The following is a 57,671-nucleotide window of genomic DNA, read 5'->3' on the forward strand; positions in this document are numbered from 1 at the left end:
AGATATAGGCGCAACCAGTCGACAACAAGTGCTGGATTTAGGCATTGATATCGGTTCGCCAATAATATACAAACCTAAATTCCAAAAATTACAAGGTACAAGGATACTTGCAAGCTTTGCAGATAACCGCACAGGTTGCACAGCTTTACTTACACTGTCACATTTTCTTTATGGCAAGAAATCTAAAAGTACGGTTTATTTAGTAGGAACTATTCAAGAGGAATTTAACCTTCGCGGGGCTATGATGGCTGCACGAACAATCAAGCCAGATATTGCTATTTGTATAGATGGTGGCGCATGTGGCGATACTCCAGACTTGCAAGGAAGCAGCCATGTTCAAATGGGTGATGGACCAATCCTTACTATGTATAACTTTCATGGACGTGGAACACTAAATGGAACAATCCCTCATCCTGCAATGCTTCATATTATGGAGGAGAGTGCGAACAAAGCAAAAATAAAATTTCAGCGTAGCGTTATGATGGGAGGCCTTACTGATGCAGCTTATCTGCAGTTAGAAGGAATGGGTATCAAATGTGTAGATATTGGCTGCGCCCGTAGGTATACTCATAGTCCTTGCGAAATTGTCGATATGAAGGACATTGAAATACTTACAAAATGGGTTATGGAGTTCTTGCAAGGTGATTATACAACTTATGATTTTGAAAGGGAGTAGATTAAGGAGGTGAAATGTATGGATAAAAAATATCTTTTGGGATTTGATTGTGGGACATATGAGTCTAAAGGAGTTATTTGTGATCACAATGGAAATATCCAAGCTACAGCAATCTCTAAACATGTACTAAAAGTTCCAAAGCCCGGGTATGCTGAACATGATCCTATTAATGATTGGTGGTTTGATTTCAAAAAGATTGTCAAGGAATTGTTAGATAAAAGTGGCATATCTCCAAATGAAATAGCTTGTATTGGCATCAGCACAATAATGGCAGCTATTACTCCAGTAGATGAAAACTGTAATCCTCTGAGGAACGCCATACTGTACGGTATTGATACAAGGTGTAAAAAGCAAGCTGAAGAACTTAATGAGCAGATAGGCAATGAAAAAATGATTAAGATAAGCGGTGCCAATTGTAATGTAGAATCCTTTGGCCCAAAGATAAAATGGATAAGAGATAATGAACCTGAAATATATGAAAAAACAAGACATTTTACAATAGCCTCAGGATTTTTAACAGCAAAACTAACCGGGAGATTTTGTGTAGATAAATATTCAGCAATGCGTGCACAACCAATGCTTGATTATAAATCAATGACATGGAACGATGAACTTTGCGAATATGTATGCCCTAAAGAAATGCTACCTGAAATAGTAAATACTACTGATATAATTGGTACAGTTACAAAACATGCTAGTGAAGAAACAGGTCTTGCTGAAGGAACACCTGTGATAGCGGGTACTACCGATGCTGGAGCTGAGGCAGTAAGCGTTGGCGTTGTAGAACCCGGGGATACTATGCTTATGTATGGGTCTACTGCATTTATGATTCACCTTACAGATACATTTCTCGAAAATACTGGTTTATGGTCAGGCCATTATGTTTTAAAGGATATTTTTACAATTACCTCAGGTATGGCAACGACCGGTTCTCTTACGCGCTGGATTAGAGATAATTTTGCCAAAGATTTACTAAAAAGAGAAGAAAATGGGGAAGGGAATGCATATACTGCACTTTTTTCTGAGGCTGAAAATATACCAGCGGGATCAAATGGAATAATTGTTTTACCATATTTCTCAGGAGAGCGCATGCCAATTCAAGATCCTCTAGCAAAAGGTGTGTTTTTTGGTCTTAATCTCAGCCATACAAGAGGTCATGTTGTAAAAGCGGCTCTTGAGGGAATTGGCTATGGAATTTGTCAAAATTTAGATATGATCCGAAAAGCCGGTGTTGAGCTTAATAATATAATGGCTGTTGGAGGAGGAACTAAGTCGAGATTATGGGTTCAGACAGTTAGTGATATCTGTGGGATTAGACAAACCGTACCAAAGGTTACTATAGGTGCTTCATACGGAGATGCTATTTTAGCCGGGCTTGGAGTCGGAATCATTAAATCTCCAAAAGATGTTAAGAAATGGATAGAGGTGGACTACGTTACAGAGCCAAACTCAGATCATCGTGAAGTTTATGAAAAATATAAAAAATACTATGCTGAACTGTATCAATCGACAAAAAATATAATGCATGTGTTATGAAAAAAGGGTGATAAATAATGAGACTTGAAAAACTGCTAATGGAAACTGCGCTCATTCCGTCGCTATCAGGTTATGAGCAAAAGATGGCTCAATATATGAAAAAGAAGTTTGAGGAGAATAATCTCCCTGTAAAAATAGATGTTTTTGGAAATTGTATTGCAAAAGTAGAGGGCAAAAACCCCGGCGCCCCTTCAGTGATGGTTTTTGGGCATATGGATCAGCTTGGATTTATGGTTCGATATATTGAACCCGATGGATTTATAAGACTGGAGCGTGTAGGAGGTATACCAGAAAAAGTTTTGCCAGCATTAGACGTACAGATTCAAAATCGCAAAGGTGAGATGATAGATGGAGTTATAGGTGTCAAATCACATCATGCAACCCCGGCAGAAGAAAAGTATATCGTAGAAAAATATACATCTCTTTTTGTTGATATAGGAGCCACAAATCGTGAACAGGTTGAAAAGATGGGGATAACAATAGGATGTCCTGTGGTATATGCACCAAAATTTAAAAAATTAGCAGGAACCGTTGTATCAGGTACTTCTCTTGACAACAGAATAGCATGTGCTATTGTTACGGAATTAGCTTACCGCTTTAGAGAATATAAGCCCGAAAACACTGTTTATTTAGTGGGTACAGTGCAGGAGGAATTCAATCTAAGAGGAGCTATGGTTGCAGCAAGAACTATAAAACCAGATATGGCTATTTGTATAGATATAGCCTTGGAGGGTAAAACCCCTGACATGAAAGGTATGAATAATGTTGCTATGGGGAATGGACCAGTCTTAAGTCTCTATAATTTTCACGGACGTGGAACACTTAATGGAACTATTCCACATCCTGAAATGGTGCGGGTATTTGAACAGACAGCACAGAGAACAGGAATTAATTTACAACGCTTAGCGTTGATAGGTTCTCTGACCGATATGGCATATCTCCAATTTGAGGGAAAAGGAGTTCGTGGAGTTGATATAGGTGTACCCTGCAGGTATACGCATACTCCTGTTGAGACCTGTGATATGAAAGACCTTGAGTCAACTACGCAGCTGATTTTTGAAGCAATAAATAATTTAAATAGTTTACAATTATAATTGTTAAGGAGTTGTTTTAATCATGCAATGGATAAAAGAAATCTACAAAACAGAGAAACCTATAATAGCAATGTGTCATCTACAGGCTATGCCCGGAGACCCTTACTATGATAGTAATAGTGGGATGAAGGGAGTGCTAGATAAAGCAAGACATGACCTTCTAGCACTCCAAAAAGGTGGCGTTGATGCAATCATATTCTCAAATGAATTTAGCTTACCATATCTTACAAAAGTAAAAACAGAGACTATTGTTTGCATGGGAAGAATAATAGGAGAATTAATGGACGAAATATCGGTTCCATTTGGAGTCAATGTGCTCTGGGATCCGGCAGGCACTCTAGATTTAGCTGTTGCTACAGGAGCAAAATTTGTTCGAGAAATATTTAGCGGAGTTTATGCCAGCGACTTTGGTCTTTGGAATACAAATTTTGGTGAAGTAGCTAGACATCGAAAAAGAATTGGTGCTGATGATGTAAAACTACTTTTCAATATAGTTCCAGAAGCAGCAAAGTATCTTGCTGAGCGTGACATTCAGCAAATTGCCAAGACAACTATATTCAATTGCCGGCCTGATGCCCTGTGCGTTTCAGGACTTACGGCTGGCGCCGAAACAGATTCTGAAATTCTTAAAAAAGTTAAAGATGTGTCAGAAGATACACCTGTTTTTGCAAACACAGGCTGCCGATTAAATAACATAGAAAAGCAGCTTTCGGTAGCTGATGGAGCAATTGTTGGAACAACCTTTAAAGTTGATGGCAAATTTGAAAATCCTGTTGATGTCAACCGTGTTAAGGAATTTATGGATGTAGTTAAAAACTATAGAAAAAATCTCAATTAATATTGATGTCAGCGGACAGCATTTGCAAATTTGCGAATGCTGTCCGAGTATCGTTTTATATATAAGAATTGTTGGGGAGGAGAATTACCGTGAGCATTTTTGAGGTAATAATGCTCGTTTGCTTTGGGATGGCATGGCCTATGAATATTTATAAATCACTTACTACTAAATCAGTAGAAGGTAAAAGTTGTTTATTTTTATACGCAATCGCTATCGGATATTTATCTGGTATTATTCATAAAATTGTTTATAGCCGTGATATTGTTCTAGTTTTATATGTAATAAATCTTATTATGGTTTCTACAGATATTTTCTTATATCATAGAAATGTTAGGTTAATGCGTCAAAACAGATAAATACCAATACCTTTATACTTTAATTTTCTCACTTGAACTTAAAAACAGTATAGAATATAATCTAAATAATATTATAAAATAGATTAACTTGAAAATAAATTTTTAATTCTAGTACAAAACATTAAACTATTTAAAGATAAATTAAAAGGATGAGTTTATGGTGTTTGCTTTCGAGCGTCAGGAACAAATTCTCAATTATGTTAATCAAGAGAAAAAAGCTAGCGTAAAAAATTTAAGCAAGCGCTTTAAAGTTTCAGAAGTAACTATCAGAAGAGATTTAGAAGAATTAGCTAACAAAGGTTTAATAATAAAAATTCACGGTGGAGCTTTAACTATAAATCACAATTTTTCTAATGAAATACCTTATAAGGCAAAATTTAGCTTGAATGTTGAGGCGAAAAAGAAGATAGGAAAAGCTGCGGCTAAAATTATTGAAGATAATGATGTTGTAATTTTTGATGCGGGTTCTACTACAGTTGAGGTAGCTGCACATTTATGCGATGTAAAAAATGTAACTGCTATAACTAATGATATAAATGTAGCTATGGTGTTAGCTAATAATCCGAACATTTCTTTAATTGTCACAGGTGGAATACTTCAAAAATCAGTATATACATTAACCGGACCTACTGCCGAAGATTTTCTTTCTACGGTTCATGTTAATAAAACTTTTCTTGGCGCTGATGCAATAAGTATCGATTATGGCATTACTAATAGAACAATGCTTGAAATTCCTATAAAAAAAGCCATGATAAAAGCGGCAGAGGAAGTTATAGTAGTTGCAGACTATAGTAAGATAAATAAAAAAGTGTTTGCACATGTGTGCGATCTAAAGGAAATAGATAAAATTGTCATTGATAAGATAGATATGGACATGGAAAAAGCTTTTGAAGAAATAGGTATACAATTAATAATTGCAGATAAAAACCTGTAATTGATATCTGATTATAATGTAAAAACTATCTTTTCCTAAATTCATATTCAATATAAGGCGTACTTTCCTTATTATATTATACTCAGGAACAAAATGTTGGCATTAGCAGCATTTTTAGTTAAGAATTGACTTTTTACCATAGGGTCATACTTTTGCAATAAGAGATAAATATTGTATCAAAGCAAAGCATTAGTTAATACAGGATAGCAAATAGTGTTAACTGATGCTTTCTTTTTATGTTTCAAAAACATATCTCATTAATGTTACAAAATGGTTACAGTATCATAATACCTTATCTTATATCGATGGCAACATTAATATTTTAGATTGATGGTGAAAAAGCAGGGTTTTTTAATGAAAAAAAGAGGACAAATATAGGTAGTTGTAGAATACTAATGCAGATTAAGCTTTAATGGAGGGGAAAATTTATGAGCGGTAGAAAAATAAAAAAAGTATCTATAGTATTTTTTGCAATAATTCTGCTTACAGCATTCGGTTTGACTCAGGCTATGGCTGCCAGTTTTACGGATATAACCGCTGCAAAATACGATTGGGCGCGACCATATATAGAGAAAATGAATCTTTTGGGAGTCGTAAAAGGCATGACAGAAACTACCTACGGCCCTGATAATTCTGTAACAAGAGAGCAACTGATTACCATGCTGGTAAGACTTATGGGGTGGGAAAGCCAAGCAACTGGCAAAAGCCTGCCTTCAACTTTTCCCAAAGCAAATTCAGTAGCACCCTGGGCACGAGGATATGTGGCATTGGCTGTAGAAAAAGGTATTGTATCCGGTGAAGACCTGGAAAACTTCAGACCGGCAGATGCGGCTACTAGGTCAGAGGTTGCTGTTTTTGCGGTAAAAGCCATAGGCCTTGGCCAGGAAGCCGAAAGTCGCAAAACTTTTAATGCATCTTTATCCTTTACCGATGGATATTTGATTGAATTGAAGGCTAGGCCATATATAGAAATAGCTGTTGAAAAGGGAATCATGAAAGGATTTCCGGATGGCAGTTTTAAACCCAATGAAAAGGTTACTAGGGCTCAAATAGCTACAGTACTTCATAATGTAACGAAACTTGCAAAAGCCAATAGTAACATGGTGAAAGGCATAGTAAAGAATGTAGATTCAACATTATTGCCTTCGATTGATGCGAAATTAGATGATGGCAGTTCTAAAACCTACATTGTGAATACTTACAGTACTTTAATATATAAAGAAGATGCAGATGGTAATTTAACCAGTGCCCAGCTAAAAGATATAAAACCTGGTGATACTGTCAACATAATAGCTAGCGGAAATACAGCACAATATGTAGAGATTGCTTATGGTAAACAAGCTACCGTTGTTGAGGATGAAAATGAAGATAAAGATAAGGATAAGGATAAAGATAAGCTCATAAAAGGAATAATCCGAGGAGTTAACATATCGGCGAATGTTCTTACTATTGAAAACAAGGATAATGATAAATATGAAAGCTATAATATAGCATCAGATGCAAAAATAAGACGCGATGGCACAACTTCCGACATCTATAAACTAATGATAGGTGATACTGCTACTGTTACCGTGACAGACGGCAAAATAGTAAGAATAGAAGCTGAAACTGCTACTAAAGAAATTACAGGAGTAATAACGGATATTACATTTGCTGCCAAAAACCCCACAATTACAATTGAAGGCGAGAATGGCAGAGAAAATGACTACGAATTAGGTAAAAATGTAACAATACGCAAAAATAACAGAAGTGCAGATATCAGTGACCTCAAAATTGGCGATGAGGTAAAGTTAACCTTAGAATATGGTGTAGGTACAAGGGTTGTTGCTACAAGCACAAAGCAGGATATAAGTGGAACAGTAAAGGCAGTAACACTTGCTGATATCAATACTATTACCGTGGTAGACGACAAAGGCAGGGAACATGTAATTAAAATAACTCGAGATACGGAAATTACAAAAGATAGAAAGCAAATAGATGTAACGGATATTAGGCCTAATTACTATGTGGATATAGAAGCTGAAAATGATGAGGCCATAAGCATAGATGTAACTGTCCGAAATGTTAAAGAAACAATAAGAGGTACTGTAGTGAATATAAATGAACAGGTTAAAGTTATAGTAATCAATATAAAAAATGATGATGGCACAAAAAGCACACAACATGTGTATTATACCAGCGATACCATATTATACAAGGAAAATCGAGAGGTTAGGATAAGTAGGATTGCTGAAGGTGATGAAGTTATCTGTATAGGCGGTTATGAGGGAGGACTGTTTTTTGCCGATACGATTCACGATATCACTATTTCTGATTAGTATGTGAAAGCAGATTAGATATTAATAAAAATACATTTAGGAACTGGTAATAATGAAAAAAAGGTTATGTTTACTAATAATAATTTTTATAGTTTGTTTTACAGGCCTAGCCAAAGGGCAAGGCCTTAATTTTAATGTAAATATCGGAATGAGCGAAGCCCTTATGTCAATTAAAGCAGATGAATTTAGAAAGCATTATAGCGTTGACGGTAATGGTATAAAAGTAGCAGTGATTGACACAGGTGTTGATGTAAGTCATCCCGACTTGCAAAAAACTCCGAACGGCAGTATTAAAGTTATTGACTATATTGATTTAACAGATGAAGGATATGTCGATACGAAAGCTACGGTTATTCCTGAGAAAAATCTGGTAAATATTGAAGAACAAAAATACAATGTCAAGGGCATACGGTCAATGAGCGGCTCGTTTCATATAGGTGTTTTCAAAGAACAACAACTAGACAAAAATAGCCCTATTTGCCAGGATGTAAATCGTAATGGTAAAAATGATGATGTTTTTGGGATTTTAGTAACTGACTCACTTTTACCAAAAATCTATGACACTGTCTATGTGGACACCAATCAAAACTTTGACTTTACTGACGAAACACCACTAAGGGTTTATTCGGCAAGTCATAGATGGGCTAACTTTGGCAGGGACAATCCGGCAACTGATTATGTTGAAGAATCGTCTTTTGTTATTACAAATGTTGATAGAAACGGCAGCTTTGTAAAACTGGGTTTTGACGGCAATGGTCACGGTACTCACGTAACTGGAATCATAGGAGCTAACGGCAATCTTGTGGGAACGGCACCTGGAGCTCAGATAATGGCAATAAAGGCTATAGGATCATCAGGGGATGGTAATTGGGAAGATATTTTTAAGGCCATTGAATATGCCGTCAAACAAGGCGCGGATGTAATAAATGTCAGCATCGGTAATCTTGCGTTATCTAAGGAAGGCCATAAAACTCAACTAGAGCTTTTAGAAAAATTATCGCTTGAAAGCAATGCGATTATTGTTATTGCTGCAGGGAACAGTGGTCCGGGCCTGGCTACGGCTTATGATGTAGATGGTTCTGATAATATAATTACTGTTGGGGCGTATATGTCCCCTAGACTTTGGGACATCAACTATAATGTAAAAATAACTGATGAAACACTTTGGTATTACACCGGTGTGGGTCATAGTTCCTCAAGACCGACAGTGGTTGCGCCGTCTAGTGTAATTTCAACCGTTAATCGGTGGGACAGCGGTGGCTATTTTCTAATGGACGGTACTAGTATGGCGGCACCGTTTGTTTCAGGTAGCTGCGCACTACTACTGGAGCAAGCTAAAAAAGAAGGTCTAGATGTTTCTACTGCAAACTTTAAAAAGTCTATAGAAGCTGGGGCACGAAAAATAGAGGGTTATCTTGAAATTGAACAAGGGAATGGTCTTATAAATGTCGTAAAAAGCTGGGATATATTAAAACACGGTACAAGTGAGTTATTCAGCTTACCGCAGATAGCCATAAATTTAACAGATTCATCGGAAGATATAGATGGTGTTACTTTCCGCGACCAATTAAAAGCACACCTAAAGCTGCTGCTTACCAATATGTCTCCTGGTTCGCAGGTAATAAGGCTGGAATCTGATCAAAAATGGTTAAGCATTGATGAAAATAAAAATGAAATTGTACTACCGCAAGGGAAACCACAAAGCATGATGCTTTCGTACAGGTTTCCCCAACAACCTGGCCTATATACTGCCCAAACTACAGGCTATAATATAGAAAGCGGTAAAGCCGTAATGAATTTCTTAACGACTGCGGCTGTGCCCTATGATTTGTCAAAGACCTGCAATATATCTATAAATGGAGAACTTTTGCCATCTCATTGGAAACGTTATTTTTTCAAAACAGTTCCAGGGATGTCGGAGATAGATTTAACCTTAACTGTTCTTGGGAAAAACAACTCCATGGGGCGAGCTCTGATATATGTTTATGACCCAGAAGGTCATAAAGTATATGAAGATGTGGCAGGGGCAGATTATATATCCACAAAGAAAAGCAGTTGTTTTAAAACAGCTAAACCAAAGCCCGGCATATGGGAAGTCGTAGTGGTTTCAGATTATAATTTGTCAGATTTTGGGGCAGATACAACATATTATCGATTATCGGCTGAGGCTTTTGGGATTTTTACGGATATAAAGGAATTGTCATTTGCTGTAAAAAAGGGTGAAAGTTACATTTCCCGGGAAATTATGTTGAAAAATGGAGCTAAGGTTTTTGACGGTCGCTTAGAGGGTGTGGGTTTGGCTGAGAAAAATGAAGGAATTTCCTCAACAAAGGTAAAAGTAAAAGACGGTGAGTTTACAAAGGGTCCGATTATTAAAGTACCGAAAAATACAATGGACTTAAATATCAATTTAATTCCCCAAAATAATCAAAAAGGCGACATGGATTTATATCTTTATAAAAAGAATACCGCCGGTTTATATGAAGAAGTTGCGCTTTCTGCAAAGATTGATGTTCTGCAAGAAAACATACATTTGACAAACCCTGAGCCGGGAGAATATATAGTATATATAGATGGATTTTCTATCCCGGAAGGAACGGCAGATATTGAGGTCAAAACTCAAATTTTAACAGATAAAATGAACGTATATATACAAGATATCTATGGAAAGTTAAATCCTAATCATCAATGGAATGCCGGGTTGTTTGTTAATATTCCGACTACAGGTTCCGAGTTTATCGGGTATATTGCTGTGGAAAACGCAAATGGTAATGAAATTTCACATATACCACTTAGATTTGTAGTCGGCAAAAAAATGCTAGAAATAGAAATCATCTCCAATAAATATATTTTAGTAAAAGAGAAGGATACAGGTAACCCGATTAATACCAATATTATGGTAAATGGCATCGAATATCTTGTGATAGATGGAAAAGCCTCTATACCAGTTGATACTGTTATAGAAACCATTGAAATTTACGATGAACGTTATGCACCACTGGTATTTAGAAATAATTATTAGAAGTATAAAGTGAAATATTTATTATATGATAAAGAAGGAAATCGATGTTTCATATAGAATAAAATAATTATAACAATTTAAATTCCTGTCAATGCAACTGAGAAGTTAGAGAAGAAGAAACTTTGATTTAGGTGGATGCATTTTTTAGGTAGGGGAATTCCATGCAAAGTTATAAAGTACTGATTGTAGATGATGAGTATTGGGTTAAAATAATGTTGCAGGAAGTACTTATAAATTCTGGGTTTACAGTCTTTACAGCATCAGACCATGTAGAAGCCGTTGAAGTTGTTAAAAATGACCAACCTGATATTGTTATACTGGATGTTAACCTTCTGGACATTGATGGCATTAGCCTTTTATCAAGACTTAAATCAATAAAATCTGATATAAAAGCAGTATTCATTTCAGGTTCTTCAGATGCGGGCTGCATAGAAATGGCTAAAGCACATGGCGCTCTTGGTTTTTTCATTAAGCCCTTTGATATTTTAGAATTTGCAACCTTCTTAATAGAAATATCAACATCAGGCATGACTTCGAGAGGAGAAGGTAAATGGGAGATGAACGGCGGCACAGTGCAATGAATTCTTCAAAATTGGGTAAGTGTAATTGCGATTATTTTACTCAAAACACTTACACTATCAGACAGGATCCTCCGTTATATGTTAGGGAAGGCAGCCATCGAATCCTGATTGGATATGAGGATGATGAAGCGAGTAGTAATGCTTATGCATATGATGTAGATTTTTCAGTTATAGAAGATGCGACAGGTATATTAGGGTGTTTTGCAACATATGAAGAGGCAATGGAAGCGAAACTACAAGAATTACAAAAGAAAAAAGCACAAAATGAAAGCATAATAGCAGAAAAGCAAATGGCAGCAAGTTATATCCATGAGATTAAAAACCCTATTTTCTCCATAAGGGGATTTTTACAAATTCTACACCAAAGCTTTAACGAAGATGATAAAAGAAAAGAATATGTTAATATAATAATAAGTGAATTGGACCGGATGAATAGCCTAATAAACGAATTTCTATCAAAATATAAGGACGATTCTCTTGTTAAGGGTGAAGGCGAAGATGGTACTTCAGTTCAAAAGACAATAGAGGAAGTTGTGGCATTTTTCCAATACGGTTTTAAACTTAAAAATATAACTTGTAAATGTGATTTTAGTAATGATGAACTTATTGTTATGGTTGATAAAGAACAGCTAATACAAATACTTATCAATCTTATCCAAAACTCCATTGAAGCTATGAAAACCGGAGCAAATTTAAGCATTAAAGCATATGCAAAAGATAAAACAATGTGTATAGTTGAAATAAAAGATGAAGGTATTGGAATAAGGCAGGATGACATTAATAAAGTCTTCAATCCTTTCTTTAGTACAAAAGAAAACGGAACCGGTTTAGGTCTATACATTACTAAGAAGATTATAAATAATTATGGGGGCAGCATATATTTAGAATCAACTGAGGGAAAAGGAACTACTTTTTATCTTGAATTTCCTCTGATAAGCTGCTAAACATACCCAAAATAAATCGGTGGTGCAAATGATAGATGCAAGGTTTTTTATAGCCCTATATAAAAGCAATAATAATATGGACATTATACCTATAAGCCTCTTTCGTAAGTATGATCAGAAGCCATTAATTGTATATCATAATAAAAAAGAGGTGATAATAGAGCTATATTGCGATGAGTGTAAAGAATATAATAAATCAAGCCTTACTCTAAAATCCTTAAAGAGGCCCGGAGGTCATCGCTTATACTGCTATGGATGCGGCCGTGAATTAGCTTATCTTGGCTCAAAAACCGATGTAGAAGCGATGGTCGCAAAACATCAGCGTGAGGTGGAATTGCTGATGCATGAGATGGGTTTTGACGACTATTTTACAGATCCTTTTATAATGTATGAACTGATAAACCATATACACGATATGGCTGAAAGCAAGAAAATACGTTGTCAATGCGGAAGCCGGGATGTGGCTGCAAATATTGGTGCCGACAAAATAGAACTTATATGTAAGAATTGTGGAAGTGTTTATCTGGTAAATGCAGCAAATCAAAAGGATTTAGAAATGATTAGAAAAATGCATTCTATTATTATAAAATCCAAATCCTGCCGCAAGCTTACTAAATATTGACGCTATGATGCATAAATGGTATAATAACTAACAAAAGGCAAATCCTCCTCGGTGTATCTTATAAAAAGGGCCCTGTGAGGGCTCTTTTTTAAGCCTGATTTATCTGTGATTTTTCAGCAAAAAAGGAATATTTTTTCTCATCATTGGGTATAATTTTTCAGAAGTATCTTCTTCCATTTATTTCCTATCCATCAAATACTTTCATTGTCTCTTATTTTTTCAGAGAAAATATTTAGAAATATCAGTATGATAGTTTCCCAAATAGAGCAATAATATAGTAATAATTTTACAATTTGTATAGACATTTTTAAAGAAAATCTAAGGAGTGAAGCCTTGCTTATTACAGAACTGGAAAAAAAGACAATAGCGCAGCTACATGAAATTGCTAAAGAAAAGAAAATACCAGGGTACTACAAATATCGAAAACGCGAGCTTATTATTAAAATAATGGAAGCAGCTAATGAACATGGGGATGCGGTGGCAGAAGGAGTACTGGAAGTTTTGCCTGATGGCTACGGCTTTTTAAGAATCGAGAACTATTTGCCGTCAGATGAGGATATATACATATCACCATCGCAAATACGTCGATTTCATTTGAGAACCGGTGATATGATTGCCGGAAATGTAAGACCTCCCAAGGAAGGCGAGAAGTATCGAGCAGTGCTTCAGATTTCTGCAGTGAACGGTTTAGATCCGGAACACGCAGTTTGCCGATATCACTTTGATTCGCTGACTCCAATCTTTCCAAACTCCCGCTTTATACTGGAACATGATCCTCAAGAGCTTTCTACGCGCATTATCGATATTATTGCTCCAATAGGAAAGGGCCAGAGAGCACTAATTGTATCTCCGCCAAAAGCAGGCAAAACCATGATGCTTAAGAATATAGCTAACAGCCTTACACAGAATCACCCAGAAGTTCAACTTATAGTGCTTTTGATTGATGAAAGACCTGAAGAAGTAACGGATATTAGACGCTCTGTAGAAGGTGAAGTGGTAAGTTCTACATTTGACGAACTGCCTGAAAATCATTTAAGGGTTGCCGATATGGTATTGGAAAGGGCACAGCGCTTGGTGGAGAGCAGAAAAGATGTGGTTATCCTTCTAGACAGTATAACTCGCTTAGCTAGAGCCAATAACTTAGTGGTACCTCCCACAGGCAGGACTCTTTCCGGCGGTCTTGACCCCAGTGCGCTTCATAAACCAAAACGCTTTTTCGGCTCCGCCAGGAATATTGAAGAAGGCGGCAGCTTGACAATTATAGCTACAGCATTAGTAGAAACGGGAAGCCGAATGGATGATGTGATTTATGAAGAATTTAAAGGAACAGGAAATATGGAGATACACCTTGACAGAAAACTGGCAGAGCGCAGGATATATCCTGCGATTGACATAAAAAAGTCCGGTACGCGCAGGGAAGAGTTATTGTTGTCAAAGGAAGAATTAGAAGCTACATGGGTCTTGAGAAAAGCCTTAGCTTCTGTGGACAATGTAGAGGCCACATCTATTATCATAAATAAATTAAGAAAAACAAAAACAAATAGAGAGTTTTATGAAAGCCTGGCAACATTTGTTAATGAAATGCAAAATAACAAAGGGATATATTAGCTTAAATACTATTACTTGATATACCCTTTTGATTTGAGCTTTGCGATGTGCTGTTCCAGCTTCTCTTTAAGGTTAACATCATAATTTTCTTCAAGGACGAACATCATTGAAACGGCTACTTGAGCCACATCTAATAGTTCCTGTGCCATCTTGTCAACTACTTTTTCTTCATCCATCCATACGGTCTCCCCGCTCTTACCACGAAACTTTCCTATGGCTTGAGCAAGTTCCCCGGCTTCTTCCATCAGCTTTAAAGCGGTTGATTCAAGAGTCGGAGTAAGACCGTTAAGCTTAGGCAAGCTGATTACTTTATAATCATGATTTTCTGACGGCATCATTCTATATCACCTCACTAGAATTCTGTAAAAGAGTATCATCGGGTTTAATCCATCGAGAAGCAAGAAATGTAAACAATGCGGCTACTACTAATCTTGTAACAAAAAGCAAAAGACCGTTTACACCAAATGCCATGAAAATGGCTGTATCTTCAAAAACAGCGTGAGCGGCCACTAGAAAATATGTTAATAGATAAAGATCGCGGCGGGTAAGCTGGTCTTCCTTTGCCGATTGGAAAATAATACCTGCACCATACGACAATCCAATGACTATACCGATAACTAAGGGGAAACCTGCTTCTTTTTTCATGCCATATATTTTAACTAATGGAGAAAAGAGTTGAGCTATTTTATCAAGCACACCCATATCTTTTAAGATTTCCATGACTAACATCAGAGGAATTACTATAAAGGCTATTTGTTTAACTGAGTTAAAGCTACCAATAAAAGCTTCTTTAAAAATAATAAACATAATTCACCTCCAATAATTCTATAACAATATGTTGAAAACCAGCCCTGAAACTACAGCTAAGGCTACTCTTACTGCTATTACTTTGACGGCGGAGAGGCCTATTTTTTTTGCTAAAGCAGTTTCAACAAGAAGACTATGGCAAAATGAGAGCATTATCGCTAGGATGGATATCTCTTTTATAGAAAGTGTAAGAGAAGCCATGGCTCCAACGGCAGCATATAAGTTTACGGCATTACCCATAACCAAAACTATCGCTGCCTCTCCTGGCAAACCGAATAAATTCATAATAGGTGCAAAAAGATTCGAAATCCAGCTGATAATCGGGGTATATTTTAGGAATGTGACTATAAAATAAATAGGAACCAAAATTTTAGAAAGTTCCCAAGTTATATTAAGCCCTGACATAATGCCCCGTTTTAATGTGCTCGTTGAAAAACCCTTATTAATATCCTGCAAAAAAAGTTCCTCCAATCCGTATATCCTATTAAATAATTATAACATGGAAGCACCAAAGCGAAAAGTGAATATTTAGGGATGGTTCCTTTTTATTCACCAAGCCATAAAAAACTGTAAGGGTGCCTAGGAGGCACCCTTACATTACTCCGCTGTCGACAAAAGTTCTGACAAAGACACAATCTCAAACCCCTTTTCCCACAGACCTTCGATAATCTGGGGCAAAGCCTCCAATGTTCCTTGTCGCCCTTCGTGCAGCAGTATAATAGCTCCATTATCCGACTTTTCTATCACGTGTTGGGCTATTTGATTAGGGTCATTTCTTTGCCAATCCCGCGGGTCTACACACCATAAAACTGTGGTTAAATTGTGTTTTTTAGCGGTTTCTATCACTGAGTCATTAAAACTACCGAATGGCGGTCTAAAAAACCTCACATCTGTTTCCTTGGCAATTTCTTCAATAGTATCCAGACTTTTTATAAGGTCAGTTTCAATTGAATCTATGCGCATGTTTGTGAGTTTTTTATGGTTATATGAGTGAATTCCAATTTCGTAGCCGTTGTCAATAATCATTTTTGCATCATCAGGGTATTTTTCGACTTGAACCCCAATTAGGAAGAAAGTAGCTGGAATATCATATGCTTTCAGTATTTCAATATATTTTTCGGTCAATAAATAAGGTCCGTCATCAAAAGTTATTGCAACCTGCTTTACGTCTTCAGAGCCGTGACGAATAAATTTTGATGTAAGCACAGATTTTGAAAGTGAGGGCAAAGCTTTAGGCCCTCGGTCTTGAAGTTGCTGTAACTGTTTAAGCTCCATTTCGTCCAAAAAAGCAGTATTATTTTCATCATTTATGTTTAATTGTTGCGCTGATGTGCTAGCTACAATTTTATCAGCCTGCCCGGTGCTGATTTGACAGGGGAAAGTGCAGAAGGAAAAGAACACTGCAAAGAGAATGCATATGATATATCTTGAATATGAGATTTGAGCTTCTTTTTGATTTTTAAAACCTAACTGCATCTTTTTTAGCCCCCTTTTTTATTACCAAAATATAAATGAAAAAATGCTCTATATCTCTATCATACTGCATTATGGGCTAAAAATCGTTGGTATTTTATTACATTATCATTACAAAATATAAATTTAATTTAATCTATTTCAAAACCAGTGCTAAGTATTGTATAATTTATCCAGAACAAACAACTTTTTATTAGTTAGCATATAAAAACGGGGCAAGAAAAAGTTTCAAAACATGGATGTATTAAGAATGGATAGGTTGCCGGTATTTGTAAAATCAATCGAGGATAACCGGCGAGACCCCATTTCTTATATCGAAACATGTTTAAAAAATAATAAAAATAGAAGGGGATATAATGAAAAAAATTCTTGTTTTAATCTTTGCCTTATTACTGCTTGTACCCGCGTCGGCATTAGCCACAGAAAAAGATGACCTGATTCAGATTAACAAAGATATAACAATAGATTCTAATGAAGTTGTAACTGGCGATATTATTGCCATAATGGGTAATATTAGAGTCGACGGCAAGGTAACCGGGGACGTAGTTGCAATTTTAGGTGATATAAGAGTTAATGGCGAGGTCACAGGTGACGTTACTGCTGTAGGCGGACGAGTGATTAGAGGGGAAACCTCTAAAATCTACGGCAAGACAACCGAAGTGAAGATATCAGGGGTAAAAAATATAGTAAACGATATTACACGGCAAGGTACAAACCGGAGATACATTTGGTTTAAAATTGTGCGATTTCTCGGGCTTTTGGCTGTAGGAATTCTTGTTATAATCCTATTTCCCAATAGCATAAAGATGGCATCCGGTGTTGTTGAAAAAGAAGTGGGCAGAAAGATGCTCATTGGTCTTGCGATTCTCTTACTAACACCCGTTATGTTGCTGCTCTTATTGATTACGTTGATAGGAATTCCTTTGATTCCCATATTGTTGCTACTTCTGTATGCCGCGGGATTTTTCGGGTATTTGTGCATTAGTATCTTTATTGGTAGAAAATTAAATGAGCACTTGAAAATGAAAGCTGAGATTTTGCTTGAATTTGCACTTGGTGCACTGCTTCTTTGGCTGATTAATTTAGTACCTTTCATAGGCGGTTTAACTTCTGCAATAGTTTTGATTACGTCTTTGGGCATTACTGCGGAAACTCGGTTTGGGACAAAAAGGTTAACAGAATAGACAAAAGTAAAAAATAACGGTTATAAAAATATACTAAATCAAGATTAAATGCTATAATATTTATAGTAATAAAAAGGTATGCTGGGGTGGGAAAATGTCATTACAGCTTTTTGAGCTTTTCAAAGGTTTTCGTTTAATGGACTTATTGGATATAGCTATTGTAGCTTTTGTTTCATATAAAGCCATACAATTAATTCAAGGAACCCGAGCTGTACAGCTTTTAAAGGGTTTGGTTGTGCTGGTTGTTTCTACAAAGTTAAGCGAATGGCTGGGGCTTTATACAATAAATTGGATTTTAAGAAATGCGATGACAGTAGGCGTTATAGCGCTTCTTGTTGTTTTCCAACCAGAACTCAGGAGAGCCTTAGAGCAACTGGGGAGAGGAAGGTTTTTCTCAACACCGCTATTAGGATTGGGCGAAGCAGAGATGAACAAGGTTATTGATTATATTGCAAGCGCCGCTGAGGAACTGTCTAAAGAAAAAACCGGAGCACTTATTGTGCTGGAAAAACAAACAGGGCTTAATGAATATATTGAAACCGGTGTTAAAATTGAGGGATGTGTTTCGACGGAACTTCTGATAAATATATTTGTACCGAATACTCCCTTGCATGACGGCGCGGTTGTAATAAGAAATGATAGAATAATGGCGGCAGGATGTTACCTGCCCCTTACCGAAAATCCGAATCTAAGCAAGGAACTGGGTACCAGGCATCGTGCTGCTTTGGGCGTTACTGAAGAATCTGATGCCGTGGCCATTGTTGTTTCAGAAGAAACCGGTGTTATTTCAGTAGCTGAAGATGGTAAACTCAGTCGCTATCTTGATATAAAAACTCTTAAGAATATGTTAAAGGACATATACGAAATAAAAGATAAAAAACCATCCCTATGGTAATGGAGGAAGGATAATGCATAGATTTTTTGCTAACGATACGGCTGTCAAAGTTCTTTCAATTATTGTTGCCATTGTTATGTGGCTGTATGTAATGAATGAACAAAACCCCCAAGTTACCTACATAGTCAGGGATGTACCTGTTAAGCTGTCAAATCTGGACGAAGACAAGTTCGCTTTGAAAGACGAATCATCTCAATTTACGGTAAATGTGAAAGTTAGGGGGCGCCGCAGCTTGGTGACCGATTTAAAGCCAAATGATATCAGTGCTGAAGTAAGCATGCGGGGGCGTATGGAAGGAGATAATTTAATTCGCGTTGATGTGGTTGTACCGCCGAATATAGAGCTTATCGATGTCTTGCCAAGGGAAATTATGGTGACTTTAGAGGCTGTTATTGAAGAGCAAAGACCTGTTACGGTGGAAATAGTTGGAACTCCTGCACAAGGTTTTGCGGCAGGCAAACCGCAAGTCAAGCCTCAGGAAGTTGTCATTAAAGGTCCGCGAAGCATTGTTAATTCAATAAAGAAAATATCAACGACAATCGATATATCGGACAAAGACAGTGCAGTTACCAGCACCCTTCCATTTATGGTTCTTGACGGGCAAGGCAATGAACAAAAAAGAATTACATTCAGACCTGATGTGGTCGAGGTTACGGTGCCTATTGTTCCCGTCAGCAATGTGCAAGTTTTACCGAATATAAGGGGTAATCCCCCCGAAGGCTATATAATCAGAGATGTAAGAATAGACCCACCGTCAATAACGGTGACCGGAAGTGCCGATATATTAAACAATCTTCAATCCATCAGCACCGAACCGATAAATATTCAGGGTGAAGTGTCAACGGTTTCGGTAGATGTAAACTTGCTTTTGCCAAAAGGGATTACAATCTTTGATGAAGAGGTTCAGTCAGCGCGGGTTACCGTTGAGATTGAAAAATTGGCTACTACTACCTTGAATATTAAATCAGATAAAATTGCTGTAGAAGGTGCGAATTCGGGATTAAATGCAGAACTAGAACATGATAGAGATGTCATATTGACAGTGAGTGGTCCCGAGAGTATTATTGATAAAGCAAATGAAAACATGGTGAAGTTAAATGTAGATATTACCGGTCTTACTGAAGGTGAGCATTTTGTAAAGATTCGAGCAGATGTATCAAGACCCTACAGAGTTATTAAAATAGAGCCAAGCGAAATCCACGTTACCATTAGCAATCTTTTGCAGCAAAAAGGAGGAAACTGAATGAAGTCCAGGTTATTTGGAACAGATGGGGTTAGAGGCGTAGCCAACAAAGACCTTTCACCGCTTTTAGCTTTTAAGCTGGGTCGAGCAGGCGCACAAGTTCTATCTAAGCTTCACGAAAAACCCATTATGGTAGTTGGCAAGGATACACGGGTATCGGGAGATATGTTGGAAGCTGCATTGATAGCCGGTATATGTTCACAAGGTGCGGATGTTTTAAAGGTAGGAATCATGCCAACTCCTGCCATTGCCTATCTTACACGCCACTTTAATGCAGATGCCGGTGTAGTTATCTCTGCATCTCATAATCCATATGAATATAATGGGATTAAGTTTTTCGATAAAAATGGTTACAAATTACCTGATGCCATGGAAGATGAAATCGAAGCACTGCTTGAGGATACTAATGGAGATATAAAAAGCCCTATAGGCTCAGGCGTTGGAAAAACGTACACAAAAGATGCGATAAGACCCTACGTGGATTTTATAAAATCGGTGATAGATAAAAAACTTAAATTTAAGGGTTTAAAGGTAGCCCTAGATTGCGCCAATGGAGCATCTTACCAAGTGGCACCCATGATTTTAGAGGAATTAGGCGCAGATGTCCATATAATAAACAATCAACCTGATGGTATTAACATAAATGTTAATTGTGGTTCTACACATCCTGAGAGCCTTTGCAAATATGTTAAAGAAATAAAGGCTGATGTAGGCCTATCCTTCGATGGAGATGCAGACCGACTGATAGCTGTTGATGAAAAAGGTGAAATAATAGATGGAGACCATATAATGGCTATTTGTGGGGTGCACCTGAAAAGTCGTGGACTTTTAAAAAATGAAACCGTAGTTTCTACTGTAATGAGCAATATGGGATTAGAAGCAGCTTTAAAGAATGCAGGTATACAAATGGTGCGGGCGAAAGTAGGCGACCGCTATGTTTTTGAGGAAATGTTAAGCAGTGGTTACAATTTTGGTGGAGAACAGTCAGGTCATATCATTTTTCTGGACCATAATACCACTGGCGATGGAATCCTAACCGGAGTAAAACTTATTGATGTAATGGTGAATGAAAATAAAACTCTTTCAGAGCTAAGGCAGATAATGAAGGTATATCCTCAAGTGCTTATAAATGTAACAGTGGCAGACAAATCTAGCTATGATAGCAATAAACGTATTCAAGAAATCATAGCAGAGAACCAAGAGCTTTTGGGTGAAAAAGGTAGAATCCTAGTTCGCCCGTCAGGCACTGAACCGCTGATTCGTGTAATGGTAGAAGGTGAACAGCAAGATTTAATTGAAAAAGTTGCAAAATCTGTTGCCCAAGTGATAGAACAAGAACTGAGATAAATAAAAAAGAAGCGGGTGAATAATTGGGGACAGTCCCCGATTATTCACAATTTTATATAGGTGGTGTCAAGAGTGAAGGTAATAATCGCCGGAGCCGGCGATATAGGAACTGAGCTTGCAAAACGGTTAATTGCGGATAATCATGATGTGGTAGTTTTGGAAAAAGACAGTGAAAAGATTTCAAGCCTTTCAAATAGATTGGATGCTATGTTAGTACAGGAAACCGGCGAACGTATCTCTGCTTTAGTTGATGCCGGCATTGAAGAAGCCGATGTGTTTATTGCTGTTACTGATAGTGATGAATTAAATATTATGTTTTGCATGATTGCAAAAAAACTAGCTAATATCAAAACCGTAGCACGAGTTAGAAATCCGGAATATACCAGCCATAAAATGTTGCTTACGGGTGAGCAGCTTGGCATAGATATCATGATTGATCCGGAAGGATTGACGGCTCTGGAGATAGCCAAACTCATAAAAAATCCCGATGTCAATGAAATCGAATACTTTGCTGGAGGAAAAATAGAACTCATAGCTCTTCGGGTCGACAAAGAATCCGAGCTGATAAATCAGCCATTGACGATTTTACCGGTATCTCCGGATTACTTTGTTGTTGGAATTTTCCGCGAAAATGGCCAAATTGTCATTCCAAAGGGCGAGGATAAGTTTTTGCCCAATGACATGGTATATGTCATAAAAAAGACCGGCACGCTTACTGAATTTAGCAGTATGGTCAGAAGTGAAAAAAAGCGGGTTAAAAATGTGATGATTCTGGGCGGAGGGAAAATTGGGTTTAAGTTGGCTAAGATTTTGGAAGGTTACAAGAAAAATTCAATGACTATAAAACTGGTAGAAAAATCTGCCCAAAAGTGTCACATTCTAAGCGACCATCTTAATAAGACTCTGGTTTTAAACGCAGATGTAGCGGATATAAATTTTTTAAAAGATGAAAATATAGAGAGTGTCGATGTATTAGTATCTGTAACAGGGTCGGATGAATTAAATATTCTTACATCTATTTTAGGTAAAAAACTAGGCACATCTAAAACAATTGTCGAGATTAACAAACCGGACTATGAAATACTGATGCAGACACTGGGCATAGATTCCTATATAAGTCCGCGGCTATTAGTAGCCGGAAGGCTTTCTCAACTTTTTAGAAAGTCAAGTATCATATCAGAGACATTTTTGAAGGATGGGAGAGCTGAAATAATTGAACTTGCCGCTGCTGATGATTCTCCTTTAATCAATCAGCAGTTAAAAGCGCTGCGCCTATCAGCACAAGGCATTATTATCGGTGCAATACTAAGAAACGGCAAAGCGGTCATCCCTAGAGGAAACGATGTTATTTTACCTAAAGACCGATTAATAATTTTCACCCAGTCTGAAAATGTCAAGCAGGTGGAACGACTTTTCTGCTCCTCTGAAACAGCCAGGAAGCATCAAGGAATGCATGAAGGGATGATAGCTAATTGAACTTAAATACTGTACGCTATATTCTTGGCACTTTACTGATTGTTTTAGGAATTTCCATGGTTCCATCTCTGGGATGGTCGATTTATTATGGTGACAGCGATATCAATGCTTTTTTATTTTCAATCGTTGCCGCAATAATAGTTGGAGTGCTGCTGCGAGTGAAAACTTACTTGAGAAAAGATTTAGGCCTTAGAGAAGGCTTTCTCGTTGTCACATTAGGTTGGATATTGGCCGGTATTTTTGGAGCATTGCCATTTGTGTTTTATGGCGCGGTGGATACTTTTATCGATGGATTTTTCGAAGCGATATCAGGTTTTACGACTACCGGAGCCACGGTAATAAACAATGTGGAAGCACTTCCTCACGGAATACTCTTTTGGAGAAGTTTTACTCACTGGCTGGGAGGCATGGGAATTATAGTGCTTTTCCTGGCTATCCTTCCGGGAGTAGGTGCCGGAGGATTTCATATGTTTCGTGCGGAGGTTCCCGGGCCTTCAGTTTCGAAACTATCTTCCAAGATAGCAAATACGGCAAAAATATTATGGCGCATATACATGGGGTTGACGATACTTCAAACCATATTATTGATGGTAGCCGGCCTTGATTTATTCGATTCACTGACACATACATTCGGCACAGTTGCAACCGGAGGTTTTTCCACGCGAGCTCTGAGCGTAGGTGCCTTTAAAAATCCTGCAGCAGAAATTATAATATTAATATTTATGGCAATGTCCGGGGTAAATTTCAGCCTTTATTATTATCTGCTTAGGCGCCAGTGGAATCGAGTATTTGGAGATGAGGAGCTAAAATTTTACTTAGGAGTAATCATCGTTACAACTCTCTTAATTGCATGGAATATCAGGGGATTAATTCCATTAAAGACCGACCTTTTTAGGACAAGTGCGTTTCAAGTGGTTTCAATAATGACCACTACCGGATATGCCACTGCTAATTTTGACCTTTGGCCGGCATTTTCGAAAATGTTACTGTTACTGCTTATGTTTTTTGGAGGATGTGCCGGTTCTACCGGCGGTGCTATAAAACAAATCAGGATGCTGATTTTATTCAAATATTGTAGGCGAGAGTTAACTCATACACTTCACCCTAAAGCTGTAGTCCCGGTAAAAATAGGAGGCAAACCTATCCCCGATGATGTCCTGAGAAATATTTTGGCATTTAGTTTTATATATATAGCCTTATTTGTGCTAGGCTCGTTATTCATTGCGATGCTGGGCGAGGATATGATAACATCGGTTTCATCTGTAGCAGCTACACTGGGCAACATAGGTCCGGGGCTTGGCAGTGTGGGTCCCGAATCTACTTTTAGCGAAATCCCCCAAATTGGAAAACTTGTCCTCAGCTTTCTTATGTTAATGGGAAGGCTTGAGATATTTACAGTGATGCTGTGCTTTACTCCAAGTTTTTGGCAGGGAGTTACAATCTTTGGTAAGCCCCAAGACTATTCACTGCGGAAAGACCACTCGATTTAAAATTGAATATTTTGGGTCTGTGTTAAAATGAAAACAACTTGACATCCCAAACGCAGTGAAGGCTCTTTGTAAGGATTAAATAAGATTCTTCGCTGCGCTTAGAATGACAGCAGTATATAGCAAAATGACAGACCTGTGAATAGTAACGACGTTATCATAGAATGAATAAATATAATTTTTTTGGTGTTGACAAGAAAGCAAGCAAATGTTAAAATTTTATCAAATGGTCATGAAGGCCATAAAGTGTTATACAGATGTAAAAATATAAGGCTTGCAAAAACTACCATAAATTATATTATTTAAAAGCTATTACAAAAATCTTATAAATACTTTGGATAAAACCATGAAGGTTAAGCTGTATGAAACGGCTTTGTTCATGGTTTTTATTTTTCCCTAAATAATAAATCAGATTGGAGTGTTTGAACTTGAGAAATGATAATCTATACCAGATAGCGCTTGCTGGTGTGTTTACTGCATTTGGGATTGTGCTACCGATGATGTTTCACGTGCTAGGGCTTGGTTCAACCTTTTTGCCAATGCACATACCGGTTTTACTTTCGGGATTTTTCTTGGATGCGCCTGTTGCGGGAGCGGTAGGAGCGTTGACTCCAATTTTAAGTTCTGTTTTTACCGGCATGCCTCCGGCTTTTCCGGTAATGCCCTATATGGTTTTTGAACTTGCAGCATATGGTTATATGACAAGTTTTATGTATAGAAAACTGCGTCAGAATGTTTATGTATCCTTAGTCGGCAGTATGGTTCTCGGACGCATTGTATCAGGCATTGCCGTATGGGTGCTTACAGCCTTTTTCGGCGCCAAATTTCCCACGCCCGTAGCTTTTATTGCTGCAAGTATTACAAATGGCTTGCCCGGAATAGCAATTCAACTGATATTTATTCCGGCAGTAGTTTTGCTGCTTAAAAAATATCAAATGAGGGCAACCGGGAGGGATACCCTTGAACCATAAGGACTTCTTTAATGAAGTGGCGGATAAATGGGACGAAATGTGCCATCATGATGAAGCAAAACTTAGATATATAACTAAGATGGCAGGAATATCACAGGGAGATTGCGTTTTGGATGTTGGCACAGGAACCGGCGTGATGATCCCATATATATATGAAATGATAGGCGATGAGGGAGAAATTATAGCCATCGACCTTGCAGAAAAGATGCTTGAAGTTGCAAGACAAAAATATCCTTTTAACAATGTTCGTTTTGTTCTGGGAGATATTTATGATGCAGCTCTCCCCAAAACCCATTTTGACGTTATAATGTGCTACTCGGTTTTTCCTCACTTTCAAGACAAACCGACAGTGATATCTCATATGGCAGGCCTTCTAAAGTCCGGCGGCAGGCTTGTAATAGCTCACTCTCAGAGCAGGAGAGCTATAAACGAGCTTCACGCAGAAAGTTCTGATGCGGTAAATAGCGATGACCTTCCTGAAGCAGATGTTATAAAAGGATTTATGAAAGAGACAGGGCTTAAACCTGTATTTGCCGAAGATAATGATGAGATGTTTATAGTTATCGGTAAAAAATAAATAATTAAGTCGCAAAGACTGTAATAATGAAACTGTAATGAGCAGTCTTGAGATTGGTGAGCTGTGCTCATATCGATATCATTTATACCAAATCATTTAAGGAGAGATTTTTTATGGATGAACAGCTTTGGCAAAAATGTGTAGAATTTCACGGCCACGAATGTCCGGGCCTTGCTATCGGATTTAAGGCATGTGAGGCGGCAAGGAAAAAACTTGGTATTAGTTTTTCTAAAGATGAAGAAATAGTTTGTGTGACAGAAAATGATGCGTGCGGAGTTGATGCAGTTCAGGTTATTACAGGATGTACATTAGGCAAAGGGAATCTAATATACCGCGGTACCGGCAAACAGGCATTTACCTTCTTTCGCCGGGATACAGGGCAAAAATTGCGTATCATATTAAAACCCAGGGATGATAATGATAAACTGTCAAAGGATGAGCGTAAGAAAGTTATCATGGAAAGCCCTGTTGAAGAACTATTTGAATTTAAGAATCCCAGTTTTGATTTGCCAAAGAAGGCTCGCATATTTAATACAATAAAATGTGTAAAATGCGGTGAAGGAGCTCCGGAACACAAAATACGCATAACGGATAATAAGCCTGTGTGCCTAGATTGTTTTGAGGATTATTCGAGAGGTTGGTAAGCCTTGAAAGTGGATTTAGATAACCTTGATGAAAAAACAAAACATTTGAGCAGGAGATTTAATATGAAAAAATCAAAAATAAGTAAACTGTTTGCTGCATGCGTGCTTACGATTGTAATTTTTGGCATGGCCGGCTGCGGCACAAAAACCACAGAAAAAAGTTTAGGCGGCACCGGCGAACAAAGTGCGCCATTGGTAATATGTCTGGAAGGCGGGGATTGGGGGTTTCCTTCTCCATTTGCTCACTATTCTCGGGGACCGGGTGCATCAAAAATGCGTCTTATCTATGACAGCCTTCTGGAGAAAGGAGAAGAAGGTCTTATTCCATGGCTGGCAAGGGAATGGACTATATCCCCGGACGGTAGGGAGTATACCTTTGTTTTAAACTCTAAAGTCAAATGGCATGATGGGAAGATGCTTACCGTCCAAGATGTAAAGTTTTCTTTCGAGTATTTTATGAAACATCCTCCGGTTTCCGATAGTTTGTTTATTGACGGAAAACCATTTATTGAAAAAATAGAGGTTATTGATGAAAGCCAAGTAAAAATAGTGGTAAAAGAGCCTAACGCTACAGTATTGGATAGATTGGGGATTGTCAGGATAATTCCGGAGCACATCTGGAAGGACATAGATGACCCCAAAAAAGTAATGGATTTGGATAAATTAGTAGGATGCGGCCCGTACATACTTACGGATTATAGTCAGGAGCAGGGCAAGTATCGATTCCAAGCATTTAAAGATTACTGGGGACGGAAGCCTCGGGTAGATGTAATTGAATTTATCCCGGTAAGCGATCCGGTGCTGGCTTTCGAAAACGGAGAAATAGATCTTTTGGATGTTCCGCCGGATATAATTGATCGGTATGAAAACAATAAAGAATTTAAAATCCTTAAAAGTCCGGCCTTCTGGGGTTATAAACTTTTGTTTAATATGGAGAAAAAACCGGAATTGGCGGATATAAACGTAAGAAAAGCTATTGCCCATGCCGTAGATGTTGATGAACTTATCGAAAAAGTAGCACGAGGTGCGGCGGTTTCGGCAAGCTCCGGATATTTGCCAATTGATCACATATGGTATAATCCCGATGTTACGCGATATGATTTTGATATAGAAAAAGCTAAGGAACTTTTAAACAATAAATTATTAAACCTAGTACTACTAATATCGGACAGTCAACAAGAAGCCAGGATTGCAGAACTTCTTAAAATCAACTTCGCAAAAGCCGGAATCAATATTGATGTTCGCGCAGTGGACATGAAGACCCGTGACAACTGTGTTAAAAACTGTGATTATGAACTTGCCATAATTGGACATGGTGGCTGGGGACGCGATGCCGATTGCCTCAGGGAAGCTTATGCGGCAACTGTAGCTCGTGATGCCGGTCCCGCATCCAATGTAATTTGCGGTTACAGCAATCCTAAGATAAGCCAACTTTGCAAAAAGCAGCTTATAGAACTGGATGAACAAAAAAGAAAATCTATGATAATGGAGCTTCAAAAACTTATATCAGATGAGATACCAATGCTGCCCCTTTACAATACAATTGATTATACGGTCTTTAAACCGGAAAAGTACGACGGATGGGTTCATGTTTTTGACCATCATGCGGTAACTCACAACAAATTATCATATTTGGAACAAGATAAAAAATGAGATATCAAAAAGCCCTGAAATATCTTGTAACATTTTTCTGTATAATCACATTGAACTTCTTCTTGCCCCGAATTATGCCGGGGGACCCCTTCTATTTTTTATCAAGCGAACAGGGAGAAGTAACTGTGACTTATTCTCAAGAAGAAATTGATCGATTTAAAGCATATTACGGTCTGGATAAGCCTGTGCTTGCCCAATACGGTAGCTATCTGAAGGGTATTATCAAAGGGGATTTGGGATATAGCATATATTTTGGCAGTGATGTAAGGACAATTATTAAAAACCGAATCCCTTGGTCTGTTTCCCTGGTATTGCTGTCAGTAATAATAGGAGGCGGTGCCGGCACGCTGTTGGGCTGTTTGTCGGCATGGCAAAGGGGGAAAGGCTCAGATAAGGTCCTCTACGGTATAATGGTCGTAATTTCTGAAATCCCCGCATTTTTAATAGGCATATTTTTCCTGTTTTATTTGGCGGCTCGGCAGGGAATTTTTCCTCTTTCAGGTGGCGCAAAACCCTTTGCAGACTATGCCTCTTGGGCTGATGCGGTTTTAGACATAGTGTATCACGGTTTTTTACCTACTCTGACACTCTCTGCGGTTCAGATGGGCGGATTTTATCTTATAGCCAGAAACAGTATGATTACGGTAATGTCCAAAGATTATATAATCACAGCTAAAGCTAAGGGACTTAGCACAGGGCGCATACTCTTTCGCCACGCCTTATCCAATGCTGCCTTGCCTATTGTAACTCAAGCTTTTTACAGTTTGGGGCAAGCAGTGGGAGGGACTCTATTGGTAGAAAATGTATTTAAGTATCCGGGCCTCGGTTCATTAATGCGACAAGCCGTAATGGTAAGGGATTACCCTTTGATTCAGGGGATTTTTTTGACCGTAACGTTTTTTGTAGTTATCATGAATGCTGTAGTTGATATTTTATATAAAAAGCTTGACCCGAGAATAACTTGATGGTGATAAAAAATGCCTAAAATTGTGAAACAATTTTCCATAGCAGGTAAATTTTCCTTGTCTTTCATAGTCTTAGTATGTTTTATCGCCATATTTGCCCCGATGCTTACGAAACACCCGTGGAATCAGCCAACGGGTGCCTCTTTAGAACCTCCGAACAAAGCCCATATATTAGGCACTGATGATTTGGGTATAGATTTGTGGGCTCAAATATGCTACGGAACGCGAAACAGCATTGTAGTGGGGATTGGCACAGCAATAATTACATGTTTTCTGGGTATAGTACTAGGCGTTGTATCCGGGTACTATGGAGGTATAATTGACCTTGTAATCACAGCCTTAATAGATATGCTTACATCAATACCCAGTTTGCCTATAATGATTGTGACAGGGGCTTTTTTCGGACCAAGCATAAAAAACATTATATTAATATTATCTATTTTATCTTGGGCTATGCCCGCACGGATTATACGCTCAAAGATTATTTCAGTAAAACAGGAAACTTACATAAAAGTAGCCGAGGGGTATGGAGCAGGATTTTTATACATAACTTACAAACATTTTCTGCCACAGATTTTTCCAATTTCACTTGCAAGTTTTATTAAACTTATAAGCAAGGCCATAGTATCCGAGGCAAGTCTTTCATTTTTAGGCCTAGGGGACCCTACAAGCAAAAGCTGGGGGCTTATATTAAATTATGCATTGAATTTTCCCGGCATATACTTTACTGATTACTGGAAATGGTGGGTTGTATATCCACTGTGTTGTATCATATTGCTTGTGCTGGCTACGGCCATTATAGGCAGGGAGTTTGAAAAAATATTAGATGCTAAAATTGATTAGATTTTAGAAACCAAAACCGGATTTTTTTAAATAGGGGTATTGCCATGTTAAAAGTTGAAAATCTATCAGTAACCTATAGCGGGGACGGTCAAAAAACCCATGCTGTAAGGGAAGTATCTTTTTCACTAGAGCAGGGGCAATCCATGGGAATCATCGGAGAATCAGGAAGCGGTAAAACCACACTGGGCTTAGCTATAATGGGTATACTCAGCTCGACCGCAAAGGTTACAGGGACAATAGAATATAATAAAATCAATCTAAGAGAGCTTTCCGCAAGGCAGCTGGATATGTACCGATGGAAACATATTGCCATGGTATTTCAAAACGGTCTTGACATATTAAACCCACTTATGACCGTAAATGAGCAGATAAAAGAGTGTATTATCCGTCATCTGAAAATAAAAAATCATGACGCGGATTCTCGAGTAAAAGAACTTCTTGAACAAGTAGGGTTGGACGCCTCGGTTGCAGATAACTTACCTCATCAGCTGTCGGGAGGTATGCGGCAGAGGGTGCTTATTGCCATGGCCTTGGCATGTGATCCTAAAGTGCTTATAGTTGATGAGCCGACCTCTTCTTTGGATGCCATATCTAAAGCCGAAATCATTGAGCTCTTATCTCGCCTCCAACACCAAAAGCGGTTTGCTATGATTGTAATATCCCATGATTTTTCCGTAATTACGCGACTTGCCAGTAAGATGTGTGTGATGTACCGGGGCTGTATCCTTGAAGAAGGATTGACAAGAGATATACTTGAAAACCCATTGCATCCCTATACCCGGGGGCTTATAAATTCATCGCCTTCTTTAAATCCATATCAGGATTTATGGGGAATTCCCCGGGCAGGTGAGGCGACAACCGATGAGGGCTGCTCTTTCTTTCCTCGGTGCAGTCAAAGGTCACAGATATGCAAAAATCAAAAACCCAAACTGAAATATGCATCACTTGAGCGTAAAGTTGCCTGTAATCAAGGTGGAATTATAACACTTTTAGAAGCCTGGGGAATAAATAAAACCTACTCTTTTAAAGGTAATAAGATTTGTGCATGTAAAGACTGTCATATGAGTATTCGTGCAGGCGAGATTATAGCATTGATAGGGCAATCCGGATCAGGTAAAACTACCCTGGCAAGTATTCTCTCGGGTTATTTGGAACCTGAAAGCGGGAATATTGAATTCTTGGGTCAAACAATAAAACAGCATGAATTTACCAGCAAGCCAAAAGGCATCCAAATGGTGTTTCAAGACCCATTTTCATCAATAAACGACCAATTTACAGTAATGCAAGCTGTAAAAGAGCCTCTGGACATATTAAAACTCTATAATACAGACGAACGAATAGCTAGAGTAAAGCAAGCTCTTATCGATGTAGAGCTGGCCAGTGATGATACTTTTTTAAACAGGCGATGTTTTACATTAAGCGGTGGGCAACGGCAGCGGGTTGCTATCGCCCGTAGCCTTGTCCTTGAACCAAGACTCCTCATTGCCGATGAAATTAGCTCTATGCTGGATCCCTCCACACAAGCCAATATTTTACGGCTTTTAAAGGGCCTTCAAAACACATTAGGATTTGCTATGATTTATATTACCCATGATCTAGATATTGCAAGAAAAATTGCCGACAAACTGTACATAATGCATAAGGGTGAAATAGTGGAAACAGGTCCGGCATGGAAAGTATTTGATAATCCTGAAAGTGAGTATACCAGGAAGTTAATGAGCAAAGCGGGATTGGCATAGGCGCATGGTTTTTCATGGAGGGGAAAAGTTTACATTACAAATACAATTTAAGCAGGAAAAATAAATATTTTGTTGAACATTATACTTTAAGTAATAAATAAAATATTATCTTGATATGGAGCATTTGCATATGGAGCATTTGCTAGTCAGAGCCTTACGTACAGAGACCTCCTCAGCTCATATATGAAAGAGGTTGAAATCATGGGGGAATTTGCGGCGGTAATCACTGCCTTTCTTATTATTCCAATACTGAGCAAGAAAAGAGTGCCTATCGGTATTGCCATCTGCATATCTGCTGTGCTTATGGCTCTTTTGGGTGGCTTGGGAATATCGGGATTATTCACTGTTATCATCAGCACTTTTGCAAACTTTAACAAACTACAACAATTTATTGTCATTATAGAGATAAGTGTCCTGGGAGCTCTGCTCAGACAGTATAACATAATTGATAAGGTTATTGAGTATTTAACAAAACTTGTGCGGAGCAATCGTGTGACACTTATGTTTATTCCTGCACTGGTGGGATTTTTATCGGTGCCGGGAGGCGCCATTATTTCAGCACCTTTTATAGATCAGCTGGGGGAAGAATCCGGTTTATCAAAAACCTACCGAGCAATCATAAATCTAATTTTCCGCCATATTGCCATGCATATCATGCCGTATACCACAGGCTTTCTACTGGTAGCTTCCCTTGCTCCCCGAATTTCTGTTTATAAACTAATAGGATTAAATTCTATATTTATTGTTTTCTATGTTTTATCCGGATACTTTTTGTATGTGCGTCAAGTAAAAACCGAAACAGGGTCTGCCATGATCGATGTATTGTCAAATCTTTTAAACCTACTAAAATACACTGCACCGGTGTATACCAGTGTTCTGTTAAATCTCATATTCGGCATACCATTTTACATCGGAATGCTTGCAAATCTTGTTATTGTATATTGGATTAATCCGGAAAAAAGTTTTCTTTCCGATGCGGTCCGGGCTGTTAATATTAATGTAATATATTCGCTTATGGGCGTATATCTTATTCAGGGAATTATTGGCCAAATGGAGTCGCTAATGTCCTTTTTTACTTCTATTTTCAATAACCCTAAGACGATTTTGCCGGGGATTATTGGAACTGCATTTTTTCTAGGCCTTACAACTGGTTTTCAAGCCACATCCTTGGGGGTTGTGCTTCCTATTCTGATGAGTTTGCCTATATCGGAAAACCGCCTTCTGCTATACTGCCATATGACCTTTGCTTGGGGTTTTGTAGGTTATTTCTTCTCGCCACTACACCTTTGTCAACTTTTTACCTGCGAGTATATGAAGGTATCAATACAAGATTTATACAAGGATTATTATAAATTTTTTCTGTGCCTTACCGCTACTTTGATAGCAAGTTATTTCATATTGGGAATGTGGCTGAAATAACTACAGACAAATATAAATCACATATAAATCACATAAGGTAATAATATGTAACAAGAACAGGCAGAAAACTAAATGCGACAGAGTGTTGCCTTAGCTGTCGCACTTAGTTTCTCATCTTTTTATCCATTCTTCATATCTTTCAAAAGGTTCATCGAAGATAACATGACCTGCTAAAGTCTGTTCCTTATTACCTTCTACCAGAAACTGAACTTTTTTTATTCCGGGAAGTTCTGTAAGGGAATTTACTATAGGAATTATAGTCATCATTTCACCTGTAGAACCACCAATGTGCTTTTCAATAAGCTCTTTGGAGAAATTCACATAGGCGATTTCATCCTTTACTTGTACCGATAAAAGCTTGGCTTCTTTTGGTATAGCCGGTGATGCCAACCCGGGCGTTTCAGGTCCCCGCATCAGTTCCTTTATCACAATTACTTCAAGAGGTTCACTTTTAACGACTTCTCTTTGTTCGGGTACTACATACATACCCTGCTCATCCGGGAAGTAGAGAGTAATGGTTTCCTTTTTATTACTGATATCCTGGTTGATTTGCTTAATATCGTAGCTTTCTAAAGGTCCGTAAGGATTGCCACTAGGTGCGGTAAATTCTTTACCATCTATTAATATATGAGCTTTTTCTATGCCTTCAAGGTCGGTAACTGTGTTTACCACAGAAATTACAGCCAAACTTTCTGCCATCATTCCTGGAAAATTTGCGAAGTCTTTAGATAAATTTACTGTCGCAATCTTATCCTTGACTTCTACATTTAAAAGCTTTGTCCCTTCCGGTATTGTTGATTTTAAACCTTTGGTTTGAGGTCCTTTTAACAACTCTTCCAATGCCAACCTTGGTATTGATTGACCTTGAGCAGCTTTGATTTTTCTTGTTTCAGTTAGGATTTGACTATTATCTTCATTCGTATAATACAAGGTGATTGCCAATGTCTTATTGTTGATTGAGCAGGCGGAAACTGATACTAAAAGACTTAGAACGACAAATGCTATTAGAATTTTTTTCATTTATTTTGCCACCTCTAATCCTTTTTATTGGATATATATCTAATATTATTATATCAAATAATATCAGATAAGGAAAACATAACTTGATATAAAGCATAAACGGCATTGATTGACAAGTGTCATAAAAAATTGTTAAATATAAGTAAATGCATATAAAACAATTATTTGTGCCGTAATGGCATGCCATGCGGCGGAATGGAGGGTAAAATGGGTTTTAAAATTAATAGCAATGTAACCTGGGTAGGCAAGATAGATTGGGAACTTAGGACCTTTCATGGTGAGGATTTGTCAACACACCGCGGTTCAAGCTATAACTCTTACCTTGTTCAAGATGAAAAGGTAGCACTTATCGATACGGTTTGGGAGCCTTTTGCCGATGAGTTTATAAATAACCTGAAAAAAGAGATTGATTTAAGCAAAATAGACTATATTATCGCAAATCACGGAGAAATCGATCACAGTGGTGCATTGCCGGCTCTTATGAAGGAAATTCCTGATACGCCGATATATTGTACTCAAAACGGAATTAAATCATTAAAAGGCCAGTACCATCAAGATTGGAATTTTGTGCCTGTAAGAACCGGAGATAAGTTGAATCTCGGCAAAAAAGAAATAATTTTTATAGAAGCTCCGATGCTTCACTGGCCAGACACTATGTTCTCATATCTTACTGGGGACAATATCCTGTTTAGCAATGATGCTTTTGGTCAGCACTATGCGTCAGAGCGCATGTATAATGACCTTGTAAACCAGGCTGAACTGTATCAAGAAGCCATTAAATACTATGCAAATATATTGGCACCATTTAGTAAACTGGTGGGCAAAAAAATAAACGAGGTTTTGAGCCTGAATCTGCCAATTGATATAATATGTCCAAGTCATGGCGTTATTTGGCGAGAAGACCCGATACAAATTGTTGAAAAATATCAAGAATGGGCTGATGACTATCAAGAAAATCAAATAACGATTATATACGATACTATGTGGAACGGCACTAGAAGAATGGCCGAAGCCATAGCTTGCGGAATAAAAGAAGTTAATGAAGATATCACGATAAAGTTATTTAACAGTGCTCGTTCGGATACGAATGATATTATTACTGAAGCTTTTAAATCTAAAGCCATCCTGGTAGGTTCTCCAACTGTAAATCGTGTCGTACTTCATTCGATAGCAGGTTTGCTGGGGGCACTGCGAGGGCTTGGCTTTAAAAATAAAAAGGCAGCAGCCTTTGGAACCTACGGTTGGAGTGGCGAATCGGTCAAAATAATTACAGAAGAACTTGAAAAGGCTGGTTTTGAAATAATCGATCAAGGCATTAAAACACTTTGGAATCCTGATGAAGACAGTAAACAAAAATGTGAAGAATTTGGGAAACGGATTGGCGAAATACTAAAGGCCTGAACGACTGAACTATATGAGACGGTAATTAATTAAAAACCGTCTCATATTTTTTTAATGATTTTTAAAAAAACATATTGTTTTTTCGCAGTCTACATGATAAAATAATGATACAGGAACATTTGAACAGTTGCTCAAATGTAAAAACGATGGAAGGAGGCTTCCAAACAATGATATATGAACTGGAAGGTCTTGATTGTCCTAATTGCGCAGCTAAAATCGAAAGAGAATTAAAGAAGGTTGAAGGTTTAGCGGATGTTACGGTGAACTTTTCTACTCGAACTATTGATATAGAGCAGGAGCTTGAAGGCGAAGTAGTAAAGGTGCTTGAAAAAATAGAACCTGATGTAAGGCTTGTTCCTGAAAATTCAGTTACGGATAAAAACGATAGTACTCATGGAGATAGTAAGCTTCAGTTGAAAACAAAACTTTTGAATATAATTTTATCAGCAGTTTTTTTAGGATTGGGGATATTTCTTTCTCCTAAACTTCACGGGCAATATGAGATATTAGAATATTTGCCATTTTTAGCGGCATATATTTTGGCGGGAAGGGATGTAGTTCAAACTGCATTTCGCAATATTGTTCGAGGACAAGTCTTTGATGAGAACTTCCTCATGACTGTGGCTACATTAGGGGCTTTTATTCTGCACCAGCTGCCTGAAGCTGTAGGTGTTATGCTGTTTTATTCTATAGGTGAATATTTTCAGGCATTGGCGGTGCAAAGATCACGTCGTTCTATTGCTGACCTAATGGACATTCGACCGGATTATGCAAATTTTTTGATAAATGATGAAATAAGTCAAGTTGCCCCGGAAACAGTAAATATTGGTGAAACTATAGTAGTGCGACCCGGGGAAAAGATACCTTTGGACGGAGAAGTGTTGGAAGGTACCTCCTATTTGGATGCATCGGCATTAACCGGCGAATCGGTTCCATACCGGATAAATCCAGGAGAAAAAGTAATGGCGGGTATGGTTAATATTCAGGGATTGTTAAAAGTAAAAGTTGAAAAGACCTTTAGTGAGTCCTCTGTTTCAAAGATACTAAACCTGATTCAAAACGCATCTTCACGTAAGGCAAAGACAGAACAGTTTATTACAAAATTCGCCAGATATTATACGCCTGCGGTAGTAACGGCAGCGGTAATTATAGCATTACTGCCTCCGCTGATAGTTCCCGGGCAAAGTTTTAGCAATTGGTTGTATAGGGCTTTGACCATGTTAGTCATATCATGTCCATGTGCTCTGGTAGTATCAATCCCATTGGGATACTTCGGCGGAATTGGCGGAGCATCTCGTAGGGGAATCCTTATTAAAGGCGCTAATTTTATAGAAACCCTTGCAAATTTGGATATTGTTGTATTTGACAAAACAGGCACTCTTACAAAAGGCGTTTTTAAAGTTAATGATGTAAGACCTGCAAACGGTTTTGCGGCACAGGAGGTTTTACGCATGGCTGCATATGCTGAGACTTACTCAAATCACCCTATAGCAAAATCAATTATAGAAGCTTATGGAGATACTATCGAAAAGTCACTGGTGACTGATTACGAAGAGATAGCAGGACACGGTATAATGGCAAAAGTCGAAGGAAAACAGGTATTGGCAGGCAATGAAAAGCTGCTAAAGAGCAGAGGCATAGACATAAAGATTAATAAGGATGGTTTAGTCGGCACTTTAGTCCATATAGCAGTTAACGGTATCTACGCAGGAAGAATAACTATCTCAGACGAGATTCGTTTAGATTCGGCTAAAGCCGTCAAAGAACTCAGAAATTTAGGAGTAAAACGAGTCGTAATGCTCACAGGCGATACAAAAGAAACGGCTAAATATGTATCTGAAGTAATCAAACTTGATGAATATTATGCAGAACTGTTGCCTCAGGAAAAAGTTGAAAAGTTGGAAGAACTTAAAGGCGATGATAGAACCAGGTATAAGGTAGCTTTCGTAGGCGATGGTATAAATGACGCTCCGGTTATCGCATGTGCCGATGTAGGCATTGCTATGGGAGGGTTAGGCTCTGATGCTGCTATTGAAGCTGCTGATGTGGTTATTATGGAAGATATGCCGTCAAAAATTGCTGAAGCGATAAGGATAGCAAGATATACTAAGAATATCATTGTACAAAACATAGTATTTGCATTGGGCGTAAAGGGTATTTTTCTGACTCTTGGAGCAGCAGGAGTAGCCAGCATGTGGGAAGCAGTCTTTGCTGATGTAGGCGTAGCTCTTCTTGCCATATTAAATTCTACAAGGACTCTGTTACGAAAAGCATAATAAAGCTAAAAAATTGCGATAAGGGTACATCCTTCTGCCCTTATCGCAATTTTTTAATAGCGGGCGGTCGAAGACCGCTCTAATAGGCATTGATGGCATTTGCAGTTGCATCCTTTGAAATTTCCGAATATAATTGGTATAAAGTACAACTCCTAAAGATTCTTAAAATAAAACCAAGAGGTGACTTTAGTTGTCTGTAGAATCCGTAAGAGAATATTTTAAAACAAAAAACATGGATGTAAGCATTAAATTTTTTGAAGATACTAGCACAGTGGACAAAGCCAGTCAATCACTTGGTGTTACACCGGGTGAAATAGCTAAATCGCTTCTTTTTAAAGTGAAAGAAGACTATATAATGGTGCTAATGGCCGGAGATAAGAAAATAGATAACCGAAAATTTAAGGACACCTTTTTTTGCAAGGCTAAGATGCCTAACCCGGATGAAGTTATGGAAATAACCGGTCATCCGGTGGGAGGTGTATGTCCTTTTGGCTTAAAAAACCCAATAAATGTTTATCTGGACATATCATTAAAAGATTATGATATAGTATATCCTGCTGCAGGGGAAGCTAATGCAGCCGTGAAACTTTCTGTTCAAAAATTAGCCGAATTGACTGGAGGTAAGTGGATAGACATAAGTAATTAGCGCTATTTTTGACAAATGGCTTAGCTGAAATTTTTATCTTTAGTAGGCTTCCCATCATATTCAAATGTTGTGCAATTGGTAGATTTATTGTATTCATTATTCTTTTTATAGGTAATTTCGATGCTGTCGATTTGGCAAAGGTCGTCTTCATTATGATATTTGCATGTATCAACTATGCAGGTTACGGTCGGATTTAATTGGCGTCCGATGCCTACCAATTCTTCGGCGAATTCAACCCAATTTATATTGTCAGCAGAATCAATAAAACCATCTAAGCTTTGTCGCTTTTCAAAAGTGCTGCATATTGTTTCCTCTTTAGATTTTGATGTTGTATTTACTGTTTCATTCAAGATGTTGATGTTACCAGCACTGCAAATATTTCCAGGAATCCAGTGAGTGCAAGCATTTACGCTACACTTGACTTCAGGATTAGGAATTTTTGTATTATTGGGCATAAGTACACTCCTCAACAGTTATTTTAGTATAGTATTTACTTTGTTTGGAAAAATTATTATGTTTTTTGCTTTAATATGTTGATTGAATATCCAATTTAAGGTAAAATGAATCTGAATAAGATGAATGATTTTTTATAAATATCACTGTTTTTCATATTTTAAAAATAAATGTAAGGTTAGGTGATTTTATGCTCACAAAAAACGAACTGGCTAAATATATAGACCACACCTTATTAAAACCCACTGCCACATTTGAAGAAATTGAAATATTGTGCTTAGAAGCAAAGGAATACGGATTTTATGCAGTATGTGTTAATTCATGCTATGTAAAACATGCCGTAAATATTTTAGACGGTTCGGATGTCAAGGTTAGTGTAACGGTTGGATTTCCCTTAGGAGCTATGGCAACCGCCTCAAAAGTATTTGAAGCGACAGAAGCTATTAAAGCAGGGGCAATGGAAGTAGACATGGTTATGAATTTGGGTTTGCTAAAAAGTGGAGATTTTTATGGAGTTCAGGAAGACATTGCAGAGGTTGTAAAAGCTGTAAAAGCAATTAATTCCGGCGCCAAAGTCAAGGTAATCTTAGAAACCGGATATCTTGATGAAAATGAAAAAGTATCGGCATGCCAGTTAGCTAAAGCTGCTGAAGCTGACTTTGTAAAAACTTCGACCGGTTTTGGACCTGGCGGTGCTGCCGTTGAAGATGTGAGGATGATGAAAAAAATAGTGGGCGATGCTATGGGTGTAAAAGCCTCCGGCGGCATAAGAGATGCAAAAACCGCACTGGCAATGATTGAAGCAGGGGCAACGCGAATAGGAACTAGTTCAGGAATAACTATAATACAGGACTATAAATAGTAAGTGAAATTTTGGAGGTTGACATATATGTACTTTGAGAAACCTGGCAAACAAAATACAGAAAAAACCCTTGAAATTGTTAAAAAAGCTGTAAGTGAGCGCAATATAAAACATGTGGTAGTAGCCTCATGCAAAGGCTATACCGCAAAACTTTTTCAAGAAGCAAATCTCGGGGTAAATCTTGTTTGCGTAACACATGCAGCTGGTTTTGAAACACCAGGTGAAATGGAAATGCCTGAAGACATCAGGAAGGAACTTGTAGATTCAGGGGTTAAAGTCCTTACAACTACCCATGTGCTTTCAGGTGTTGAAAGAGGCATCAGCCGCAAGTTCGGTGGGGCATACCCTGTGGAAATTATAGCACATACCTTAAGAATGTTGGGCCAGGGTACAAAGGTATGTGTTGAGATAGCTGTAATGGCACTAGATGCCGGTCTTATTCCATACGGAGAAGATATAATAGCTGTGGGTGGTAGTAGTAGAGGAGCTGATACAGCAGTAATCTTGCGGCCGGCTCATGCATCAAATATTTTTGATACGTGGATTTCAGAGATTTTATGCAAACCTGCAAGCAAATGATTTGGAAGCAGTTAATTGACAAGAGAAAGATTTTATGATATATTTTATAAAATTAAATACATACCTCATCTCGCAAAGAGTTGAGGTAGAGGCGCGATGTATCAAGAGTAAGCTTGTGGAGGCGGGGAAGCCGATTAAACAAGCCCAAAGGGAGCATCGCCGAAGTGTGGTTTATCCCAAAGACCATGCTGGGCCTATATCGAATAGGTATAGGACTGTCACCGAAGTAATTCGGTGGAGAGCTACTTCAAGAGAGAGGTATTTGCCAAGGAATAAAACAACCGGCAAATGACCCCGGTTGTTTTTTGCTGCAAAAAACCTCTTAATCCAAATATACAGAGGGAGGAATAGATGTGTCAAAATCCAGAATTGCCGTAGTAGGTTTTGGCAATGTAGGAAGAGAAGTAGTGCCTGCTGTTAAGGAAAGCCCAGATATGGAAGTGGCAGGAATTGTCCTAAGGGATCCAAAGAAAATTGATTCAGCTAAAAAAGCAGTGGGTGATATTCCGGTAGTAACAAATGTAAAGGAACTGGGGAAAATAGATGTTGCAATTCTGAGTATACCCAGCCGTTCTGTTCCTGAGGTTGCTCCGCAGTATCTAAAAATGGGCATTAATACTGTTGACAGCTTTGATATTCATGGTGATTCCATCATGAGTCTAAGGAAAAACTTGGATCAAATTGCAAAAGCAAATGATGTCGTATCCGTAATTTCTTCAGGCTGGGATCCGGGTTCGGATTCTATTGTAAGAGGTTTATTAGAGGTAGTTGCCCCAAAAGGGCTGACCTATACTAATTTCGGCCCGGGTATGAGCCTTGGCCATACCGTAGCAGTTAAAGCTATTGAGGGTGTGGAAGATGCCCTGTCTATGACGATACCGGAAGGCACCGGCCTCCATAGGCGTTTAGTATATGTAAAGATTAAGGAAGGGTATGATTTTGAAAAAATTTCCGAAACAGTAAAAAATGATCCTTATTTTATCCATGATGAGACCCATGTTTATAAAGTAGATGACGTAAAAAATCTTATAGATAAAGGTCATGGCGTGCATATGGAAAGGAAGGGTGTATCTGGCACCACCCATAATCAGCGAATGGAGTTTATAATGTCAATATGCAATCCTGCGGCCGCAGGTCAGGTAATGGCAGCTGCTGCTAGAGCAAGCCTCAGGCAAAAGCCCGGATGCTATACCACACTAGAAATTCCAATTATAGACTTTCTATGCGGAGAAAAAGAACAACTATTACATCGATTGATATGAGCAATTTCTTAAAAAAGTGTTGAAATCGTCAACACTTTTTTTGATATAAAATAGATTTGCGAACAAGCGAGATTATAAGTAATCTTAATCTTAGCTATGAGAACATATTTAAGTAAACAAATTTTAAACTTGCATATAAATGATATAATTAATAGTATGAAACTATTATATAATAAGAATATCTAGCCGGGAATATCAAGGGGGTGAGCCATGAGTATCGGCTATAATGAAACGAAGTTAGACGGGGTGTAAATAAACTGATGAAATACGATGATGATAACAAAAGCATAGCAAATGCTAATATGGAAACCAAAATAATAATCGATGAGGATGAAGAAAAAGACTTGCGCAAGCGGGTAATACAACTTGCTATGCCCTCACTTGTTGAGCTTTTGCTGGGAACTCTATTCGGTATGGCAGATATGGTTATGGTAGGGCGAGTAAATAAAGAATCTTTAGCAGCGGTAGGTATTACCAACCAGCCAACTATGTTGGCTTTGGCAGTGTTTCAAGCTCTAAATGTGGGCAGCACGGCTCTTGTAGCTCGCTTTATGGGAACAGATGATAATGAATCGGCAAGCAGTGTTGTAAAGCAAACCCTTATTTTAACGGTAATCATGGGCACAATAGTAAGCATATTGGGTTATATTTTTGCAGGTAATGTAATAAATTTCATGGGTGCAAAACCTGATGTGTTTCCCCTTGCTGTCCAATATCTAAAAATTATTTCACTTGGGGGTATATTTATTTCCACCAGTATGGGAATAGCCGCTGCATTAAGGGGCGCAGGAGATACTGTTACACCCATGAGATACAATTTAATCTCGAACCTTATAAACGTAGGCTTAAACTATATCTTGATATATGGCAAATTGGGATTTCCGGCAATGGGTGTCGCCGGTGCTGCTATAGCAACAACAGTTTCACGTTTTGTGGCAATGATTATGGCAGTTTTAGCGATATATCATCCGGATTCTTTGCTGAGTCTTTCGAAAAGGAAGGGTATCTTCCTTGATTATGATATAATAAAACGCATATTAAAAATTGGGATACCTTCGGGCGTAGAACAGTTTGTACTGCGCTTAGGGCAGGTAGAGTTTGCTAGAACCGTGGCAGGTCTTGGCACAACAGTATTTGCTGCTCATCAGGTAGCTTTAAACGTATTTGGCCTGTCCTTTTCACCTAGTCAGGCTTTCGGCATGGCAGCTACCACTTTGGTAGGGCAGAGTCTTGGAGCCGGGAGACCGGAGATGGCTGAAAAATACGGATTGGAAACACGGCGAATGGGGATGTATGTTGCAGTTGCCATAGCATCTACATTCTTCTTTTTCGGCAGACAAATTGCAAGTATATATACTAATGATCCTCAAGTTATTTTGCTGGCAATAGGTTGTTTGAAAATAATTGCTATTATGCAGCCTATGCAGTCGACCCAATTTATTCTCGCCGGTGCATTGCGTGGTGCAGGTGATACGCGGGGCCCCCTTTTTGCAACTGTCATAGGAATATGGGGTATTCGGGTTATGCTAGCGAAAGTATTTATTAAGATGGGTTTCGGCCTTACGGGTGCTTGGGCAGCACAGGCGTGTGATCAAGTGTTTCGCTCGATTTTTATCTACTTAAGATATAATTCAGGAAGATGGAAAAGACTCAAAGTATAGAGCAGTTCGAATGCGCGAAATGTATATCAGATTTTTCACAAGTTCCCATATATTTTTCCCTTTGAGATCTGAAATCATAATCGGTGTAGTAAAATAGTTCCATATTTATAAAAATGACAATTTAGGAAGTGATACATATGGAGAAATTACCTTTTATGAAGATGAACGGCTGTGGCAATGATTTTATTGTTGTGGATAATCGAGAGGGTATTATGGCGGAATATGACCTTCCGATATTTATAAAGCGAGTGTGTGCTAGAAGAGTTTCCGTAGGTGCAGATGGTTTTATGATGTTAGAAAAGTCTAGCAAAGCTGATTTTAAGATGCGGTACTTTAATGCAGATGGTAGTGAAGGTGAAATGTGCGGCAATGGTGCACGCTGCATTTCAAAATTTGCGTATATACTTGGGGCGGCAAATGCTGAAATGACTTTTGAAACTATGGCAGGTATTTATGAGTCCAAGATACTAGGTGAGAATGTCAGCTTAAAGTTTCCTCCTGTTAGTTTGAGCAGTTTGCAGCTTAATCAAACTCATAACTTTGAAGGGGAAACCTTAAAATATAACTATGCTCCGGTAGGAGTTCCTCATGTGGTTATATACCGAGACGATGTTGACACAATGGATTATAAAGAACTTGTCAAACTTGGAAGAAAAATACGTTATGCAGATATTTTCCCTTGTGGTACTAATGTAAACTTTTTAAAAATTTTAGATGAGAGTAATATATTGATTAGGACCTATGAGCGGGGAGTTGAGGATGAAACTCTAGCATGCGGTACAGGCTCAACAGCTTCTGCCATCATCTCATATTTACTGGGCAAAGCAAGAGTTCCGATAAACATGCACACTCGAGATGGGATTTTGAAGATTTTTTTTGATGCAAAAGATGGTGTCATCGACAACTTATGGATGCAAGGGAATGCAAAAACAGTAGCAGAAGGGTATATTTTACCTGATGCATGGTGTGATAATTGAGAATTATCCTTTGTCCATTGAGAGTCTTGTAAAATTTTAAGGAAACTGTTATGATTATGATAAAGAAAAAGTTCATATGGCATATGATGGTATGAAGAGGATGAGAGAGGCCTTTCTATAAGGCGCCGAAGGGGTAAGCCAGATCCAGGTGAAACTCTCAGGCAAAAGGATCATCTTTGGACCAACCTCTGGAGAGCTTTGGCGCCGACGAGGGAAATCTTTCAGGCAAAGGGACAGAGGTTCTAGGTATAAGCTATTTTTATTGTTTTATACTTAGAACATTTTTTTGTCACCAAAATAACTAAAAATTTACGCATTACTGAAATATTAAAAAGGAGGGATGAAATGCTTAAAAGAACTCCGCTCTATGAAGAGCATTTAAAATTAGGGGCAAAAATGGTGGATTTTGCAGGTTTCGAAATGCCTATTCAGTATTCATCGATAATCGATGAACACATGGCTGTAAGGACAAAATCGGGCATCTTCGATGTGTCTCACATGGGAGAAATCTTGGTTAAAGGGGAAAATGCCGGAGATTTTCTAAATGGTATTCTCACAAATAACATTCATAAAATCAAAGAAGACCAGGTCCAATATACCATCATGACATATGATAATGGTGGAACCGTGGACGATCTCATGGTTTATAAGCTGAGCTTAAATCATTACTTGCTGGTAGTAAATGCGGCCAACAAGGACAAGGATTTTGAACACATCAAAAGTTTGGCTCCTGCGGATGTTGTGGTGGAAGATGTGAGTGATGATTATGGTCTAATTGCCATTCAAGGCCCGGAAAGTGCCGGATTTATAAAAGAACTCTTTGGAGAGATACAACTTAAACCATTTAATTTTCGAACCATTGAATTTGATAGTGATTCACTGATTTTATCCCGTACCGGCTATACCGGGGGTGAGGGTTTTGAGGTGTATGGTTCTTTGGAGATGACGAGGAAGCTTTTTTGTAAAGCAGTTGACTTTGGTGTAACTCCCTGCGGGCTTGGGGCAAGGGACACGTTGCGTTTTGAGGCAGGTCTGCCGCTATACGGCCATGAGCTAGGTCCGGATATTACGCCTGTTGAAGCGGGACTTAGCAGATTTATAGATTTAAGTAAGCCTTTCAAAGGGCGTGATGTGCTGCGCACTCAAAGCGAGCAAAGAGATAGAAGACGTCTTATCGGGCTTAAACTTCTTGATCGTGGAGTGCCAAGACCTGATTATCCTGTGTATTATGACGGCAAACAGGTTGGAAAGGTGACATCCGGCGGTTTTGCGCCATACGTTAAGGAATATTTGGCTATGGCTCTGGTAAAAATACCTTTGGATGATGCTAATGATAAGTTATTTGAGATTGAAATTCGCGGGAAAAAACATCGAGCCGAAAAGGTATCTACGAACTTTTTAAAAGGATAAAAGGAGGACGGATTATTATGAGTAATATTCCAACAGATTTAAAGTATACGGAAGAACATGAGTGGATTTTTGTTGAGGACAGTCTTGGGAAAATCGGCATTACCGACCATGCTCAGGAAGAGTTGGGTGACGTAGTGTATGTAGAATTGCCGGAAGTCGGCGATAAAATTGTCAAAGGTGAGCCTTTTGGCTCGGTAGAATCAGTAAAAGCTGCTTCAGATTTGTTTGCTCCGGTTTCCGGAACGGTAGTAGAAATAAATGAAGCCCTTATTGAAAGGCCGGAATTGGTAAATGAGAGACCTTATGATGACGGCTGGATGATAGTGGTGGAGGTGGAAGACGAAAGCGAGCTTGATGATTTGCTGACACCTGCGGAGTACAAAAAATTAGTAGAAGGTGAGTAGTAATGAGATATATTGGTCATGCGCCTTCTCAAATCGATGAAATGCTTGAAACTTTAGGCATTTCCAGTATAGAAAGTCTCTTTAATGATATCCCCGACAATGTGAAACTTAATCGAGAAATGAATCTTCCCCGTCCGCTTGATGAAATAGAGCTTAAACGTGAATTACTTAATATCAGCAAAAAAAATAAGGCTGCTGATTATGTAAATTTCATCGGAGCCGGAGCTTATGACCATTATGTGCCTGCGGTGGTTAAGGCTTTAGTAAGCCGTTCGGAGTTTTATACATCATATACGCCGTATCAAGCCGAGCGCAGTCAGGGGACTTTAGCGGCTATTTTTGAATACCAGACGATGATGGCAAGGCTAACCGGAATGGATGTAGTAAATGCATCAATTTATGATGGGGCATCGAGTTTAGGCGAGGCTATTCTAATGGCCTGTAATATCAAGAAAAAGAATAAGGTAGTGTTTTCCGGTGCTATACATCCGGAATACTTGACTACTGCTAAAACTTATGGTTTTGGCAATGGAATAGATATTGTATCTTCCGTATATACTTCATCCTGTGAAACCGATTGGAAACAGCTCGAAAAGCTGGTTGACGACAACACCGCAGCTATTGTAATAAGTATGCCTAATTTTTTTGGGGTAATTGAAGATGTTAAACAGGCCGAAAAAATAGCTCAAGCAAAGGATGTTATGCTTATTGTATCGACAAATCCCATCACCTTAGGGCTCTTAAAACCCCCATCAGATTATGGGGCTGATATTGTGGTGGGAGAAGGGCAGCCTTTAGGCAATTCATTAAACTTTGGCGGTCCGTATCTTGGATTTATGGGAACAAAAGCTAAGTATATGAGACGGATGCCAGGCAGGATTGTAGGGGAGACAGTAGATGCTGACGGCAAGAGAGCATTTGTGCTTACACTTCAAGCTAGAGAACAGCATATTCGACGGGAAAAGGCCACTTCCAATATTTGTTCAAATCAAGCTTTAAATGCCTTAGCTGCAACTATATACCTTGCATATCTTGGCAAAAACGGCTTTAGAGATGTGGCATACCACTCCCATGCAAATACTCAATATTTCATTAATGAAGCAAAAAAATTAGACCATATAAAAATCATCAACCCTAAAGTTTTCAATGAAGTGGTGGTAGAAGTAAACGACCTTGACAAGAAATATCAGACGGCCATAGAACATAAAATGCTACCAGGCCTGAAACTTAATAAATTCTATCCCGAACAAAAAAATAGACTTTTGATAGCTTTTACCGAAAAACGCACCAAGCAGGAAATCCAAGAGCTTTTAAAAGTGCTGGGGGTGAGTTAGATGGAAAATGTTCCTCTGATTTTTGAAAAGTCAAGGAAAGGGAAAGAGGGTTTTAAATTAAGTCCCCTCAAAGTGCCGGAGATTGAAGTATCTAAAACCTTGGGTGAAGACCTATTAAGGGACGAATTAGATTTACCAGAAGTATCAGAAGTTGATGTGGTAAGGCATTATACTAAACTTTCCAGAATGAATTTTGGAGTTGATAATGGGTTTTACCCTTTAGGCTCTTGCACCATGAAGTATAATCCTAAAATAAATGAAGAAATTGCGGCTATGTCCGGTTTTACCGAACTGCATCCCTATGCACCGGAAGAGCTTTCTCAGGGTACGCTTGAGATTATGTACGACACACAAAACCTGCTTGCCGAAATTACCGGTATGGATTATTTTACCCTACAGCCTGCCGCTGGTGCTCATGGCGAACTTACAGGGATATTGATTATTAAAAAATACCTTGAGAACAAGGGCGAAAAACGCACTAAAATTATCGTACCTGATTCGGCCCATGGCACTAATCCGGCTTCTGCAAATCAGGCCGGTTTTGATATTGTCAATGTAAAATCCGACAGTGAAGGCCTGATAGACATCGAAGCATTAAAAACAGTGGTTGATGAAGATGTGGCGGCACTTATGCTTACAAATCCAAATACCTTAGGACTTTTTGAAAAGAATATACTGGAAATATCTAAAATTCTACATGATAAAGGTGCTTTATTGTATTATGACGGGGCAAATTTAAATGCGGTCATGGGCATCGCACGGCCGGGAGATATGGGCTTTGATGTAGTTCATCTCAATCTTCACAAGACCTTTTCCACACCTCATGGCGGTGGCGGTCCCGGTTCTGGGGCGGTAGGTGTGAAGGCATTTCTCCGAGACTTTTTGCCCAAACCTTTAGCCGCTAAAAATGATGAAATGTATTTTCTGGACTATGATATACCTTATAGTATCGGCAAAATACATGGTTTTTATGGAAACATCGGAGTGGTTCTTAAGGCCTATGCATATATAAGAAGCTTAGGAGCTAAAGGCTTAAAAGAAGCCAGTGAAATTGCTACATTAAATGCCAATTATCTATTGAAAAAGATTGAGGATATGTTTGATGCTCCTAAAGATGCTCTGTGCAAGCATGAATTTGTAGTAAGCTGTAAAAACTGGAAAGAAGAATACGGTGTAAGAGCTTTGGATGTAGCTAAACGTTTACTTGATTACGGCTTTCATCCGCCCACAATTTATTTTCCGCTGATAGTTGATGAGGCTTTGATGATTGAACCAACGGAAACCGAGAGTAAAGATACCTTGGACTCTTTTGCCGATGCACTGCGAAAAATATATGAAGAAGCCAAACAAACACCGGATATATTAAAGTCAGCACCACATGCTACACCGGTCAGACGAGTTGATGAAGTAAAGGCTGCTCGAGAAATGAAATTAAAATATCAGGGCTAAAGCCCGACAACGGATTTAATTATCCGGCAATATTAATAACTGCCAATCTTAGCAATAACCGGCCGAAATATTGATTGTTCAAAAATGATAAATACTGTTTTCAGCAATGTATATGTATAAGAAGCAATTTAAAAATAGGTGCTGAAAGAGTATTAAACCGCATAAAAACAGGTGTCAGGTATATACCTGACACCTGTAACTGTAATAAATAACTACTCTGCAAATACATGATTACCGATTCTGTAAATTATGGGCTTCGAAAGCAGCCACTTATTCGATATCTTATATGGATTAAAGAAGAAAAGAGCACCTCCTGTAGGATCTAATCCGCCCAGTGCTTCATCGGCTGCTTTATATGAATCGCTACTGACAACTACGGTAAAAAGTCTTCCGTCAAGCACTGGCTCAAATTGATATGCACCAGTTTCATCTACATGGTATATTACATCTTTAATAGTATTTGGGAATTTATCGCTTAAGACACGATTAACTACAACTGCTCCAACGGCTACCTTTCCAATATACGGCTCACCTTCGGCTTCTGCTTCAATAAGTCTTGCCAAAAGAGCTCTTTCTTCTAGAGTATGATATACGCCTGTACCATATTTTATGTATTGTCCTCGACTAATACCTCCTCTGGAAGGCAAATCCGAAGTTTTTTGTGTAGAAGATGATGCTTTTGATGGAATTAAAAGTTTCATCCCAACATAAATCTCGTTTCCCCAAAGCCCGTTAATGATTTTTAAATCATCTATTGACACACCATAATTTTTAGAGATTAGATAAAGAGTATCTCCCTTTTTTACAGTTATCTGCTGATATAGACTTCTCTGAGGAATATATAAGGCTTGTCCCGGCCAAATAACTTCGGAATTCAGGTTATTTAAAGCTTTAAGCTCTGATACATCTATACCAAAGCTTTGACTTATGAGATAAAGGGTATCACCGGATTTTACCGTGTATCTTTCCGGAATGAGCAAAGCCTGTCCAGCTGTTACGGAATCCGAGTACAAATTATTGCACTGTTTGATTTTGTCTATTGGAACTCCTGTAATTTTACTCAAGGAATACAGAGTATCCCCGGCTTGTACGGTAATAACTTTAGCTTCAGCCCTTCCAGAGAGCAATATCAGAAAGGCAAATATGAAAATTGCTATATTCAGTTTTCTGACAAAATACACCAAATACCAACCCCTTTCCTTTGGATGATTATACTATAAGTCCGCTGTAGATTTCATCAAGTAAAATTCACCAAAGAAAAATATGGGAAAAATAAGCCGCCGGGCCCAGCTTTTCAAGCGACCCGGCGTAAGTGATTGCCTTTACTTTTTGAAATTTATTATAAGCTTTCCGTCCCCGGTGTTTACGGATGTTATTTTTAAATCATAAGGCAGAGGCGGCGGTGTAAAAGTCATATCATAATCTGCCATCAGTTCTTCTATGACCTTGGCAGGCAGTATTACACCACTGAATTCCAACCTCTTAGGAATAAATTTTATTTTCTGTTTTTCAGTAAGCTGTATACCACATGTAATAGAATAGGTAGGGGCATCGCTGTCGGGTTTTTTTTCGGCAACCGTGATTCCTTCTGAATGAAAGGTGAAATATACATCCTTTAAGTTTTCATCTTTAGACAACAGAATTCTTGTGACACTGGTATCAAAAAATTCAGCACGAGCGGTCATGGCAAAATAGTTAATTTTTAAATTGTCAGGGCTTAAACTGGACCATGGAAGCGAAGACAAATTCTTTAGTAAATAGTCCAATGAAGGCAGAGACTTCTGCCAATCCTTGCTGATTTCTTCTAAAAATTCAGTGTCTTTCAGGATAAGCCTTGCACGCTGCAGTTCTTTTTGCTTTTCTGATATCGTCTGGGTTATTTTTTCAAGAGCCAACTCGGCCTGCTTTTCTAGAGACTGAATTTCCCGCTGCTTTTCCATAATATCATTTTCCTCCTGCCGGCATTGAGTGATGAGAGCTTTGGTTTCGAGAATTATATTATTATAGTATTCCATGAAGAACATAACGTTGTCAAAACGCCGAAAAAAATCTCCTAAATCATCAGCTCCGATTAAAACTGCAAACAGGTTGCCCACACCACCCTTGAAAGAAAATACTATCCAGCGGGATAACTCCTCCTGTCGCTTATTAAAGCTGCTGTTTAATGAAGAGAGTTCTTTTTGCTTTATCTCAAGTTCCTTCTTAAGCTCCTGATTCTGAACAGAAAGCTTTTCAACTTCTTTTTTAAGTGAAAGGACCCTGGCGTCTAAAGTTAAAATCTCCTCTATTAGTTGCCGCTCTGTCTCAGATATTTGCGCTCCCGGCGCGACATCTACAAATATTATATTTAAGAAAAAAATAATGACTATTAAAAAAATATGCCATTTAGAAATTCGCATCATATTCCTCCTGGCCTGAGCAAACACTATATTTTATAATATTTTATTCTACAAAAACCGCAAATATCCTCCACATTATCTACTTTTCCGGAAGACAGCAAGGGTTTCTGAATTAACATTACTTATTTTTTTTCGAAAATTCTTTTGGAGAATAACCTGTATATTTTTTAAAATTCAAGGAGAAATAGCGATAATCAGTATAACCGACTTGTTGAGCAACTTCTTGTATTAAAGCATTGGGATTTTGCAAAAGCTCTATTGCTTTTTCCATTCTAAGCTTCGTGAGATATTGTACAAAGGTCATCCCTATGGTTTCTTTGATTTTTCGGCTTAAATAGCTTTCGTTGTGGTGTACATGATTGGCCACATCGCACAAACTAATATTTTCTGTATAATTTTGACTGATATAATCAAGTGCTTTTTTTATTCCGGATTCACTAGCATCTGATATATACTCTCTAATTGCCATAAGAATCTTCATTAGGGTGCTTTTTACAAAATCATATATTTCATCGACGGTATTTAGATTTCGCATGATTTGATAGGGGGTAAAGGATGGTCCCACTATGTCATCCTCATCAATATTATAATCTTTAAGAAGTTCTGTAGCGGCGCCGATAATTTCAAGGCTCATCTGCTTTATCAAGTACATATTCGCTTTGCTGCCTTTTAATGTTTTTAAATATAAAACCTCCAGTGAATTAGCAAGCTGCTTTCTATCACATGCCTCCAATGTTAAGAGTATCTCGTTTTTTATGCTGCCCTTAAATTCTATATCCTTATTTCCTTCATTTTCAATGTCTTTAAAAAAGGTGATGCTTCCCTTGCCCGCATAAAAGCGATTTTCTAGAGCTGTTTTTGCTTGTTCATAGGCAGTTTTTATATTATCAACGCTATTTTCCTTAGATATGCCAATGCTTAATGTGATTTCGGCATACTTCCTTACCTCCTGTTGAAGTATGCTCAGCCTTTGAAAAAGTTTATCACAGCTAATGATTTCCTGGGGAATAATGGCAGCTAAACGATCTTCGTGACACTCAACTAAGTAAATATCATTTCCTAATATTTGGGAAACCTTGCTGCTTATTATCTGATTTTGCTCATAAAGAGTAGAAATTTGCTCGTAAAGATAAGGCTCTTCAAAACTGTCATTTTGGATAAGGGCGATTGAAAATCTGTCAAGCCTTATTTTATAAACATTTTCATTTTCTAAAAGGTCATAAAATGGTCTGCGCCCTCGCAATATATCCAATAATAATTTTTCCCGTGTTACATCTTGCTGCTCTTTTGCTTTTCGGCACTCCAAAACGGCCTTTTGTACTGCACCCTCAAATTCTTTTGTATCAATGGGTTTTAAGATAAAATCCATTGCATGGATTTTTATAGCCCTTTTAGCATATTTAAAGTCATCGTATCCCGTAACGACAATAAAATTACATGGATTAAATGCCATTATTTTTTCTATCATGTCAAGACCATCCATTCCGGGCATCTTTATATCGGTTACGATAATATCAGGTCTGAGCTCTCGCGCTTTTGCTATTGCTTCAAAGGCATCAGATGCTTCGCCAATTATGATACAGCCATAGCTTTCCCAATCGATGGTTATCTTTAAGCTTTCTCGAGCCAGCCTTTCATCATCCACTACCAATACTTTAATTTTATTCACTTGGCATCTTCCTCCATTGCTAAAGTGAGCCTGACATAGGTCATAATCAAAATTAGCATTTGTTTTATCATCGTATGAATTATACTTGGACACACTCATAATACAATTGTAAGTATATTGTAACAGAAATTACTCAAGTATCCTAGATGATATAAAGTATCGGAGACATAAAATTCAAAAAAAGGATTTTGCTTTATTATGTAGAATATATTATATATAGAATTAATGAAACAATATTCCGTAAAGTGGTACAATATTTGAGATTCAGGTAAATTCTATGTAGAGGTGAAATTATGGCTCAGGATAATACGGTACAATCAGTGGAAAGAGCGATTAAAATTCTGGAAGAGTTGGCTGCAGAAAAAGAAGGATTAGGTGTTACGGAACTTTCCCAGCGAGTCAATTTGCACAAAAGCACTGTACATCGCATGCTTACGACACTCTTAAATCTGGGATATGTTGAACAAAATGCCTTGTCGGAAAAGTATCGTTTGGGAATGAAAATTTTATTTTTAGGCGGAAGCATTCTGGAGCGGATGGATATTCGCCATGAAGCCCATGACTTACTTGAAGAGCTTTCGGGAAAAGTGAATGAAGCTGTGCATTTGGTTGTTCCCGATGGTTTTAGAGCCATTTATATTGATAAACTAGATAGCAATAAAACAATTCGCATGTGTTCACAGATAGGTCGTATAGCGCCTTTGCATGCTTCGGCTGTGGGCAAGGCTATTTTAGCATTTTCGAGCCCGCGATTTGTAAATGAAGTAATTGAGCAGGGACTTGCAAGATATACTACAAATACTATAACAGAGCCGAGAGAATTGATGCGGCATTTAGAAATAATAAAAGAGCGTGGTTTTGCAATTGATGATGAAGAGAATGAGGAAGGTATAAGGTGTGTTGCGGCTCCGATATTTGATTACACAGGAAAAGTAATAGGAGCGATAAGCGTATCGGGTCCGACTGTTACTGTTACTAAAAAACAGGTAGAGAAAATCAGTGAAGATGTGACAGAGTGTGCACGAAAAATATCCCAAAGGATGGGGTGGAAGGCCGATTAGATATACTTGGTATCTTAGCAAAGGCTTTAACGAATGAATGACTCGCATAAGTCTTTGCTTTAAAATATAAGGAGGTGCTTTCTTTTAATGGATTTTGAATTTTTTATGCCGGCACAACTTGTCTTTGGCCAGGGAAAAGCTAAATGTATAGGCTCATACGTTAAATCCTTAGCCAATAGAGCCTTAATAGTTACCGGTAAATCTAGTGCTAAAAAAGCCGGGCATCTAGCTCTGGTGACAAAAAGCTTGGAAAAGGAGGGAATAGACTGGGTCTTATTTGATGAAGTTGAACCAAACCCTCTTACCACAACCATAGATAGGGGAATAAGTTTAGCTCGAAAAAGCAAAGCAGAGGTTATTATCGGATTAGGCGGCGGTAGTGCTATGGATTCAGCTAAGTGCATTGCTTTTGGAGTAAAAAAAGAGGATTCTATTGCTAACTACTTCGGTGCTCAACCGGCCGGAGAAGTGCTGCCAATTGTACTTATTACTACCACTGCCGGGACGGGAAGTGAAGCTAATAATTATGCTGTAATGACCAACCCTGAAACACATGTTAAAAAATCTCTATCGTCTCCCGATACATTTGCAAAGATTTCAATTATCGATCCTGAACTTATGCTTACAGTTCCTAAAAAGGTTACGGCATCTACCGGAATAGATGTTTTTTTCCATTCAATGGAATCATATCTTAGCAAAAGGTGTCAGCCTATAAGTATGCCATTATCTCTTGAGGCAATGCGTTTAGTAGTGGAAAATCTAAAAGGTGCATATGAACATGGGGATAATATTGAATATCGTGAACGTATGGCGTGGGCCAATACTATTGCAGGAATAGCCATAAACCTTGCGGGTAATTGCGGAATACACGGTTTAGGACACCCTTTAAGTGCATATTATGACATTGCCCACGGTGAAACCCTTGCGGCAGTTTCCCTTGCGTTTCTGCGGTTTTCCATTCCGGAGGCTTCTGATAAATTAGCAACGATAGCAGAAATTTTTGGGGTAGAAACTAAGGGACTTTCAAAAGATGAAGCCGCCGAAAAGGCCATTGAAGCACTAGAAGCCTTCATGGAAAGCTTAAATCTGCCTACAAAAATATCTGTTTTTGGCGTTAAAGAGGAGGATATCGACAAATTAGCACAAAATGCTTATGAAAATTCGATTGGCAATTTCAAAGCTAGTCCCCGCGAGATAACTTTAGATGATGCAAGAAAGATATATAGGGATTCTTTATAAGGTCATTAGTTTTCATGCACAAAAAACGCATAAGATTTAGTTGCCCATATGTAAAATGTAATTTAATTATATTTTGGAGGCGGTAAAACTGAATAAGTATGTGAGATTTGATAATGGTAAGAGCATCGAATATGGATTGCTTGAAGGTGAAAAGATAATTGCACTGGAAGGTTCTATCTTTGAGAAGTGGGAAAAAACTGACAGAATATATGATTTGAAAGACGTAAAATTGCTGGCTCCCTGCGAACCCAGTAAAGTTGTAGGCATAGGGATAAACTATAAAGAAGTAGTAAATAAAAAAGGTGATGCGATGCCTGAAGAGCCGGTGATTTTCCTAAAACCAAGCACATCGGTTATAGGTCCGGATGAGGCTATAATTTCACCTAAAGGCGTAAAAGAATTAAACTATGAGGCTGAACTTGTTGTAGTAATAAAAAATAGGATTAAAAACGTGAGTGTAGAAGATGCCAAGAACCATTTCTTAGGCTATACCTGTGGCAATGATATTACCGCCAAAGACTTCATGATAAAGGGTAAACCATGGACTAAGGCCAAATCCTATGATACTTTTATGCCCATAGGTCCTTGCATAGCGGAAGGGCTTGACGGTGACAATCTGAACATTAAGATGTATCACAACGGAAAGATTACTCAAAACAGCAACACTTCGGATATGGTATTTAATGTTGCACAAATCATATCCTTTGTTTCCAATATAATGACATTAAATCCTGGAGATGTTATCAGTACAGGTACACCTCCAGGAAAAGGAAATCTATTATCCGGTGATGTAATCGAAGCCGAGCTAGAAGGCATAGGCAGATTAAAAAACATAGTAAAATAAAATTAGAGGTGGTTGCCGGTAGCTTCGAATAATTGGCAACCACCCCTAATAATTTTCGTAGGATTAGGACAGGACCTTCAAAAATTCTTCAAAACTGTTCTTTTGTATTATTTCATCAGGAATTTGTATACCTGATTTGATAGCTTTAGAAATCTTCATAGCTGGTTTTGTATCACCGAAAAGAACTGCGCCGACAGGGATGTTGTTTCTTAAAAATACAACACTGTAAATATTATCTTCCTTATCAAATTTTTTTATAGTGCTACAAGAACTATCATCTTTACACAAATCACCTACTGAATATATTTCTACTCCAAATACTTTTAAATAATTGGAAGGAATTACTTCATTGTATGGAATTTGTTTTCCAGCTAAGTTAAATCCGGCAGTTTTACCTTGCTCCCTTGCTACTGGCCATATTCCATAAACCTGTCCCTTATATTCAGCAATATCGCCGGCTGCAAATATGTTTTCAACAGAGGTCTGCATATACTCGTTAACTTGTACACCTCTTGTGCTTTGTATTGAAGTGTTTTTTACAATGTCGATGTTAGAGCGGACACCGGTAGACAGTACTACAAACTCTGTTGAGATTGTCTGATTATCATTTAATTGAACAGAGGTAACTGCCTTATCTCCTATAATCTGTGAAAGCCGGCCTTGTGTAATGAAATTAATTCCGGCCTTTTTGCCCAAGGTCATTAAGAGTTCTGAGGCAGTTTGATCTACCTGCTTAGAAAGAATATATGAAGAACCCTCCACGACATATATATTTTTACCTTTATTTGCTAAAGACCAAGCTACTTCTAAGCCAAGGAGTCCGCCGCCAATAACAACACCCTGCGTTTTATCATTTATAAATTCATTGAAATTATTCACATCATCCAATGACCGTATTGAAAACACCCCAGGAATATCTATACCTGGAACAGGCGGAATAAATGCACTGCTGCCGTTTGCAAGAAGAAGTTTTGAGAAATTAACGGTTTTTCCGTTATCAAGGGTTACTGACTGTTTTTGGGTATCAATTTCGATTGCCTTATGACCGAGCCATACATCTATATTAAGGTTGCGGTACCATTCCGGTTTATGAATATATAATTTGTCTAAATCAGGTGTATCGCCCAGCAAATCTGATAATCGCAAACGGTAATAGGCATAATACGGTTCGCCACTAATTATAATAAGAGGTGTATTCTTGTCATGCTCGCGAAATGCTTCGGCAGCAGAAACAGCAGCTATACCATTACCGATAATAATAACGGGATTCATATTCATCCTCCCTAAATAGTTTATTTAGACACAATAAGGCCCGCTCTATCGGGCCTTAAAAAGTTTAAGCTTCCTCAAACATATCTTTTCCAACACCACATTCGGGGCATACCCAATCATCGGGGAGGTCTTCAAAGGCAGTACCGGGAGCAATTCCGCCGTCCGCATCTCCAACTTCGGGATCATAAACATATCCGCAGA

The 57,671-nt window shown here is 38.2% G+C and carries 52 protein-coding genes and 2 riboswitches (1 of these 54 running past the window's edge); of the genes, 41 read left to right on the forward strand and 11 right to left on the reverse strand.

Annotated features, from left to right (window positions below; genetic code table 11):
• The 12 genes from BUC45_RS01870 to rho all read left to right on the forward strand — a co-directional run.
• Window positions 1-676: M20/M25/M40 family metallo-hydrolase (locus tag BUC45_RS01870; protein WP_296969916.1), on the forward strand; the 676-nt coding region annotated here is incomplete at its 5' end.
• An 18-nt stretch (window positions 677-694) separates the two neighbouring features.
• Window positions 695-2,212: an FGGY-family carbohydrate kinase gene (locus tag BUC45_RS01875; RefSeq protein WP_296969918.1), complete on the forward strand. Its 1,518-nt coding sequence runs from the start codon at window positions 695-697 to the stop codon at window positions 2,210-2,212.
• 17 nt (window positions 2,213-2,229) lie between these two features.
• A complete protein-coding gene (locus BUC45_RS01880) occupies window positions 2,230-3,306 on the forward strand; it encodes a M20/M25/M40 family metallo-hydrolase (RefSeq protein ID WP_296969920.1) in 1,077 nt (358 codons plus the stop codon).
• A gap of 22 nt (window positions 3,307-3,328) precedes the next feature.
• Window positions 3,329-4,144, forward strand: coding sequence for a BtpA/SgcQ family protein (locus BUC45_RS01885; protein ID WP_296969922.1), 816 nt, complete (start codon window positions 3,329-3,331; stop codon window positions 4,142-4,144).
• Between the two features lie 89 nt (window positions 4,145-4,233).
• A complete protein-coding gene (locus BUC45_RS01890; RefSeq protein ID WP_296969924.1) occupies window positions 4,234-4,500 on the forward strand; it encodes a hypothetical protein in 267 nt (88 codons plus the stop codon).
• Between the two features lie 157 nt (window positions 4,501-4,657).
• Window positions 4,658-5,434: a DeoR/GlpR family DNA-binding transcription regulator gene (locus BUC45_RS01895; RefSeq protein ID WP_296969926.1), complete on the forward strand. Its 777-nt coding sequence runs from the start codon at window positions 4,658-4,660 to the stop codon at window positions 5,432-5,434.
• Between the two features lie 428 nt (window positions 5,435-5,862).
• Entirely contained in the window at window positions 5,863-7,752 is a 1,890-nt protein-coding gene (locus BUC45_RS01900) for an S-layer homology domain-containing protein (protein ID WP_296969928.1), read from the forward strand.
• A 148-nt stretch (window positions 7,753-7,900) separates the two neighbouring features.
• Window positions 7,901-10,774, forward strand: coding sequence for a S8 family serine peptidase (locus BUC45_RS01905; protein ID WP_296969930.1), 2,874 nt, complete (start codon window positions 7,901-7,903; stop codon window positions 10,772-10,774).
• A 161-nt stretch (window positions 10,775-10,935) separates the two neighbouring features.
• On the forward strand, window positions 10,936-11,355 hold the full coding sequence (locus tag BUC45_RS01910) for a response regulator (protein ID WP_296969932.1): 420 nt from the start codon (window positions 10,936-10,938) through the stop codon (window positions 11,353-11,355).
• Entirely contained in the window at window positions 11,325-12,299 is a 975-nt protein-coding gene (locus tag BUC45_RS01915; RefSeq protein ID WP_296969933.1) for a HAMP domain-containing sensor histidine kinase, read from the forward strand. Before BUC45_RS01910 ends, BUC45_RS01915 begins: the two co-directional genes overlap by 31 nt.
• A gap of 28 nt (window positions 12,300-12,327) precedes the next feature.
• On the forward strand, window positions 12,328-12,921 hold the full coding sequence (locus BUC45_RS01920; protein WP_213975155.1) for a hypothetical protein: 594 nt from the start codon (window positions 12,328-12,330) through the stop codon (window positions 12,919-12,921).
• A 333-nt stretch (window positions 12,922-13,254) separates the two neighbouring features.
• Window positions 13,255-14,529 (forward strand): transcription termination factor Rho, encoded by a 1,275-nt coding sequence (gene rho / locus BUC45_RS01925; RefSeq protein WP_296969935.1) that lies wholly within the window; start codon window positions 13,255-13,257, stop codon window positions 14,527-14,529.
• Between the two features lie 11 nt (window positions 14,530-14,540).
• On the opposite strand, the gene BUC45_RS01930 is transcribed toward rho, so the two are convergent.
• The 4 genes from BUC45_RS01930 to BUC45_RS01945 form a co-directional block, all read right to left on the reverse strand.
• Entirely contained in the window at window positions 14,541-14,867 is a 327-nt protein-coding gene (locus tag BUC45_RS01930) for a MazG-like family protein (RefSeq protein ID WP_213975157.1), read from the reverse strand.
• Between the two features lies 1 nt (window position 14,868).
• Window positions 14,869-15,336: a nucleoside recognition domain-containing protein gene (locus BUC45_RS01935; protein ID WP_213975158.1), complete on the reverse strand. Its 468-nt coding sequence runs from the start codon at window positions 15,334-15,336 to the stop codon at window positions 14,869-14,871.
• An 18-nt stretch (window positions 15,337-15,354) separates the two neighbouring features.
• Complete coding sequence (locus tag BUC45_RS01940; RefSeq protein ID WP_213975159.1) at window positions 15,355-15,792, reverse strand: nucleoside recognition domain-containing protein; 438 nt, start codon at window positions 15,790-15,792, stop codon at window positions 15,355-15,357.
• Between the two features lie 141 nt (window positions 15,793-15,933).
• Window positions 15,934-16,812: a polysaccharide deacetylase family protein gene (locus BUC45_RS01945; RefSeq protein WP_273701836.1), complete on the reverse strand. Its 879-nt coding sequence runs from the start codon at window positions 16,810-16,812 to the stop codon at window positions 15,934-15,936.
• A gap of 353 nt (window positions 16,813-17,165) precedes the next feature.
• Here BUC45_RS01945 and BUC45_RS01950 point away from each other — a divergent pair, with 353 nt between their 5' ends.
• From BUC45_RS01950 to BUC45_RS02015, 14 genes are all read left to right on the forward strand, one after another.
• Window positions 17,166-17,993 carry a polymer-forming cytoskeletal protein gene (locus tag BUC45_RS01950; protein WP_296969937.1) on the forward strand — a complete coding sequence of 276 codons (828 nt, stop codon included), beginning with the start codon at window positions 17,166-17,168 and terminating at the stop codon, window positions 17,991-17,993.
• Between the two features lie 94 nt (window positions 17,994-18,087).
• Window positions 18,088-18,888 (forward strand): diadenylate cyclase CdaA, encoded by an 801-nt coding sequence (cdaA, locus tag BUC45_RS01955; protein ID WP_366749514.1) that lies wholly within the window; start codon window positions 18,088-18,090, stop codon window positions 18,886-18,888.
• Window positions 18,889-18,901: 13 nt separating this feature from the next.
• On the forward strand, window positions 18,902-20,131 hold the full coding sequence (locus BUC45_RS01960) for a CdaR family protein (RefSeq protein ID WP_276791534.1): 1,230 nt from the start codon (window positions 18,902-18,904) through the stop codon (window positions 20,129-20,131).
• The gene (glmM, locus tag BUC45_RS01965) at window positions 20,132-21,478 is read left to right on the forward strand and encodes a phosphoglucosamine mutase (RefSeq protein WP_276791536.1); all 1,347 of its coding nucleotides are present in this window, start codon (window positions 20,132-20,134) and stop codon (window positions 21,476-21,478) included. It abuts the gene before it with no gap.
• A 72-nt stretch (window positions 21,479-21,550) separates the two neighbouring features.
• A complete protein-coding gene (trkA, locus tag BUC45_RS01970; protein ID WP_296969941.1) occupies window positions 21,551-22,954 on the forward strand; it encodes a Trk system potassium transporter TrkA in 1,404 nt (467 codons plus the stop codon).
• Window positions 22,951-24,444 (forward strand): TrkH family potassium uptake protein, encoded by a 1,494-nt coding sequence (locus BUC45_RS01975; protein WP_296969943.1) that lies wholly within the window; start codon window positions 22,951-22,953, stop codon window positions 24,442-24,444. Before trkA ends, BUC45_RS01975 begins: the two co-directional genes overlap by 4 nt.
• A 425-nt stretch (window positions 24,445-24,869) precedes the next feature.
• A complete protein-coding gene (locus BUC45_RS01980; protein WP_296969945.1) occupies window positions 24,870-25,412 on the forward strand; it encodes an ECF transporter S component in 543 nt (180 codons plus the stop codon).
• Window positions 25,402-25,989, forward strand: a complete 588-nt coding sequence (locus BUC45_RS01985; RefSeq protein WP_296969947.1) for a class I SAM-dependent methyltransferase — start codon at window positions 25,402-25,404, stop codon at window positions 25,987-25,989. Before BUC45_RS01980 ends, BUC45_RS01985 begins: the two co-directional genes overlap by 11 nt.
• Window positions 25,990-26,102: 113 nt before the next feature.
• Complete coding sequence (locus tag BUC45_RS01990; protein ID WP_013777456.1) at window positions 26,103-26,633, forward strand: FmdE family protein; 531 nt, start codon at window positions 26,103-26,105, stop codon at window positions 26,631-26,633.
• A gap of 63 nt (window positions 26,634-26,696) precedes the next feature.
• On the forward strand, window positions 26,697-28,286 hold the full coding sequence (locus tag BUC45_RS01995; protein ID WP_296969948.1) for an ABC transporter substrate-binding protein: 1,590 nt from the start codon (window positions 26,697-26,699) through the stop codon (window positions 28,284-28,286).
• Window positions 28,283-29,251 carry an ABC transporter permease gene (locus tag BUC45_RS02000; RefSeq protein ID WP_013777458.1) on the forward strand — a complete coding sequence of 323 codons (969 nt, stop codon included), beginning with the start codon at window positions 28,283-28,285 and terminating at the stop codon, window positions 29,249-29,251. Before BUC45_RS01995 ends, BUC45_RS02000 begins: the two co-directional genes overlap by 4 nt.
• Before the next feature lie 12 nt (window positions 29,252-29,263).
• Entirely contained in the window at window positions 29,264-30,094 is an 831-nt protein-coding gene (locus BUC45_RS02005; RefSeq protein ID WP_296969950.1) for an ABC transporter permease, read from the forward strand.
• A gap of 44 nt (window positions 30,095-30,138) precedes the next feature.
• Entirely contained in the window at window positions 30,139-31,833 is a 1,695-nt protein-coding gene (locus BUC45_RS02010; RefSeq protein ID WP_296969952.1) for an ABC transporter ATP-binding protein, read from the forward strand.
• 183 nt (window positions 31,834-32,016) lie between these two features.
• Window positions 32,017-33,252 (forward strand): DUF401 family protein, encoded by a 1,236-nt coding sequence (locus tag BUC45_RS02015; protein WP_296969954.1) that lies wholly within the window; start codon window positions 32,017-32,019, stop codon window positions 33,250-33,252.
• Window positions 33,253-33,363: 111 nt separating this feature from the next.
• Here the strand turns inward: BUC45_RS02015 and BUC45_RS02020 are convergent, their stop codons facing one another.
• Window positions 33,364-34,272, reverse strand: a complete 909-nt coding sequence (locus BUC45_RS02020; RefSeq protein WP_296969956.1) for a GerMN domain-containing protein — start codon at window positions 34,270-34,272, stop codon at window positions 33,364-33,366.
• 207 nt (window positions 34,273-34,479) lie between these two features.
• Here BUC45_RS02020 and BUC45_RS02025 point away from each other — a divergent pair, with 207 nt between their 5' ends.
• From BUC45_RS02025 to BUC45_RS02035, 3 genes are all read left to right on the forward strand, one after another.
• On the forward strand, window positions 34,480-35,673 hold the full coding sequence (locus tag BUC45_RS02025) for an anaerobic nitric oxide reductase flavorubredoxin (RefSeq protein WP_296969957.1): 1,194 nt from the start codon (window positions 34,480-34,482) through the stop codon (window positions 35,671-35,673).
• A gap of 167 nt (window positions 35,674-35,840) precedes the next feature.
• On the forward strand, window positions 35,841-37,949 hold the full coding sequence (locus BUC45_RS02030) for a heavy metal translocating P-type ATPase (RefSeq protein WP_296969959.1): 2,109 nt from the start codon (window positions 35,841-35,843) through the stop codon (window positions 37,947-37,949).
• A 232-nt stretch (window positions 37,950-38,181) separates the two neighbouring features.
• Window positions 38,182-38,595, forward strand: a complete 414-nt coding sequence (locus BUC45_RS02035) for a YbaK/EbsC family protein (RefSeq protein WP_366749559.1) — start codon at window positions 38,182-38,184, stop codon at window positions 38,593-38,595.
• A gap of 20 nt (window positions 38,596-38,615) precedes the next feature.
• Here the strand turns inward: BUC45_RS02035 and BUC45_RS02040 are convergent, their stop codons facing one another.
• Window positions 38,616-39,050, reverse strand: coding sequence for a DUF1540 domain-containing protein (locus tag BUC45_RS02040; RefSeq protein ID WP_296969962.1), 435 nt, complete (start codon window positions 39,048-39,050; stop codon window positions 38,616-38,618).
• 188 nt (window positions 39,051-39,238) lie between these two features.
• On the opposite strand from BUC45_RS02040, the gene deoC reads away from it, so the two are divergent.
• From deoC to gcvPB, 9 genes are all read left to right on the forward strand, one after another.
• Window positions 39,239-39,910, forward strand: a complete 672-nt coding sequence (gene deoC / locus BUC45_RS02045) for a deoxyribose-phosphate aldolase (RefSeq protein WP_296969964.1) — start codon at window positions 39,239-39,241, stop codon at window positions 39,908-39,910.
• A 27-nt stretch (window positions 39,911-39,937) separates the two neighbouring features.
• The gene (locus BUC45_RS02050) at window positions 39,938-40,489 is read left to right on the forward strand and encodes a pyruvate kinase alpha/beta domain-containing protein (RefSeq protein WP_296969965.1); all 552 of its coding nucleotides are present in this window, start codon (window positions 39,938-39,940) and stop codon (window positions 40,487-40,489) included.
• 78 nt (window positions 40,490-40,567) lie between these two features.
• Window positions 40,568-40,742, forward strand: a riboswitch (Lysine riboswitch).
• 100 nt (window positions 40,743-40,842) lie between these two features.
• The gene (locus BUC45_RS02055; protein ID WP_296969967.1) at window positions 40,843-41,751 is read left to right on the forward strand and encodes a diaminopimelate dehydrogenase; all 909 of its coding nucleotides are present in this window, start codon (window positions 40,843-40,845) and stop codon (window positions 41,749-41,751) included.
• Window positions 41,752-42,011: 260 nt separating this feature from the next.
• On the forward strand, window positions 42,012-43,412 hold the full coding sequence (locus BUC45_RS02060; protein ID WP_296969969.1) for an MATE family efflux transporter: 1,401 nt from the start codon (window positions 42,012-42,014) through the stop codon (window positions 43,410-43,412).
• Between the two features lie 137 nt (window positions 43,413-43,549).
• Complete coding sequence (gene dapF / locus BUC45_RS02065) at window positions 43,550-44,389, forward strand: diaminopimelate epimerase (protein ID WP_296969971.1); 840 nt, start codon at window positions 43,550-43,552, stop codon at window positions 44,387-44,389.
• A 91-nt stretch (window positions 44,390-44,480) separates the two neighbouring features.
• Window positions 44,481-44,572: riboswitch (glycine riboswitch) on the forward strand.
• Window positions 44,573-44,734: 162 nt separating this feature from the next.
• Window positions 44,735-45,799: a glycine cleavage system aminomethyltransferase GcvT gene (gene gcvT / locus BUC45_RS02070; RefSeq protein WP_296969973.1), complete on the forward strand. Its 1,065-nt coding sequence runs from the start codon at window positions 44,735-44,737 to the stop codon at window positions 45,797-45,799.
• A gap of 17 nt (window positions 45,800-45,816) precedes the next feature.
• Window positions 45,817-46,203 (forward strand): glycine cleavage system protein GcvH, encoded by a 387-nt coding sequence (gene gcvH, locus BUC45_RS02075; RefSeq protein ID WP_296969974.1) that lies wholly within the window; start codon window positions 45,817-45,819, stop codon window positions 46,201-46,203.
• A gap of 2 nt (window positions 46,204-46,205) precedes the next feature.
• Window positions 46,206-47,537 (forward strand): aminomethyl-transferring glycine dehydrogenase subunit GcvPA, encoded by a 1,332-nt coding sequence (gene gcvPA / locus BUC45_RS02080; protein ID WP_296969976.1) that lies wholly within the window; start codon window positions 46,206-46,208, stop codon window positions 47,535-47,537.
• A complete protein-coding gene (gcvPB, locus tag BUC45_RS02085; protein ID WP_296969978.1) occupies window positions 47,538-48,986 on the forward strand; it encodes an aminomethyl-transferring glycine dehydrogenase subunit GcvPB in 1,449 nt (482 codons plus the stop codon).
• Window positions 48,987-49,198: 212 nt separating this feature from the next.
• Here gcvPB and BUC45_RS02090 read toward each other — a convergent pair whose 3' ends face one another.
• The 3 genes from BUC45_RS02090 to BUC45_RS02100 all read right to left on the reverse strand — a co-directional run bounded on the left by BUC45_RS02090 (window position 49,199) and on the right by BUC45_RS02100 (window position 53,054).
• Window positions 49,199-50,167: a LysM peptidoglycan-binding domain-containing protein gene (locus BUC45_RS02090; protein ID WP_296969980.1), complete on the reverse strand. Its 969-nt coding sequence runs from the start codon at window positions 50,165-50,167 to the stop codon at window positions 49,199-49,201.
• A gap of 141 nt (window positions 50,168-50,308) precedes the next feature.
• Window positions 50,309-51,385: a hypothetical protein gene (locus tag BUC45_RS02095; protein WP_296969982.1), complete on the reverse strand. Its 1,077-nt coding sequence runs from the start codon at window positions 51,383-51,385 to the stop codon at window positions 50,309-50,311.
• Between the two features lie 118 nt (window positions 51,386-51,503).
• Window positions 51,504-53,054, reverse strand: a complete 1,551-nt coding sequence (locus tag BUC45_RS02100; protein WP_296969984.1) for a response regulator — start codon at window positions 53,052-53,054, stop codon at window positions 51,504-51,506.
• Window positions 53,055-53,347: 293 nt separating this feature from the next.
• Between BUC45_RS02100 and BUC45_RS02105 the strand changes: the two genes are divergently transcribed.
• The 3 genes from BUC45_RS02105 (at window position 53,348) to BUC45_RS02115 (ending at window position 56,198) form a co-directional block, all read left to right on the forward strand.
• Complete coding sequence (locus BUC45_RS02105) at window positions 53,348-54,115, forward strand: IclR family transcriptional regulator (RefSeq protein ID WP_296969986.1); 768 nt, start codon at window positions 53,348-53,350, stop codon at window positions 54,113-54,115.
• An 87-nt stretch (window positions 54,116-54,202) separates the two neighbouring features.
• Window positions 54,203-55,354, forward strand: coding sequence for an iron-containing alcohol dehydrogenase (locus BUC45_RS02110; protein ID WP_296969988.1), 1,152 nt, complete (start codon window positions 54,203-54,205; stop codon window positions 55,352-55,354).
• An 88-nt stretch (window positions 55,355-55,442) separates the two neighbouring features.
• Window positions 55,443-56,198, forward strand: coding sequence for a fumarylacetoacetate hydrolase family protein (locus BUC45_RS02115; protein WP_366749561.1), 756 nt, complete (start codon window positions 55,443-55,445; stop codon window positions 56,196-56,198).
• Window positions 56,199-56,261: 63 nt separating this feature from the next.
• On the opposite strand, the gene BUC45_RS02120 is transcribed toward BUC45_RS02115, so the two are convergent.
• Window positions 56,262-57,470, reverse strand: coding sequence for an FAD-dependent oxidoreductase (locus BUC45_RS02120; protein ID WP_296969992.1), 1,209 nt, complete (start codon window positions 57,468-57,470; stop codon window positions 56,262-56,264).
• A gap of 64 nt (window positions 57,471-57,534) precedes the next feature.
• Window positions 57,535-57,671 carry the 3' portion of a rubredoxin gene (rd, locus tag BUC45_RS02125; RefSeq protein ID WP_296969994.1) on the reverse strand. It continues 22 nt past the right edge of the window, so 137 of the gene's 159 nt are visible here — the last part of the coding sequence; the start codon falls outside the window, past its right edge; it ends in the stop codon at window positions 57,535-57,537.

This window comes from Tepidanaerobacter sp. EBM-38, from assembly GCA_001896545.1.
In the GTDB taxonomy this organism is placed as follows: Bacteria; Bacillota; Thermosediminibacteria; order Thermosediminibacterales; family Tepidanaerobacteraceae; genus Tepidanaerobacter.

Coding starts and splice junctions, on each gene's coding strand:
- BUC45_RS01875 (WP_296969918.1), top strand. CDS start 695: ATGGATAAAAAATATCTTTTGGGATTTGATTGTGGGACATATGAGTCT.
- BUC45_RS01880 (WP_296969920.1), top strand. CDS start 2,230: ATGAGACTTGAAAAACTGCTAATGGAAACTGCGCTCATTCCGTCGCTA.
- BUC45_RS01885 (WP_296969922.1), top strand. CDS start 3,329: ATGCAATGGATAAAAGAAATCTACAAAACAGAGAAACCTATAATAGCA.
- BUC45_RS01895 (WP_296969926.1), top strand. CDS start 4,658: ATGGTGTTTGCTTTCGAGCGTCAGGAACAAATTCTCAATTATGTTAAT.
- BUC45_RS01900 (WP_296969928.1), top strand. CDS start 5,863: ATGAGCGGTAGAAAAATAAAAAAAGTATCTATAGTATTTTTTGCAATA.
- BUC45_RS01905 (WP_296969930.1), top strand. CDS start 7,901: ATGAGCGAAGCCCTTATGTCAATTAAAGCAGATGAATTTAGAAAGCAT.
- BUC45_RS01910 (WP_296969932.1), top strand. CDS start 10,936: ATGCAAAGTTATAAAGTACTGATTGTAGATGATGAGTATTGGGTTAAA.
- BUC45_RS01915 (WP_296969933.1), top strand. CDS start 11,325: ATGGGAGATGAACGGCGGCACAGTGCAATGAATTCTTCAAAATTGGGT.
- BUC45_RS01920 (WP_213975155.1), top strand. CDS start 12,328: ATGATAGATGCAAGGTTTTTTATAGCCCTATATAAAAGCAATAATAAT.
- BUC45_RS01930 (WP_213975157.1), bottom strand. CDS start 14,867: ATGATGCCGTCAGAAAATCATGATTATAAAGTAATCAGCTTGCCTAAG.
- BUC45_RS01935 (WP_213975158.1), bottom strand. CDS start 15,336: ATGTTTATTATTTTTAAAGAAGCTTTTATTGGTAGCTTTAACTCAGTT.
- BUC45_RS01945 (WP_273701836.1), bottom strand. CDS start 16,812: ATGCAGTTAGGTTTTAAAAATCAAAAAGAAGCTCAAATCTCATATTCA.
- BUC45_RS01950 (WP_296969937.1), top strand. CDS start 17,166: ATGAAAAAAATTCTTGTTTTAATCTTTGCCTTATTACTGCTTGTACCC.
- cdaA (WP_366749514.1), top strand. CDS start 18,088: ATGTCATTACAGCTTTTTGAGCTTTTCAAAGGTTTTCGTTTAATGGAC.
- BUC45_RS01960 (WP_276791534.1), top strand. CDS start 18,902: ATGCATAGATTTTTTGCTAACGATACGGCTGTCAAAGTTCTTTCAATT.
- glmM (WP_276791536.1), top strand. CDS start 20,132: ATGAAGTCCAGGTTATTTGGAACAGATGGGGTTAGAGGCGTAGCCAAC.
- BUC45_RS01990 (WP_013777456.1), top strand. CDS start 26,103: ATGGATGAACAGCTTTGGCAAAAATGTGTAGAATTTCACGGCCACGAA.
- BUC45_RS01995 (WP_296969948.1), top strand. CDS start 26,697: ATGAAAAAATCAAAAATAAGTAAACTGTTTGCTGCATGCGTGCTTACG.
- BUC45_RS02000 (WP_013777458.1), top strand. CDS start 28,283: ATGAGATATCAAAAAGCCCTGAAATATCTTGTAACATTTTTCTGTATA.
- BUC45_RS02005 (WP_296969950.1), top strand. CDS start 29,264: ATGCCTAAAATTGTGAAACAATTTTCCATAGCAGGTAAATTTTCCTTG.
- BUC45_RS02010 (WP_296969952.1), top strand. CDS start 30,139: ATGTTAAAAGTTGAAAATCTATCAGTAACCTATAGCGGGGACGGTCAA.
- BUC45_RS02015 (WP_296969954.1), top strand. CDS start 32,017: ATGAAAGAGGTTGAAATCATGGGGGAATTTGCGGCGGTAATCACTGCC.
- BUC45_RS02020 (WP_296969956.1), bottom strand. CDS start 34,272: ATGAAAAAAATTCTAATAGCATTTGTCGTTCTAAGTCTTTTAGTATCA.
- BUC45_RS02025 (WP_296969957.1), top strand. CDS start 34,480: ATGGGTTTTAAAATTAATAGCAATGTAACCTGGGTAGGCAAGATAGAT.
- BUC45_RS02030 (WP_296969959.1), top strand. CDS start 35,841: ATGATATATGAACTGGAAGGTCTTGATTGTCCTAATTGCGCAGCTAAA.
- BUC45_RS02035 (WP_366749559.1), top strand. CDS start 38,182: ATGGATGTAAGCATTAAATTTTTTGAAGATACTAGCACAGTGGACAAA.
- BUC45_RS02040 (WP_296969962.1), bottom strand. CDS start 39,050: ATGCCCAATAATACAAAAATTCCTAATCCTGAAGTCAAGTGTAGCGTA.
- deoC (WP_296969964.1), top strand. CDS start 39,239: ATGCTCACAAAAAACGAACTGGCTAAATATATAGACCACACCTTATTA.
- BUC45_RS02050 (WP_296969965.1), top strand. CDS start 39,938: ATGTACTTTGAGAAACCTGGCAAACAAAATACAGAAAAAACCCTTGAA.
- BUC45_RS02060 (WP_296969969.1), top strand. CDS start 42,012: ATGAAATACGATGATGATAACAAAAGCATAGCAAATGCTAATATGGAA.
- dapF (WP_296969971.1), top strand. CDS start 43,550: ATGGAGAAATTACCTTTTATGAAGATGAACGGCTGTGGCAATGATTTT.
- gcvT (WP_296969973.1), top strand. CDS start 44,735: ATGCTTAAAAGAACTCCGCTCTATGAAGAGCATTTAAAATTAGGGGCA.
- gcvH (WP_296969974.1), top strand. CDS start 45,817: ATGAGTAATATTCCAACAGATTTAAAGTATACGGAAGAACATGAGTGG.
- gcvPA (WP_296969976.1), top strand. CDS start 46,206: ATGAGATATATTGGTCATGCGCCTTCTCAAATCGATGAAATGCTTGAA.
- gcvPB (WP_296969978.1), top strand. CDS start 47,538: ATGGAAAATGTTCCTCTGATTTTTGAAAAGTCAAGGAAAGGGAAAGAG.
- BUC45_RS02095 (WP_296969982.1), bottom strand. CDS start 51,385: ATGCGAATTTCTAAATGGCATATTTTTTTAATAGTCATTATTTTTTTC.
- BUC45_RS02105 (WP_296969986.1), top strand. CDS start 53,348: ATGGCTCAGGATAATACGGTACAATCAGTGGAAAGAGCGATTAAAATT.
- BUC45_RS02110 (WP_296969988.1), top strand. CDS start 54,203: ATGGATTTTGAATTTTTTATGCCGGCACAACTTGTCTTTGGCCAGGGA.
- BUC45_RS02120 (WP_296969992.1), bottom strand. CDS start 57,470: ATGAATCCCGTTATTATTATCGGTAATGGTATAGCTGCTGTTTCTGCT.